Annotated in this window: 54 protein-coding genes; 34 read left to right on the top strand and 20 right to left on the bottom strand. The window is 71.9% G+C overall.

Annotated elements, in window-relative coordinates; translation table 11 throughout:
* The 3 genes from ACFOY6_RS11850 to ACFOY6_RS11840 all read right to left on the bottom strand — a co-directional run.
* Positions 1-397, bottom strand: a 397-nt coding sequence (locus ACFOY6_RS11850) for a hypothetical protein (protein WP_379650891.1), incomplete at its 3' end; no start/stop codon positions are given.
* A 444-nt stretch (positions 398-841) separates the two neighbouring features.
* Positions 842-1,978: a bifunctional 2-methylcitrate synthase/citrate synthase gene (locus ACFOY6_RS11845; RefSeq protein WP_379635071.1), complete on the bottom strand. Its 1,137-nt coding sequence runs from the start codon at positions 1,976-1,978 to the stop codon at positions 842-844.
* A 104-nt stretch (positions 1,979-2,082) separates the two neighbouring features.
* Positions 2,083-3,606 carry an MmgE/PrpD family protein gene (locus ACFOY6_RS11840; RefSeq protein ID WP_109514974.1) on the bottom strand — a complete coding sequence of 508 codons (1,524 nt, stop codon included), beginning with the start codon at positions 3,604-3,606 and terminating at the stop codon, positions 2,083-2,085.
* A 111-nt stretch (positions 3,607-3,717) separates the two neighbouring features.
* Here ACFOY6_RS11840 and ACFOY6_RS11835 point away from each other — a divergent pair, with 111 nt between their 5' ends.
* From ACFOY6_RS11835 to ACFOY6_RS11805, 7 genes are all read left to right on the top strand, one after another.
* Positions 3,718-4,641, top strand: a complete 924-nt coding sequence (locus ACFOY6_RS11835; RefSeq protein WP_379650890.1) for a LysR family transcriptional regulator — start codon at positions 3,718-3,720, stop codon at positions 4,639-4,641.
* Between the two features lie 315 nt (positions 4,642-4,956).
* The gene (locus tag ACFOY6_RS11830) at positions 4,957-6,183 is read left to right on the top strand and encodes a D-alanyl-D-alanine carboxypeptidase family protein (RefSeq protein ID WP_109514972.1); all 1,227 of its coding nucleotides are present in this window, start codon (positions 4,957-4,959) and stop codon (positions 6,181-6,183) included.
* A 133-nt stretch (positions 6,184-6,316) separates the two neighbouring features.
* On the top strand, positions 6,317-7,693 hold the full coding sequence (locus tag ACFOY6_RS11825; protein WP_379635079.1) for a dihydroorotase: 1,377 nt from the start codon (positions 6,317-6,319) through the stop codon (positions 7,691-7,693).
* Positions 7,693-7,905 carry a hypothetical protein gene (locus tag ACFOY6_RS11820; RefSeq protein WP_109514970.1) on the top strand — a complete coding sequence of 71 codons (213 nt, stop codon included), beginning with the start codon at positions 7,693-7,695 and terminating at the stop codon, positions 7,903-7,905. Before ACFOY6_RS11825 ends, ACFOY6_RS11820 begins: the two co-directional genes overlap by 1 nt.
* On the top strand, positions 7,898-8,110 hold the full coding sequence (locus tag ACFOY6_RS11815) for a hypothetical protein (protein WP_109514969.1): 213 nt from the start codon (positions 7,898-7,900) through the stop codon (positions 8,108-8,110). Before ACFOY6_RS11820 ends, ACFOY6_RS11815 begins: the two co-directional genes overlap by 8 nt.
* 35 nt (positions 8,111-8,145) lie before the next feature.
* Positions 8,146-9,147 (top strand): N-carbamoyl-D-amino-acid hydrolase, encoded by a 1,002-nt coding sequence (locus ACFOY6_RS11810; protein WP_379635082.1) that lies wholly within the window; start codon positions 8,146-8,148, stop codon positions 9,145-9,147.
* A gap of 86 nt (positions 9,148-9,233) precedes the next feature.
* Complete coding sequence (locus ACFOY6_RS11805; RefSeq protein WP_379650888.1) at positions 9,234-9,497, top strand: hypothetical protein; 264 nt, start codon at positions 9,234-9,236, stop codon at positions 9,495-9,497.
* A gap of 199 nt (positions 9,498-9,696) precedes the next feature.
* Here the strand turns inward: ACFOY6_RS11805 and ACFOY6_RS11800 are convergent, their stop codons facing one another.
* A complete protein-coding gene (locus ACFOY6_RS11800) occupies positions 9,697-10,338 on the bottom strand; it encodes an aspartate/glutamate racemase family protein (RefSeq protein WP_109514966.1) in 642 nt (213 codons plus the stop codon).
* 148 nt (positions 10,339-10,486) lie between these two features.
* On the opposite strand from ACFOY6_RS11800, the gene ACFOY6_RS11795 reads away from it, so the two are divergent.
* The 5 genes from ACFOY6_RS11795 (at position 10,487) to ACFOY6_RS11775 (ending at position 13,995) form a co-directional block, all read left to right on the top strand.
* Positions 10,487-10,981: a DUF983 domain-containing protein gene (locus tag ACFOY6_RS11795; protein ID WP_379635084.1), complete on the top strand. Its 495-nt coding sequence runs from the start codon at positions 10,487-10,489 to the stop codon at positions 10,979-10,981.
* Positions 10,974-11,444, top strand: a complete 471-nt coding sequence (locus ACFOY6_RS11790; RefSeq protein WP_109514964.1) for a UPF0262 family protein — start codon at positions 10,974-10,976, stop codon at positions 11,442-11,444. Before ACFOY6_RS11795 ends, ACFOY6_RS11790 begins: the two co-directional genes overlap by 8 nt.
* 102 nt (positions 11,445-11,546) lie before the next feature.
* Positions 11,547-12,650 carry an S-methyl-5-thioribose-1-phosphate isomerase gene (mtnA, locus tag ACFOY6_RS11785; protein ID WP_379650885.1) on the top strand — a complete coding sequence of 368 codons (1,104 nt, stop codon included), beginning with the start codon at positions 11,547-11,549 and terminating at the stop codon, positions 12,648-12,650.
* A gap of 113 nt (positions 12,651-12,763) precedes the next feature.
* Positions 12,764-13,627: a transporter substrate-binding domain-containing protein gene (locus ACFOY6_RS11780; RefSeq protein WP_379650883.1), complete on the top strand. Its 864-nt coding sequence runs from the start codon at positions 12,764-12,766 to the stop codon at positions 13,625-13,627.
* 65 nt (positions 13,628-13,692) lie between these two features.
* Positions 13,693-13,995, top strand: a complete 303-nt coding sequence (locus tag ACFOY6_RS11775) for a plasmid stabilization protein (RefSeq protein WP_109514961.1) — start codon at positions 13,693-13,695, stop codon at positions 13,993-13,995.
* Between the two features lie 25 nt (positions 13,996-14,020).
* Here the strand turns inward: ACFOY6_RS11775 and ACFOY6_RS11770 are convergent, their stop codons facing one another.
* Positions 14,021-14,434, bottom strand: a complete 414-nt coding sequence (locus ACFOY6_RS11770) for a rhodanese-like domain-containing protein (protein ID WP_109514960.1) — start codon at positions 14,432-14,434, stop codon at positions 14,021-14,023.
* 128 nt (positions 14,435-14,562) lie between these two features.
* On the opposite strand from ACFOY6_RS11770, the gene parA reads away from it, so the two are divergent.
* From parA to ACFOY6_RS11745, 5 genes are all read left to right on the top strand, one after another.
* Positions 14,563-15,195, top strand: coding sequence for a ParA family partition ATPase (parA, locus tag ACFOY6_RS11765; protein WP_379635094.1), 633 nt, complete (start codon positions 14,563-14,565; stop codon positions 15,193-15,195).
* Positions 15,196-15,200: 5 nt separating this feature from the next.
* Entirely contained in the window at positions 15,201-15,656 is a 456-nt protein-coding gene (locus tag ACFOY6_RS11760) for a CopD family protein (RefSeq protein ID WP_379650881.1), read from the top strand.
* A complete protein-coding gene (locus tag ACFOY6_RS11755; protein ID WP_379650879.1) occupies positions 15,653-16,105 on the top strand; it encodes a GNAT family N-acetyltransferase in 453 nt (150 codons plus the stop codon). The genes ACFOY6_RS11760 and ACFOY6_RS11755 overlap by 4 nt, the downstream gene beginning before the upstream one ends.
* Before the next feature lie 97 nt (positions 16,106-16,202).
* Positions 16,203-17,114 (top strand): DUF389 domain-containing protein, encoded by a 912-nt coding sequence (locus tag ACFOY6_RS11750; protein WP_379635100.1) that lies wholly within the window; start codon positions 16,203-16,205, stop codon positions 17,112-17,114.
* A gap of 167 nt (positions 17,115-17,281) precedes the next feature.
* On the top strand, positions 17,282-18,628 hold the full coding sequence (locus ACFOY6_RS11745) for a methyl-accepting chemotaxis protein (protein WP_379650877.1): 1,347 nt from the start codon (positions 17,282-17,284) through the stop codon (positions 18,626-18,628).
* A 73-nt stretch (positions 18,629-18,701) separates the two neighbouring features.
* Here ACFOY6_RS11745 and ACFOY6_RS11740 read toward each other — a convergent pair whose 3' ends face one another.
* Entirely contained in the window at positions 18,702-19,652 is a 951-nt protein-coding gene (locus tag ACFOY6_RS11740) for a DMT family transporter (RefSeq protein ID WP_379635104.1), read from the bottom strand.
* Between the two features lie 39 nt (positions 19,653-19,691).
* Here ACFOY6_RS11740 and ACFOY6_RS11735 point away from each other — a divergent pair, with 39 nt between their 5' ends.
* From ACFOY6_RS11735 to glgX, 6 genes are all read left to right on the top strand, one after another.
* Complete coding sequence (locus ACFOY6_RS11735) at positions 19,692-20,345, top strand: NUDIX domain-containing protein (protein ID WP_379650875.1); 654 nt, start codon at positions 19,692-19,694, stop codon at positions 20,343-20,345.
* Complete coding sequence (locus ACFOY6_RS11730) at positions 20,345-21,061, top strand: alanyl-tRNA editing protein (RefSeq protein ID WP_379650873.1); 717 nt, start codon at positions 20,345-20,347, stop codon at positions 21,059-21,061. Before ACFOY6_RS11735 ends, ACFOY6_RS11730 begins: the two co-directional genes overlap by 1 nt.
* A 5-nt stretch (positions 21,062-21,066) precedes the next feature.
* Entirely contained in the window at positions 21,067-21,909 is an 843-nt protein-coding gene (locus ACFOY6_RS11725) for a sulfurtransferase (protein ID WP_109514951.1), read from the top strand.
* Positions 21,909-23,129, top strand: a complete 1,221-nt coding sequence (gene metC, locus ACFOY6_RS11720; protein ID WP_379650871.1) for a cystathionine beta-lyase — start codon at positions 21,909-21,911, stop codon at positions 23,127-23,129. Before ACFOY6_RS11725 ends, metC begins: the two co-directional genes overlap by 1 nt.
* 88 nt (positions 23,130-23,217) lie before the next feature.
* Complete coding sequence (locus tag ACFOY6_RS11715) at positions 23,218-24,189, top strand: Bug family tripartite tricarboxylate transporter substrate binding protein (RefSeq protein ID WP_379650869.1); 972 nt, start codon at positions 23,218-23,220, stop codon at positions 24,187-24,189.
* Between the two features lie 93 nt (positions 24,190-24,282).
* Positions 24,283-26,436: a glycogen debranching protein GlgX gene (glgX, locus tag ACFOY6_RS11710; protein WP_379650867.1), complete on the top strand. Its 2,154-nt coding sequence runs from the start codon at positions 24,283-24,285 to the stop codon at positions 26,434-26,436.
* A gap of 58 nt (positions 26,437-26,494) precedes the next feature.
* Here the strand turns inward: glgX and ACFOY6_RS11705 are convergent, their stop codons facing one another.
* Positions 26,495-27,004 (bottom strand): Fur family transcriptional regulator, encoded by a 510-nt coding sequence (locus ACFOY6_RS11705; RefSeq protein WP_109514947.1) that lies wholly within the window; start codon positions 27,002-27,004, stop codon positions 26,495-26,497.
* Between the two features lie 64 nt (positions 27,005-27,068).
* Here ACFOY6_RS11705 and hisI point away from each other — a divergent pair, with 64 nt between their 5' ends.
* From hisI to ACFOY6_RS11685, 4 genes are all read left to right on the top strand, one after another.
* Positions 27,069-27,476: a phosphoribosyl-AMP cyclohydrolase gene (gene hisI, locus ACFOY6_RS11700; RefSeq protein ID WP_379635114.1), complete on the top strand. Its 408-nt coding sequence runs from the start codon at positions 27,069-27,071 to the stop codon at positions 27,474-27,476.
* Positions 27,466-28,608 carry a CobW family GTP-binding protein gene (locus ACFOY6_RS11695; RefSeq protein ID WP_379650865.1) on the top strand — a complete coding sequence of 381 codons (1,143 nt, stop codon included), beginning with the start codon at positions 27,466-27,468 and terminating at the stop codon, positions 28,606-28,608. The genes hisI and ACFOY6_RS11695 overlap by 11 nt, the downstream gene beginning before the upstream one ends.
* A gap of 105 nt (positions 28,609-28,713) precedes the next feature.
* Positions 28,714-29,364, top strand: a complete 651-nt coding sequence (locus ACFOY6_RS11690; protein ID WP_109514944.1) for a GOLPH3/VPS74 family protein — start codon at positions 28,714-28,716, stop codon at positions 29,362-29,364.
* Positions 29,365-29,432: 68 nt separating this feature from the next.
* Positions 29,433-30,134, top strand: coding sequence for an SDR family oxidoreductase (locus ACFOY6_RS11685; protein WP_379650863.1), 702 nt, complete (start codon positions 29,433-29,435; stop codon positions 30,132-30,134).
* 45 nt (positions 30,135-30,179) lie between these two features.
* Here ACFOY6_RS11685 and ACFOY6_RS11680 read toward each other — a convergent pair whose 3' ends face one another.
* Both ACFOY6_RS11680 and ACFOY6_RS11675 read right to left on the bottom strand, forming a co-directional pair.
* Complete coding sequence (locus tag ACFOY6_RS11680; protein ID WP_379650861.1) at positions 30,180-31,223, bottom strand: 2OG-Fe(II) oxygenase family protein; 1,044 nt, start codon at positions 31,221-31,223, stop codon at positions 30,180-30,182.
* 205 nt (positions 31,224-31,428) lie between these two features.
* Positions 31,429-33,129 carry a methyl-accepting chemotaxis protein gene (locus tag ACFOY6_RS11675; RefSeq protein ID WP_379650859.1) on the bottom strand — a complete coding sequence of 567 codons (1,701 nt, stop codon included), beginning with the start codon at positions 33,127-33,129 and terminating at the stop codon, positions 31,429-31,431.
* A gap of 190 nt (positions 33,130-33,319) precedes the next feature.
* Here ACFOY6_RS11675 and ACFOY6_RS11670 point away from each other — a divergent pair, with 190 nt between their 5' ends.
* Genes ACFOY6_RS11670 through ACFOY6_RS11655 form a run of 4 tightly spaced genes read left to right on the top strand, consistent with a single transcriptional unit; the run spans position 33,320 to position 36,440 of the window.
* Entirely contained in the window at positions 33,320-33,952 is a 633-nt protein-coding gene (locus tag ACFOY6_RS11670; RefSeq protein WP_181377945.1) for a GNAT family N-acetyltransferase, read from the top strand.
* Positions 33,949-34,839: a carbon-nitrogen hydrolase family protein gene (locus ACFOY6_RS11665; RefSeq protein WP_379650857.1), complete on the top strand. Its 891-nt coding sequence runs from the start codon at positions 33,949-33,951 to the stop codon at positions 34,837-34,839. The genes ACFOY6_RS11670 and ACFOY6_RS11665 overlap by 4 nt, the downstream gene beginning before the upstream one ends.
* On the top strand, positions 34,836-35,990 hold the full coding sequence (gene lpxB / locus ACFOY6_RS11660) for a lipid-A-disaccharide synthase (RefSeq protein WP_379650855.1): 1,155 nt from the start codon (positions 34,836-34,838) through the stop codon (positions 35,988-35,990). Before ACFOY6_RS11665 ends, lpxB begins: the two co-directional genes overlap by 4 nt.
* A 24-nt stretch (positions 35,991-36,014) precedes the next feature.
* Complete coding sequence (locus ACFOY6_RS11655; RefSeq protein WP_379635125.1) at positions 36,015-36,440, top strand: acyl-CoA thioesterase; 426 nt, start codon at positions 36,015-36,017, stop codon at positions 36,438-36,440.
* Positions 36,441-36,566: 126 nt separating this feature from the next.
* Here ACFOY6_RS11655 and ACFOY6_RS11650 read toward each other — a convergent pair whose 3' ends face one another.
* From ACFOY6_RS11650 to ACFOY6_RS11615, 8 genes are all read right to left on the bottom strand, one after another.
* Positions 36,567-37,631, bottom strand: a complete 1,065-nt coding sequence (locus tag ACFOY6_RS11650) for an ABC transporter ATP-binding protein (RefSeq protein ID WP_379635127.1) — start codon at positions 37,629-37,631, stop codon at positions 36,567-36,569.
* A complete protein-coding gene (locus tag ACFOY6_RS11645; protein ID WP_379650853.1) occupies positions 37,628-38,629 on the bottom strand; it encodes an ABC transporter ATP-binding protein in 1,002 nt (333 codons plus the stop codon). The genes ACFOY6_RS11650 and ACFOY6_RS11645 overlap by 4 nt, the downstream gene beginning before the upstream one ends.
* Positions 38,629-40,062: an amidohydrolase family protein gene (locus tag ACFOY6_RS11640; RefSeq protein WP_109514937.1), complete on the bottom strand. Its 1,434-nt coding sequence runs from the start codon at positions 40,060-40,062 to the stop codon at positions 38,629-38,631. Before ACFOY6_RS11640 ends, ACFOY6_RS11645 begins: the two co-directional genes overlap by 1 nt.
* Before the next feature lie 26 nt (positions 40,063-40,088).
* On the bottom strand, positions 40,089-41,681 hold the full coding sequence (locus ACFOY6_RS11635) for an ABC transporter substrate-binding protein (RefSeq protein ID WP_379650851.1): 1,593 nt from the start codon (positions 41,679-41,681) through the stop codon (positions 40,089-40,091).
* A 90-nt stretch (positions 41,682-41,771) separates the two neighbouring features.
* Positions 41,772-42,665, bottom strand: coding sequence for an ABC transporter permease (locus ACFOY6_RS11630; protein ID WP_109514935.1), 894 nt, complete (start codon positions 42,663-42,665; stop codon positions 41,772-41,774).
* A gap of 2 nt (positions 42,666-42,667) precedes the next feature.
* The gene (locus ACFOY6_RS11625; RefSeq protein WP_379635133.1) at positions 42,668-43,609 is read right to left on the bottom strand and encodes an ABC transporter permease; all 942 of its coding nucleotides are present in this window, start codon (positions 43,607-43,609) and stop codon (positions 42,668-42,670) included.
* Between the two features lie 4 nt (positions 43,610-43,613).
* Positions 43,614-45,290 (bottom strand): amidohydrolase, encoded by a 1,677-nt coding sequence (locus tag ACFOY6_RS11620; protein WP_379635135.1) that lies wholly within the window; start codon positions 45,288-45,290, stop codon positions 43,614-43,616.
* Positions 45,287-46,063: a class II aldolase/adducin family protein gene (locus tag ACFOY6_RS11615; protein WP_379650849.1), complete on the bottom strand. Its 777-nt coding sequence runs from the start codon at positions 46,061-46,063 to the stop codon at positions 45,287-45,289. The genes ACFOY6_RS11620 and ACFOY6_RS11615 overlap by 4 nt, the downstream gene beginning before the upstream one ends.
* A gap of 327 nt (positions 46,064-46,390) precedes the next feature.
* Here ACFOY6_RS11615 and ACFOY6_RS11610 point away from each other — a divergent pair, with 327 nt between their 5' ends.
* Positions 46,391-48,004, top strand: a complete 1,614-nt coding sequence (locus ACFOY6_RS11610; protein WP_379650847.1) for an ABC transporter substrate-binding protein — start codon at positions 46,391-46,393, stop codon at positions 48,002-48,004.
* Between the two features lie 133 nt (positions 48,005-48,137).
* On the opposite strand, the gene ACFOY6_RS11605 is transcribed toward ACFOY6_RS11610, so the two are convergent.
* Positions 48,138-48,908: a class II aldolase/adducin family protein gene (locus ACFOY6_RS11605; protein ID WP_379650845.1), complete on the bottom strand. Its 771-nt coding sequence runs from the start codon at positions 48,906-48,908 to the stop codon at positions 48,138-48,140.
* Entirely contained in the window at positions 48,908-49,849 is a 942-nt protein-coding gene (locus ACFOY6_RS11600) for a 2-hydroxyacid dehydrogenase (protein WP_379650843.1), read from the bottom strand. The genes ACFOY6_RS11605 and ACFOY6_RS11600 overlap by 1 nt, the downstream gene beginning before the upstream one ends.
* A gap of 236 nt (positions 49,850-50,085) precedes the next feature.
* On the opposite strand from ACFOY6_RS11600, the gene ACFOY6_RS11595 reads away from it, so the two are divergent.
* Complete coding sequence (locus ACFOY6_RS11595; RefSeq protein ID WP_379650841.1) at positions 50,086-51,411, top strand: NAD(P)/FAD-dependent oxidoreductase; 1,326 nt, start codon at positions 50,086-50,088, stop codon at positions 51,409-51,411.
* A 13-nt stretch (positions 51,412-51,424) separates the two neighbouring features.
* On the opposite strand, the gene ACFOY6_RS11590 is transcribed toward ACFOY6_RS11595, so the two are convergent.
* Positions 51,425-52,183, bottom strand: coding sequence for a hypothetical protein (locus ACFOY6_RS11590; protein WP_379635141.1), 759 nt, complete (start codon positions 52,181-52,183; stop codon positions 51,425-51,427).
* Positions 52,184-52,243: 60 nt separating this feature from the next.
* On the opposite strand from ACFOY6_RS11590, the gene ACFOY6_RS11585 reads away from it, so the two are divergent.
* A partial coding sequence (locus tag ACFOY6_RS11585) for a hypothetical protein (RefSeq protein WP_379650839.1) occupies positions 52,244-52,468 on the top strand: 225 nt, incomplete at its 3' end.

Raw genomic sequence — 52,468 nt, 5'->3', positions numbered from 1 at the left:
GCGCGGCGGCCTTGCGCGTCGTCGTGCTCTTGGCAGCGGCGGCGCTCTTGCGCGTCGCGGTCGCCTTCGGCGCGGCGGCCTTGCGCGTCGTCGCGGCCTTGCGCGTCGTCGTGGTCTTGCCGGCGGCGGCGCTCTTGCGCGTCGCGGTTGCCTTCGGCGCGGCGGCCTTGCGGGTGGCGGGCTTCGCGGTCGTCTTGGCCGCCGGCTTCTTCGCCGTGGTCTTGCTGGCGGCCGCCTTGGCGGTGCCGCGCGTGGCGGGCTTCTTGGCCGCGGCCGTGGCCTTGGCCGGCGCCTTGCGGCCTGCGGTGCTCGCCTTCCGCGTGGCGGCGCTGCGTCGGCTGGTGCTCATCGCCATGGGCAGCGCGCGGGGCGGGCTGCCGGTGTTGTCTTCGCTCATGTGCTGGACTCCTTGTCTCTTATCAACCGATGCCGCCCGGCGTGGCGGGGCAGCCTCGCACCGCCTTCGCCCTGCCGCCTGCGCTGCACGCTCCGGAAAGCCCCGGCTGCAGCGGGCGCGACGAAAAGGCTCCGCACCCGATTGGCCGATGGCCCTTCGCGGTGTGGTGCCCTGTCTGGCCGCCCATGCGAGCTGTCCTTCCGAACCATGCCGCTCTCGCCGGCATCCGAAACGCACGTCGTCTCTTGACATGGATCGTGCGAATCGCGCGGAACCGGTACGCGACGGCAACACGCTATCTTCACGCGCAATCTGCTTGTCAACGAAATCCGCCAGATACCGTTGCAATAGCGGGCCGTGGAAATTGCGATGACCCGGAACGGCGAACGCGGCGCCGTCACCCGGCGCCGCGTTCCTGCTGCGGAGGCCTTTAACGAAAGTGAATCAGCCGCGCGCCGAGAGCGCCGGCACACTGCGCTGCGCGGCCCCCGTGTAGTGCGAGAGCGGGCGGATGAGGCGGTTGTCCGCCGCCTGCTCGATGACATGCGCCGCCCATCCGGTGATGCGGCTGGCGACGAAGATCGGCGTGAAGAGCGGGATGTCGAAGCCCATCAGGTGGTAGGCAGGGCCGGCGGGGAAGTCGAGGTTGGGGTGGATGTTCTTCCGCTCCAGCATGGCGCCGGCCAGCAGGCGGCTCATCTCCATCCAGCGGCGGTCGCCCACCACCTCGGCCATCTTCTCGGCGTACCTGGTCATGGTGGGCACGCGGCTGTCGCCATTCTTGTAGACGCGGTGGCCGAAGCCCATCACCAGCGCCTTGTGGTCGAACTTGCCCTCCAGCCACGCCACCGCCTTCGACGGTTCGCCGATCTCGGCCAGCATGTGCATCACCGCCTCGTTGGCGCCGCCATGCAGCGGCCCCTTCAGCGCGGCGATACCGGCGGTGACGGCGCCGTGCAGGTCGGCGCCCGTGCTGGTCACGGTGCGGGCGGTGAAGGTGGAGGCGTTGAAGCCGTGCTCGGCGTAGAGGATCAGCGAGACGTCGAAGGCCTTCACCACCTCGGGCTGCGGAACCTTACCAAACACGACATGGAAGAAGTTCTCGGCGAAGGTGAGCTTCGGGTCCGGCTCCACCGGCGCCTGCCCCTTGGTGGCGCGGTGCGCGGCGGCGATGGCGGTCGGGATCTTGGCCAGCAGCCGCATCGCCTTGCGGCGCGTGGCGGGCTCGGAGGTATCCGCCGCCTCGGGGTCCTCCATGCCGAGGAAGCTCACCGCGGTGCGGATCGCGTCCATCGGGTGGGCATCGTGCGGGAAGGCCTGGATCACCTGGTGCAGCGCCGGCGTGATGCCGCGCTGCGAGGCCTCCTCGCGCCGGAACCCGGCCAGTTGCGCGGCGTTGGGCAGCTCGCCGTTCCACAGCAGGTAGGCCACCTCCTCGAAGCTGCACTGCTCGGCGAGATCCTGCACCGCGTAGCCGCGATAGGTCAGGCTGTTGGTCTCCGGCATCACCTTCGAGACGGCGGAGACATCGGCGATGACGCCGACCAGGCCCTTGCGGATCTCGGGCTGGGTGTCGCTCATGGGTGTCGTTCCTTCCTTGGTGTTCTTGTCGGGCGGGCCAAGCAGAGGAGAGGCCGGGGCGCATGGTGGCGCGCCCCGGCCGGCGGAGGATCAGCAGCGGCGGGTCAGAAGATGCCCGGCTTGCCCTCGGCCAGCGCGCCGCGCGGCAGGCTGACATTGAGCAGGTGCAGCTCGCCGGCCTCCAGGCGCGGCAGGTCCTGCACCACCTCCAGGAAGCGGCGGCTCTCGCGCGGGGTGATCAGCCCCTCGGTCAGGATCTCGAACTTGCGGATATAGTCCTCGCGGCCGAAGGGCTTCGCCCCCAGCGGGTGGGCGTTGGCCACCGCCATCTCGTCCACCAGCCTCGTACCGTCCTTGAAGATGATCTCGACGCGCGCGCCGAAGGCCTTCTCGTCCGGGTCGGTCGAGTGGTAGCGGCGGGTCCACTCCGGGTCCTCGCGCGTCTCGATCTTGTGCCACAGCCGCACCGTGTCGGCCCGCCCCGCGCGCTTCGGCGCGTAGCTGTCCACGTGGTGCCAGCGCCCGTCCTGCAGGGCGACGGCGAAGATGTACATGATGGAGTGGTCCAGCGTCTCGCGGCTGGCCTTGGGGTCCATCTTCTGCGGGTCGTTGGCCCCGGTGCCGATGACGTAGTGGGTGTGGTGGGAGGTGTGGATGACGATCTTCTCGATCGCCTCCTGGTCCGGGATCTGCTCGCGCAGCTTGAAGGCGAGGTCGATCAGCGCCTGGCTCTGGTACTCGGCCGAGTGCTCCTTGGTGTAGGTGTCGAGGATGGCGCGCTTGGGCTCGCCCTTCTCCGGCAGCGGCACCTCGTAGTAGGTCGGGCCATAGACGTCGGCACGGTTGCTCCGCCCCGACAGCACCCAGGCAATGACCGAATCCTCGCCCTCGTAGATCGGGCTCGGCGCGCCCTCGCCGCGCATGGCGCGGTCCACGGCTTCCACCGCCAGCTTCCCGGCATGGGCGGGCGCGAAGGCCTTCCAGGAGGAGATTTCGCCCTTGCGGCTCTGGCGGAAGGTGATGGTGGTGTGCAGCGCCTGCTGCACCGCCTGGTAGATCACCTCCTGCTTCAGCCCGAGCAGCGTGCCGATGCCCGCCGCCGCCGAAGGCCCGAGATGGGCGATGTGGTCCACCTTGTGCTCGTGCAGGCAGATGGCGCGCACCAGGTCCACCTGGATCTCGTAGCCGGTGGCCAGGCCGCGGATCAGGTCCTTGCCCGAGCGGCCCATGGTCTGCGCGACCGCCAGCACGGGGGGGATGTTGTCGCCCGGGTGGGAATAGTCGGCGGCGAGGAAGGTGTCGTGCATGTCGAGCTCGCGCACCGCCGTGCCGTTCGCCCAGGCCGCCCATTCCGGCGAGATCTCCTTCGACGCCGGCAGGCCGAACACCGTGGCGCCGCCCTTCCTCGGGTGGCCCAGCGCCATGGTGCGCGCGGTGGTGGGGGCGGAGCGGTTGATCGCCGCGATCGCCACCGCCGCGTTGTCGATGATGCGGTTGATGATCATCTCGGCCACCGGCTTCTGCACCGCCACCTTGTCGGCGGCGACGCCGGCGATCTTCCAGGCCAGCTGCTCCTCGCGCGGCAGCAGCGCCTTGGAGGGGTGGACCTTGACGGGGTGTTTCTTCATGGGCGGGCGTTCTCCCTCATCCGTGTGGAATGGTGGCGCTGTTGTGCGCCGCGTCCACGCCATCGTCCATTCCGATTGACGGCGCGGCACGATAGCTTTTCCGTATCGCCGATGGATTTCCGACTCCTCCGCCGCCTCGGGCATTTCCTCGCCGTCGCCGAGGAAGGGCATTTCGGCCGCGCCGCCGCGCGGCTCGGCCTGTCGCAGCCGCCGCTCACCGCGCAGATCCAGGCGCTGGAGGCGGAGCTCGGCGTGCGGCTGCTGGAGCGCACCCGCAAGGGCGCGCGGCCGACGCGCGAAGGCGAGGCGCTGCTGCCGCTGGCGCGCCGCGTGGCGGAGGATGCCGGCGCGCTGGAGGCGCTGGCGGGCGAGCAGCGCGCCGGGCGGCACGCGCCGGTGGCCCTCGCCTGCGTCACCTCCGGCCTGTTCGACCACCTCCCCCCGCTGGTGCGGGCGCTGCGCGCCGCGCGCCCCGAGGCCGCGATCGCCGTGCGCGAGATGGACACGGCCGATGCGGTGGAGGCGCTGCGCCGCGGCGAGGTGGACATCGCGCTGCTGCGGCTGGACCGCGACCGCCTGCCGGTGCGCGTGCTGCCGCTCGGCGAGGACATGCTGGTGGCGGCGCTGCCCGAAGGCCACCCGCTGCTCGCCGCCTACCCCGAGGCGCTGCCGCTCTCGGCGCTGGCCGGCGCGCCGCTGCTGACCCTGCCGCGCTCGATCAGCCCGGCCTATTTCGACGCGCTGGTGGCCGCCTGCCGCGCCGCCGGATTCGAGCCGCGCGGCGTGCGCGAGGTGGGCTCGGCCATGGCGCAGCTCGGCTTCGTCGCCTCCGGCCTTGGCGTCGCGCTGGTTTCCTCCGGCATGGCGCGCATCCACCCGCCGGGCGTGGTGTTCCGCGAATTGCGCGGGCCGATCCGCGCCGTCGGCGTGGCGCTGGCCTGGAATGAGGAGCGGCAGAGCGAGGCGGCGGAGGATGTGCTGCGCGTCGCCCGGCAGGTGTTCAACGGCCCCGCCACGCTCAGGCCTGGGGCGTGAGAAGGCGGCGCTCGCCGCCAGCGGTTTCGCGCCCCATCATCGCGCCGCAACGCTCCACACGCCGATTTTCCTGCGCGATCAGGCCATAAGCGCTTTCTTCTCAGGCGGCATGTCGGCATTGTGCGCGCGGCCAGGCCATGCAGGGGACCCTGCACGCCCGGCACGCGGCCCCTCCAAGCAAGGGCCGGTGCGCCGGATGTGCAGGTTGCGTGGCCCGGCCTCGGCCCCGGCGGCGCCTGCCGGCGGGGCTCCTGGGGGATGCGCGGCGGAGGCACCGGGGGCGGTGCCGCGGCCGCGCAGAGGGGGAAGGCCATCATGCTGGAGAACGGCATCACACAACGATGCCGCGCGGGCATCTTCGCACTGCTCGCCGCGGCCCTGCTTGTCCTGTCAACCGCGCCCGCCCGGGCGCAGATCGGCGGCAGCCGCTACGCCGCCATCGTCGTCGACGCCGGCACGGGCGAGGAGCTGCTGGCGATCAACGCCGACGAGCCGCGCTACCCGGCCTCGCTGACCAAGATGATGACGCTCTACATGGTGTTCGAGGCGATGGAGCGCGGCCGCGTCTCGGCCAGCACGCGCATCCCCGTCTCGCGCCACGCGGCGGGGCAGGAGCCCTCGAAGCTGGGGCTGAAGGCGGGCGGCAGCATCGCGGTGCGGGATGCCGTCATGGCGCTGGTCACCAAGTCGGCCAACGACGCCGCCGCCGCGCTCGGCGAGTATCTGGCGCAGGGCAGCGAGGTGCAGTTCGGCCGCATGATGACGCGCAAGGCGCAGGCGCTGGGCATGCGCAACACCAGCTTCCGCAACGCCTCCGGCCTGCCGGACGCCAACCAGGTGACCACGGCGCGCGACATGTCGATCCTCAGCCGCGCGCTGATCCACGACTTCCCCGGGCGCTACGCCTATTTCAGCGCCCGCAGCTTCCGCTACGCCGGGCAGAGCATGGGAAACCACAACCGCCTGCTCACCGAGTATGACGGGGCGGACGGCATCAAGACCGGCTACATCCGCGCCAGCGGCTTCAACCTGGCGGCCAGCGCCGAGCGCCAGGGCACGCGGCTGGTGGCCGTGGTGTTCGGCGGCGCCAACAGCCGCGAGCGCGACGACCATGTGATGGCGCTGCTCGACCGCGGCTTCGCCGAGGCCCGGCGCGGCCTGCCGCCCGACATGCTGATGGCGCGGGGGCCGTCCATGGGCGGTGCCCGCCTCGTAGGCGCGGCGCAGGCGGCGCCGATGGCCGCCCCCGTGGCGCGGGCGGTGAAGCCGTCCATCAAGCCGGCCACGCCGGCGGCCAGCCGCACCCCCCGCCCCGCCCCGCGTGGCGGCGACTGGGTGGCGCAGGTCGGCGCCTTCGCCGACAGCGGCACGGCCCGCCAGGTGGCCGGCCGCGCGGCGCGCGGCCCCGGCACCGCCCGGGTGCAGGCGGTGCGGGTGGATGGCAAGCGTTTCTGGCGTGCCCAGGTGACGGACCTCTCCGCCGCCCAGGCGCGCCGCATCTGCCGGCAGGTGCGCGGCCCCTGCATGGTGATCTCGCCCTGAGGCTCCCGGAGCCCGGCTCGCCTCCCGGGCGGCGCCGGGCGCGAATCCGCGCCGCGCCCGGTTGAGGGGAGGCCGGGCCGGGCCTAGTCTGCCCGCCGCGTTCCTCAACCCGAGCGAGGCGGACCTCCCGGCCATGCAGCTTCCCTACGACCGCGTCCTGCGCGGCAACCTCGTGCTCCCGGACGGCATCCTGAAGGATGGCTATGTCGCGGTGCGCGGCGAGAGCATCGCGGCGATCGGCGCGGGCGAGTTGCCCCCGGCGAAGCAGGTGGACGATTTCTCCGGCCGCACCATCCTGCCCGGGCTGGTGGATGGCCACATGCACACCGGCAGCGCCATCGGCTGGCCCGGCATCGAGGGTGCCACCATGTCCGCCGCCGCCGGCGGCGTGACCACGGTGTGCGACATGCCCTACGACATCCCGCGCGCCGTCACCTCCGCCGCCATCTTCCACGAGAAGGTGGAGGCGGTGCACCAGCTCTCGCATGTGGACGTCGCGCTCTACGGCACCATCCGCAAGACCGGCGGCATCGACGAGATCGCCGGGCTGGCCGAGGCGGGCGCCTCCGCCTTCAAGCTCTCCACCTATGAGTACGACGCGGTGCGCTTCCCGCGCATCGACCACCCGACCATGGTCGCCGCCTTCCGCGAGATCGCCAAGACCGGGCTGATGGTGGCCGTCCACAACGAGGACCAGGAGCTGGTCGAGCGCCTGACCGCCGAGGCGAAGGCCAGCGGCCGGGTGGACCCGATCATGCACGCCCGCACCCGCCCGCCGCTGGCCGAGACCATGGCCGACCTCGAGATCTTCGAGATCGGGCTGGAGACGGGGGCGCATGTGCACATCGCCCATTCCTCCGTGGCCCGCGGCTTCGAGATCGCCGAGAGCTTCCGCGCCATGGGGGCGAAGGCCAGCGGCGAGGCCTGCATCCAGTATCTCTGCATGACGGAGGAGGACCTCGTCCGCCTCAAGGGCTTCGGCAAGTGCAACCCGCCCTTCCGCACGGCCGAGGAGGTGGAGCGCATGTGGGCGGCGCTGGTGGCCGGCAAGATGGCCTATGTCTCCACCGACCACGCCCCCTGGCAGCGCGAGAAGAAGCTCGGCGACGACATCTTCGCCTGCGGCGCGGGCCTCACCGGCATGCAGAGCTACGCGCCGCTGATGTATTCCATGCTGGTCGAGCGCGGCCTGCCGCTGACGCTGATGGCGAAGTACTGCGCCGAGAACACCGCGCGCTACCACGGGCTGTTCCCGAAGAAGGGCGCCATCCGCCTCGGCTCGGACGCCGACCTGCTGGTGATGGAGGAAGGCGACTTCACCTTCGACGAGGCGACCATCCAGGACCGGCCGGATGCCCGCTGGTCGCCCTATCACGGCCGGCCGATGAAGGCACGCGTGGCCGCCACCTATCTGCGCGGCGCGCAGGTGTGGGATGGCGCCACGGTGCTGGCGAAGCCCGGCCAGGGCCGCTTCGTGCCGCGCCAGCACCGCGAGAGCGTGCTCGGCTGATGCGCGGCCTGCTGGTGGCCGGGGCGACGGTCGGCGCCTTCGCCCTCTGGATCTGGCTCACCGGGCCCGGCACCAGCCTGCCGCTCGCGCTCGGCGGCGGCCTGTTCGCGCTGCTGGCCGGGCGTGTCGCCTACCGGCTGCTGACGCCGCCCTCCCCCGAGAACGACACCGGCCCCGAAGGGGCGCAAGACAGAGGAAAGCGCGATGTTTGAGGTGCGCGAAGAGAAGGACGGCAATTTCTCCGTCTGGATCGCCGGGCAGGAGCGCCTGGCCATGCTGAAGACCGAGGCGGCCGCCGTGGCGCTGATGGAAGCCTTCGAGGATTCCTGGGACGAAGCCTTCATGCAGGCCGTGGCCTCGGTGCAGGAGGACTACGCGGCCGATTTCATCGACCCCCTGCCCCCCGCCAGCAACTGAAGCCCCGCCAGCAACTGAAGCCGAGGAGAGCCCGCATGTCCCGCCGCCTCACCGTCGCCGCCGCCCAGCTCGGCCCCATCCAGAAAGCCGAGCCGCGCGCGGCCGTCGTCGCCCGCCTGGTGCGGCTGATGGAGACCGCGCACAGGCGCGGCGCCGAGGTCGTCGTCTTCCCCGAGCTGGCGCTGACCACCTTCTTCCCGCGCTGGTACGAGGAGGACATCAACGCCGCCGACCACTGGTACGAGCAGGCGCTGCCCTCGAACGAGACGGCGCCGCTGTTCGAGGCGGCGCGGAAGTTCAACATCGGCTTCCACCTCGGCTATGCCGAGATCGCCCACGAGGCGGACGAGACGGGGGTGGTGCGCAAGCGGCACTTCAACACCGCCGTCTATGTGCATCCCTCGGGCGAGGTGGTGCTGAAGTACCGCAAGGTGCACCTGCCCGGGCACCGCGAGTTCGACCCGGCGCGCAAGGTGCAGCACCTGGAGAAGCGCTACTTCGAGGTGGGCAATCTGGGCTTCCCCGTGGTGCGGGCGCCGATCGGCCAGGCGGGGCCGGTGAACATCGGCATGCTGATCTGCAACGACCGCCGTTGGCCGGAGGCCTGGCGCGTGCTCGGCCTGCAGCAGGTGGAGCTGGTGATGCTGGGCTACAACACGCCCTCCATCAACCAGGACGCCAAGGGCTTCGAGGCGCACCACCTGCGGGTGCTGCACTCCCACCTCTCCATCCAGGCCGGCTGCTACCAGAATGCCTGCTTCGGCGTGGGCGTGGCCAAGGCGGGGGTGGAGGATGGCTGCGAGCTGTTCGGCCATTCGATCATCGTCAACCCGCAGGGCGAGATCATGGCCCAGGCGACGAGCTGGGATGACGAGCTGATCGTGGCCGATTGCGATCTCGACCAGTGCACGCTGGGCCGCACCAGCATCTTCAACTTCGCCGCCCACCGCCGCCCCGAGGCCTATGGCCGTATCGTCGAGCAGACGGGCAGCGTGGCGCCGGCGGAATGGCAGCCCGCCGCCCGCGCCGCCGAGTAAACTTTCCGCAAGGTGGCGGAAACAGGGCCGCCACCGCCGCAGCCTTGCCGCGCCTCCATCGCCATCTCGGCGGTGGAGGTGATCCCATGGCTGATGAATCCCAGACCCGCCGCCGGTTCGGCCTGCTGCTGATGGGCGGCCTGCTGCTGCCGCTGGCGCCCGCCCGGGCGGACGACGATGACGACGACGATGACGATGGCCGCCGCAGTCGCGGCTGGCTGTCCGATCGCCGCCGCGACCGGGACGACGATGACGACGACCGGGATGATGACGACCGGGACGATGACGACGATGATGAGGACCGCCGCCGCGGCCGGCGTGGGCGGGATGACGACGATGATGACGATTGAGACCGCCGCCGCCGGCATGTGCGGACAGCGGCGGTAGGAGCGGCGCCGGGCGGGAGGGGAAGAGGCCTCCCCGGCTCGCCGAATGCCGCCGCCCCCTGGAGCAGATCGCGAGCAGGCTGCTTTGCCTGATCGCGTGAAGATGCTCGTGAAAACAACGAGCCGGAGCCTTTTCCGTGCGCCGGTGCGAGCGGAGTAGGCTCTAGCCTGTCGCCAGCAGCGCCTGCACCGCCGCCGCCTGGCAGGGCTCGATCACCGGCACGCCCGCAGCGTCCTCGACCGCCGCGCGGTGCCCGGCCATGCCGGCGCAGCCCAGGATGACGGCTTCGGCGCCCTCGGCCACCAGGGCCCGCGCCGTATCGCACAGCGCGCCGCGCGCCGCCTGCGGGTCGGTCAGCGTCTCCATCGGCAGGTTGAGGGCGATGCTGGCGGCCAGGCGCTGCTCCGCTCCCATCGCCTGCAGCGCACGCCGCTGCCGCGCCTTGGACGCCTCGACGAAGGCGATGACGCCGAAGCGCTCCGCCCGCGCCAGCGCCGCCGCCACCGCCGCGCGGAACGGGCCGAAGACCGGGCGCCGCGTCACGCTGCGCACCGCCTCCAGCCCGGGGTCGGACACGCAGGCGATGATGTAGGCCGCCGCCGGCTCGGCCTCGACCATGCGGCAGAGCGGCTCGGCCACGCCGTACCAGTCCCGCCAGGAGGCGATGGCGGGCGGACCGCCGGGCAGCGAGACCACCTCGAAGGGCGGCCGCCCTGGCAGGGCGAACTCCGCCAGGCTCTCGGCGATGCCGCGGGTGCAGCTTTCCGAGCTGTTCGGGTTGATGACGAGGATACGATGGCCCATCTGCCAGATATCCTCCGCCAGCCTGCGACCGCGCAAGGCCCCCGCTCGCGCGGCTGCTCTTGATCGCCGGGGCCGGACATGCGGTTATTGCACCGCACACGAAATGCCCGGCGACAGGGCTGAAAACGATAAAGCCAGGACCATGCCCATGGATCGCCCGCCCGAGCGCTGGGAGCCAGACCGCGCCGCCTCCACCGATACCGTGCCGCTCCCGCCGCTCACCACCATGCTGAAGCGGGGCGCCCTGAACCGCTGCCCGTTCTGCGGCGAGGGCAAGGTGTTCCGTGGCTATCTGACCGTGGTGCCGGAATGCAGCCATTGCGGCGCCGAGCTGGGCCGCCTGCGCGCCGACGACGCGCCGCCCTACTTCACCATCTTCATCGTCGGCCACCTCTTCGTCCCCGTCGTGTTCTGGGTCGAGAAGGCCTATGAGCCGCCGATGTGGCTGCACATGGCGCTGTGGCTGCCGCTCTTCACCATCGCCTCCATGCTCACGCTTCGGCCGGTCAAGGGCGCGGTGGTGGGGTGGATGCTGCGCCTCGGCCTGACCGGCAACGAGGGCGACGCCCCCGTGGTGCGCCGGCGCGACGGCACGGCCAAGCCCATGGTGGTGAATCCCTCGGTGCAGCGTGGCGATGGCTGACCAGCGGCTGGAGCGGATTGCCCTGCCGGACACCGCCCCCCTGCCCAACCCCTATGCCGAGGCCGACCGCGCACAGGCGGTGGCCGACCTGCTGGCCGGCAACCGCTTCGACCCCACCGGCCTGCCGCCCGGCCCCTATGTGCTGCATCTGGAGGTCCGCGACGGCCGCCTGGTCTTCGACATCCACGACACGCGCGATGCGCCGCTGCGCATCATCGCGCTGGCGCTCGGCCCGTTCCGCCGGCTGATCAAGGACTACCACATGGTGGTCGCCAGCCATGAGCAGGCGGTGACGGAAGGCGGTTCCGAGGCACGCATCCAGGCCATCGACATGGGCCGGCGCGGCCTGCACAACGAGGGCGCCGAGCTGCTCTGCCAGCGGCTGGATGGCCGCGTGACGCTGGATTTCGAGACCTCCCGCCGTCTCTTCACCCTGGTCTGCGCCCTGCACCAGCGGATCTGACCCGCCCGCTTCACATGACGCGGCGGCGGCAAAGCGCCTATATGCGGGGGCCGGAATTCTCCCCCCGCCCGCGCGCGGCCACACGGACGGAGCCTGCCCCCCATGAAGATCGACGGCGTTCCCTATCGCAGCGTCTGGGTTGACCCCGAGGATGGCTGGTCGGTCCGCATCCTGGACCAGACCCGCCTGCCCTGGACGGTCGAGATCCTGCGCCTCGTGGACGAGAAGCAGGTGGCGCACGCCATCAAGTCGATGCAGGTGCGCGGCGCGCCGCTGATCGGGGCCGTGGCCGCCTACGGGCTGGCGCTGGCGCTGCGGCGCGACGATTCGGACGCGGCGCTGGAGGCCGTGGCCGCCATGCTGGGCCGTACCCGCCCCACCGCCATCAACCTGCGCTGGGCGCTGGACCGCATGCTGCGCGCGCTGCGCCCGGTGCCCGCCGGCGCGCGCGCCGCCGCCGCCTACGCCGCCGCGGCCGACATCGCCGAGGACGATGTGGAGACCTGCCGCCGCATCGGCCAGCACGGGCTGCCTCTGTTGCAGGCGATCGCCGCCCGCAAGCCGGGCAAGCCCATCAACGTGCTGACCCATTGCAACACCGGCTGGATCGCCACCGTCGACTACGGCACGGCGCTCTCCGTCATCTACCAGGCGCATGATGCCGGGCTGCCGGTGCATGTGTGGGTGGACGAGACGCGCCCGCGCAACCAGGGCTCGGCGCTGACGGCGTGGGAGCTGGGCAAGCACGGCGTGCCGCACACCGTCATCGCCGACAATGCCGGTGGCCATCTGATGCAGCATGGCGAGGTGGACATCGTGCTGGTGGGCACCGACCGGGTGACGCGCCAGGGCGACGTGGCCAACAAGATCGGCACCTACCTGAAGGCGCTGGCGGCGCACGACAATGGCGTGCCCTTCTGGGTGGCGCTGCCGCATTCCACGCTGGACATGAGCGTGCGCGACGGGGTGCGCGAGATTCCGATCGAGGAGCGCGACGCGCGCGAGGTGCTGGAGACCACCGGCCAGACCTGGGATGGCCGCGTCGAGACGGTGCGCACCGCCGCCCCCGGCAGCGCCGGCCTCAACCCGGCCTTCGACGTGACGCCGGCGCGCCTCGTCACCGGGCTGATCACCGAGCGCGGCCGCTGCGACGCCTCCGAGACGGGGCTGCTCGGCCTCTACCCGGAGTTCGCGGCCGCCGCCTGAATGGCATGGAAGGGGGCGCGCCCCCTTCCCTCCGGGCGCGTGCCGTTGCACGCTTCTTGCAAGCCGGGCGGCCATTTCCGGCCGTAACCCGGCCCTCAGGGAGTGTCTCGCCGATGCGTCGTCTTGTCCTGTCCGCCTTCCTTGCCGCGCCGCTGGCGCTGGCCGCGCTCTCCGGCGCCGCCCACGCCCAGCAAGGAGGGGCCCAGCAGCCGCTGCGCACGGCGGTGGACGGCACCTTCGCCCCCCACGCCTTCCCCAAGCTCGATGGCGGCGTGCAGGGCTTCAACGTCGATCTGTTCACCGAGGTGGCGCGCCGCATGGGCCGCCCCGTCACCATCGACAGCGCCAGTTTCTCCGGCCTAGTGCCGGCGCTGAACGCCGGGCGCTACGACTTCCTGGCCGCGCCGGTGACGGTGACGGCCGAGCGCGCCGAGAACCTGCTCTTCACCGAGGGCTATCTCTACACCGAGTTCCAGTTCGGCATCCGCAAGGGCACGCCGCCGATCAAGTCGCTCGACGACATCCGCGGCAAGGCCATCGCGGTGAACAAGGGCTCCGCCTACGACGCCTGGGCGCAGAAGAACGCGGAGCGGTACGGCTTCACGGTGCAGACCTTCGACAGCCAGCCGGACGCGGTGCAGGCCGTCATCGCCAACCGCGTCTATGCCACGCTGGGCGGCAACACCACCATCCGCTACGCCGCGACGCGCGCGCCGATGCTGGTGCCGGACTTCACCATCAAGGAGACCCGCGCCCACTGGGCCGCGCCCTTCCGCAAGGACAATGCGGCGCTGCGCAACGCGGTGGAGAACGTGCTGGAGTGCATGAAGCAGGACGGCACGGTGGCCAAGCTCTCCGAGAAGTGGTTCGGCAGCAAGCCTGCGGCGGATGACGCCGAGAACACCGTCTTCCCCGGCTATGGCGTGCCCGGCCTGCCCGGCCACGACGCCACCGCGCACACGCCGAACTGTGGTTGAGCGGGCAGGCTGAGGCGGGAACCACGCGGCGGGCCGGGCGTTCCTTCGCCGGAAGGAGACCGGCCATGCCGCGTGGAGACAAATCGGCCTACACGGACAAGCAGAAGCGCAAGGCGGAGCACATCGAGGAAAGCTACGAGGCCCGCGGCGTGCCGGAGGAGGAGGCGGAGCGCCGCGCCTGGGCGACCGTGAACAAGGATTCGGGCGGCGGCAACAAGAGCGGCTCGGGCCGCGGCCACCCGGACAGCAACGCCGCCGCGCATGAAGGCGGCCAAAAGGGCGGCGAGGCTTCGGCCCACCGCCCGGCGGCGGCCCGCTCCGCCTCGGCGAAGAAGGCCGCCGAGACGCGCCGGGCGCATCAGCACTGAGGGGGCAGGCCGCCCCCTCCGCCGCTCAGCGCTGCCGCCAGGGCAGCCCCTCGGCCTTCCAGCCGGCCACGGTGCCGCGGTGGCCGCCCGCGTCCGGCGGCCCCTCGAAGCCGTCCGCCACGTTGTAGGCGTGCTGGAAGCCGGCGGCCTTCGCCGCCTGCGCCGCCGCCAGGCTGCGCGCGCCGGAGCGGCACAGGAAATACAGCTTGTTCAGCGGCGTCAGCCCGGCCTTGCGCAGATGGTCCGGGAAGGCGCCGTTCACCTGCATGCTGGGATAGACCTGCCAGGGGATCAGCACCGGCTGCTTGCCGGCCTCCCCGAGATCCGGCAGCCCGACGAAATTCCATTCGGCATCGGTGCGCACATCCACCAGCACGGCGTCCGGGTCCGTGCGCAGGCTTTCCCAGGTGGCACCCGGGGTCACGTCGTCGACGCTCATGGCGGAACTCCTCTGCGTGTCCAGTCCTTACAGTGTGGGGTCGCGGCGGCGCGGCGTCCATGCCACTGGCCCCGACGCGCCGGCCGGGGCAGGATGCGCGGCAGCGTCGGGCGGCAGGAGGGTTGGGGATGGCACTCGTGGTGGCGGTGGCGCAGCGCAAGGGCGGCGCCGGAAAATCGACCGTCGCGGCCACCCTGGCGACGGCGCTGGCGGCCAGCGGCCATGGCGTGGCCTTGCTGGACAGCGACCCGCAGCAGACCCTGGCGCGGTGGAACCAGGAGCGGCAGGGCCGCGCCCAGGCGGCCGCCCTGCGCTTCGAGGCGGTGGCCGGCTGGCGCATGCCGGCCACGCTGGACCGGCTGCGCCGTGAACACGACTTCCTGATCATCGACACGCCGCCGCACGCCGACACCGATTCGCGTATCGCCATCCGCGCGGCCGACCTGGTGCTGGTGCCGCTGCAGCCCTCGCATGCCGATCTGTGGGCGATGGACGCGACGCTGGATGTGGCGGCCGCCGAGCGGCGCGCGGTGCGGCTGCTGATGAACCGCGTGCCCCCCAGCGGCCGCCTGCGCGACGAGATCGCCGCCGAGCTGGCGCGGCGCGGCCTGCCGGTGCTGGCACCCACGCTGGGCAACCGCACCGCCTTCGCCAGCGCCTTCGCGCAGGGGCTGGGGGTGGCGGAAGCCGCGCCGCGTGGTACCGCCGCCGACGAGGCGCGTGCCCTGGCGCGCGCCATCGAGGACCACCGCAAGGAATGACCGGGATGACGCTTGTCTATGTGCTGCACCTGCTGGGGGCCGTGCTCTGGGTCGGGGGCATGGCTTTCGCGATCCTGGCGCTGCGGCCGAGCCTGGCCACGCTGCCCGGGCCGCAGCGGCTCGCCGTGCTGGGGGGCGCCTACCGCCGCTTCTTCCTGGTGGTGTGGCACGCCATGCCGGTGATGCTGGCCAGCGGCTACGCGCTGCTGTTCGGCTGGTATGGCGGCTTCGCCGGCTCGGGCTGGCACATCCACACCATGCACCTGACCGGGCTGATCATGTCGGCCGTGTTCCTGGCCATCTTCTTCGGGCCGTGGAAGGCGATGCGCGCCGCCCTCGCCGCCGGGCAGGATGCCGCGGCGGCCGCGGCGGCCGACAAGGTGCGCCGCCTCGTCACCCTCAACCTCGTCATCGGCCTGCTCACCGTCATCGTTGCCGGCTGGGGGCGCTTCGGCGGATGAGCCTGGCGGCCGGGATCGAGCTGGTCCCCGACAACAAGGGGCCGGAGGCGCAGGCGGTGCTGGCCGGCCTCGCCACGCACCGCCGCGCCGCCATGGAGGCGCGGCCGGAGGCGCTGGAAGCACACCCGCTCTGCTTCCTGCGGCGGGATGCCGGGGGCGTCATCCGCGCCGGGCTGGTGGGCGAGGTGACGATGGACTGGCTGTTCATCGACAAGTTCTGGGTCGATGAGAGCCTGCGCGGCCAGGGCACCGGCAGCGCCCTGCTCGCCGCCGCCGAGGCCGAGGCGCGGCGCATCGGCGCGGTGGGGGCGCATCTCTACACCAGCAGCTTCCAGGCGCCGGCCTTCTACCGCAAGCACGGCTTCCAGGAGATCGGCCGGCTGGAAGGGCGGCCGCGGGGGCACCACCGCCTCTGGTTCGCCAAGCGCTTCGGGGCGCCGGCCGGCTGAGGGCGCCGCCGCCGGGGCGGCTTCCGAACCCGCCCTGGCTGGCGCGGTTCTCCTGCGGCGGGCGGCTCCTCGCCCGCCATCAAGGAGGCCTGCCGGCATGTCGCGTACCATCACCATTCTGCTGCCTCCGGAAAGGACCGACGCGGTGGCCGCCCGGCTTGGCGGCTGCGAAGGCGTGGTCGGGCTGGGCCTGCAGCGTGGCGGCTCGCTCAAGCCGGCCGGCGACGTGCTCACGGTGCAGGCCACCAACCAGGGTCTCGCGGCGGCCCGGCAGGTGCTGGATGAGCACGGTATCGGCACGGATGTCGGCCTGGTGACGACCGGCAACCCCTCCAGCCTGATCGCCGCCCAGGGCCAGGACGCCATCAGCTGCGAGGATGACGAGGCGGACTGGGAGGAGATGAACACCCTGATGCGCCAGGACACCAACATCGGCAGCAACTTCCTGCTGGCGATGTTCCTGGCCGGGGTCGTGGCCGCTGCGGGCCTCTGGACCGACACGCTGCACATCGTCATCGGCGCCATGGTCATCGCGCCCGGCTTCGAGCCGATCCTGCGCGTGCCCTTCGGCCTGCTGGGCGGCCGGAACCAGGCGACGCTGCATGGGCTGAAATCCACCGCCGGCGGCTATGCCGCCCTCCTCCTCGGCGCCGCCCTCGCCATGCTGTTCCTGGGCATGGCCTCGCCCTCGGCCGCCAGCCTGGGCGAGCAGCACTGGGTGCAGTACTGGACCAAGGCGGAGATCTCCTCGGTGCTCGTCTCGCTGGCGGCCGGGGCCGCCGGGGCGGTGATCATCGCGGCGCAGCACTCGGTGCTGACGACCGGCGTGATGATTGCGCTGGCCCTGATCCCCACCATGACGATCGTCGGCATGGCGGTGGTCAGCCTGGAATTCGTGCTGGCCGGCAAGGCGCTGCTGCGCTGGGCCCTCGACGTGGTCTGCGTCGTGGCGGGCGGCGGCAGCGTCTTCCTGCTCAAGCGCCGGATGCAGCACCGCGGCGCCGCCTGAACCCGGCGCCGCCCCTAACCGGGCGGCGGACCGGGGCGCCAGGAGGTGTTTATTTGTGCGGATGAGGCAATAAGCCGAAACTTGGCCATTCCTTCCGCTTTGTGCAGGCGGCCGGCGACCAGCCGGCTGCCCATCAGGCTGCCTTCCCGCATCGAGGACTACCCCCCGTGGACACACCCCAGGCCCGCGCGAATCTGCTGGCCGCCTTCCAGCTGAGCGAAGCGGACCTTTCGGCGCTGCGCGCCCAGGCGCCGCTGTTGCAGCAGCGGCTGCCCTCGCTGATCGAGAGCTTGCAAGCCCGCTTCGCGCCCTGGCCCGAGATCCAGTCCGCCCTGGCCCGGCCCGAGGTGCACCGCGTGCGGCTGGCGCACTGGCTGCGCCTGGCCAGCGGCCAGCTGGACGAGGGCTTCACCGCCTCCGCCCGCGCCCTGGCCGATGCCTTCTACCGCCATGGCGTGCCGGGCTACGCCGTGGCCATTTGCCACGCCACCGTGGCGCATGGCGTGGCCGACATGCTGGCGGAGGCGCTGGCGCCGCGCGGCCTGGGGCGCCTGTGGCCCTTTGCCGCCCGGCGGCGGGCCGCCGGGCTGCGTGCCGCGCTGGTGCGCGTCGCCTGGCTGGACCTGGAGGTGCTGCTGGAGAGCTACGCCACCGCCGAACGCGCCAGCCGGCAGGCGGCGCTGCACGCCCTGGCCGGCACCTTCGAGGCGCGGGTGAGCGGCGTGGTGCAGGGCGTCGGCGCCTCCGCCGGCGCGCTGGACCAGGCGGTGCAGGTCATGTCCGGCACCGCCGGGCGGATGGGCGGTGCCTCGCACACCCTGGCCGAGGTGGCGCAGGAGGCCAGCACCACGGTGCAGACCGTGGCCAGCGCCACCCAGGAGCTGACGGCCTCCGTGGACGAGATCCGCCGCCAGGTCTCGCATTCGGCGCAGATGACCGCGCGCGCGGTGGAGGATGCCCACCGCACGGACACGGTGGTGCAGGCGCTGGCCGAGGGCGCCAGGCGGATCGACGACGTGGTGGGGCTGATCAGCAGCATCGCCGGGCAGACCAACCTGCTGGCGCTGAACGCCACCATCGAGGCGGCGCGCGCCGGCGAGGCCGGCAAGGGCTTCGCCGTCGTCGCCTCCGAGGTGAAGAACCTGGCCAGCCAGACCGCCCGCGCGACGGAGGAGATCAGCGGCCAGATCGGCCAGGTGCAGGACGCGACGCGCGAGGCGGTGGCGGCGATCGAGAACATCGCCCGCGCCATCGGGGCGGTGGGCGAGGTTTCCACCGCCATCGCCGCCGCCGTCGAGCAGCAGGGGCAGACCACGCGCGAGATCGCCGCCAGCATCCACCACGCCGCCGAGGGCAACCGCAAGGTCAGCGCGCTGGCCGCCGGCCTGACGCATGGCGCCCAGGAGGCCCAGGGCGTCGCCGCGCAGCTCACCGGCGCCGCCGGCGCGCTGGGCCGGCAGACCGACAGCCTGCAGGAGGCGGTCGGCGCCTTCCTGGCCGAGGTGCGGAGCTGACCGGCACGCCAGGGCCGGCATCCCGGCCCTGGCGTGCTCCCTCAGCCACCGCCCCCCGCACCGCCCCCCGGCCTCAGCGCTTCACCCCGAGCCGCACCTCGCGGTGCCAGATGTAGAGGCCCGAGGCCACCAGCACGGCGATGCCGGCGAAATCCCAGCCATCCGGCCGCTCGCCCCAGACCAGGATGCCCAGCGTCATGGTCCAGAGGATGCCGGAATACTCGAAGGGCGCGATCAGCGTCGTCTCGCCGCTGCGGTAGGCGGCCGTCATCAGCAGCTGCGCCAGGGCCGAGACGAGGCCCACCGCCGCCAGCAGCCCCCATTGCGCGGGCGTCGGCCAGACCCAGCCGGGAATCGCCGCCGCCGCCCCCACCACGCTGCCGCCGATGGCGAACCACAGCACGATGGCGGCGCCGCTCTCCCCCTGCGCGCCCATGCGGCGGATGGTGATCATCGCCAGCGCCCAGGCGACGGCGCCGGCCAGCACCGCCGCCACCGCGCCGCCCGGCAGCGCGCCGCCGCCGAAGCCGGGGCGGAGCATCAGCAGCACGCCGGCGAAGCCCACCAGCACCGCGCTGCACCGGCGCCACCCCACCTTCTCCCCCAGCAGCGGGATGGACAGGGCGGTGAGGAACAGTGGCATGGTGAAGCCCAGCGCCGTGACGGTGGCCAGCGGCAGGTGGACATAGCCGTAGAAGCTGCCGAACATGCCGATCAGCCCGTAGACGATGCGCTGCACATGCGACCACGGGTTGCGCGTGGCCAGGACCGCGCTCCGCCCTCCCGGCGGGGCGGTGGCCAGCGCCAGGGCCAGCAGCACCGGGATCGCGAAGAGGTTGCGGAACAGGATGACCTGCATGACCGGGATGGCCCCGCCCAGCAGCTTCACCGCCACGGCGGCGAGGGCGAAGGTGAGGGCTGCCCCCATGACGCAGAGGATGGCGCGGCGGCGCGCGGCGAGCAGCGCGCCCCTGTCGTCAGGACGGGCCGGCGGGGCATGGACGGAGGAAATGGGGCGGCTCATGATTGTGGCGTTTCCAGACGAGGTTAGGCTGCCCCCCGCATGAAGGCCAGACCATCCCCGCGGCACCCCAAGGCGCCGCCGGTGCCGCCGCACCCGCTCTACCTGCCGGAGAGCGACGAGGTTGCCTGGTCCGGCCGCTTCGCGCTGCAGGTCGTGCGCTTCCGCTACCGGCGCAGCGACGGCACGCCCTCCGCCCTGCTCACCTGGGAGATGTGGCGGCGCGGCCAGGGCGTGGTGCTGCTGCCCTACGACCCGCGCACCCGCCGCGTCGCGCTGATCGAGCAGTTCCGCCTGCCCGCCCTGGCCGCGGGCGAGGAGCCGGTGATGCGCGAGTGCCCCGCCGGCCTGCTCGGCGAGGGCGAGGACCCCGAGCGCGCCGCGCGGCGCGAGGCGGAGGAGGAGACCGGGCTGGTGCCCGACCGCGTGGAACCGATCGGCCAGTTCATGCTGATGCAGGGCGGCTGCGACGAGCGGATGCACTTCTACTGCGGCCGCGTCTCCCTGCCCGAGGCAGGGCTGCTCGGCCTGCGCGGGCTGGAGGCGGAGGGCGAGGAGACGCGCATCCTGGTGCTGCCGCTGGACGAGGCCCTGGCCCAGCTCGCCCGCAACGAGATCCGCAACGTCACGGCGGCGATGTCCCTGCTCTGGTTGCAGGTCAACGCGCCGCGCCTCGATACCGAATGGATGGATTGATGACAGAGACGCTGTTCCGCACCGAGCCCTATGCCCGCGAATGCACCGCCACGGTGGTCTCCTCGGGGCCGGAGGGCGTGGTCCTGGACCGCACCGTGTTCTACGCCCAGGGCGGCGGCCAGCCGGGGGACACCGGCTGGCTGCGCTGGGCGGGGGGCGAGATGCCCGTGAGCAACGCGGTGAAGGGCGAGGCCGGCGCGGTGCTGCACCTGCCGGCGCCCGACGCGCCCCTCCCCGCCCCCGGCACCGAGGTCACCGCCGCGCTGGACTGGCCGCGCCGCCACCGGCTGATGCGGATGCACACCACCCTGCACCTGCTGTGCAGCCTGATCCCCGGCGCCGGCGTCACCGGCGGGCAGATCGGGGTGGAGAAGTCGCGGCTGGATTTCGACCTGGCCGAGCCGCCCACCAAGGAATGGCTGAGCGAGCGCCTCAGCGCGCTCGCCGCCGAGGACCACGCGGTGGGCGAGCGCTGGATCACCGAGGCGGAGCTGGACGAGAACCCGGGCCTGGTGCGCACCCTCTCGGTGAAGCCGCCGCGCGGCGCCGGGCAGGTTCGGCTGGTGCGGATCGGCGCCGAGGCCTCGCCGGTCGATCTCCAGCCCTGCGGCGGCACGCATGTGGCGCGCACGGGGGAGATCGGCCCCGTCACCGTCACCAAGCTCGAGAACAAGGGCAAGCAGAACCGGCGCGTCTACATCACGCTGGAGGGATGAAACGCATGAACAACCTCGTTTCCACCGAATGGCTGGCGGCCGAGCTCGGCAAGCCGGACCTGCTGGTGTTCGACACCACCAAGTACCTGCCCAACGAGCCGAAGGACGCGCTGGCCGAATTCGCCGCCGCGCACATCCCCGGCGCCGGCTTCTTCGACATCGACGCCGTGGCCGACCCGGAGACGGACCTGCCGCACATGGCCCCCACCCCGGGCCGCGCCGCGCGGATGCTGGGGCAGCTCGGCATCTCCAACGCCCACCGCGTGGTGTTCTACGATCAGAAGGGGCTGTTCTCGGCGGCGCGCGGCTGGTGGCTGATGCGGCTGTTCGGCCACGAGAACGCCGCCGTGCTGGATGGCGGCCTGCCGAAATGGCTGGCCGAGGGCCGCGCCACCGCCACCGGCGCCCCCGCCACGGCGCAGAAGCAGGATTTCTGGGCCGATTTCATCGCCCGCCGCCTCGCCGGCATCGGCGACGTCAAGCGCATCGTGGCCGACCGCTCGGCGCTGATCCTCGACGCCCGCGCCAAGGGCCGCTTCGACGGCACGGCGCCGGAACCGCGGCCCGGCCTGCCCTCCGGCCACATGCCCGGCGCCGCCAGCGTGCCGATCACCGAGCTGCTGGCGCCCGACATGACGATGCTGCCGCCCGAGCGGCTGCGCGCCCGCTTCGCCGAGGCGGGCGTCGATGGCAGCAAGGCGCTCGTCACCTCCTGCGGCACCGGCGTCACCGCCTGCGTGCTGGCGCTGGGGCTGGTGCAGGCCGGCCTGCCCGAGCCCGCCGTCTATGACGGCTCCTGGACCGAATGGGCCAGCCGCCCCGAAACCCCGAAGCAGAGCACCCCCTGATGCCCGACGACGTTCCCCACGGCCCGAAGCACGGCACCAACACCGGCCATGGCTTCGCCACCCGCATGGCGCATGGCGGGCGGCCCGGCGTGCGCGAGCATGGCTTCGTCAACACCCCGGTCCATCGCGGCTCGACGGTGCTCTACCCCTCCTGCGAGGCGCGCGGCGCGCTGAACGCCCGCTCGCTCGAGCAGGTGATGACCTACGGCACCGCCGGCGGACCCACGCATTTCGCGCTGGAGAACATGGTGGCCGAGATCGAGGGCGGCACCCGCGCCCTCATCACCGGCACCGGCCTCGCCGCCTGCACCCTGCCGCTGATGGCCTATCTCTCGGCGGGCGAGCACTGCCTGATCCCCGACAGCGTCTATGGCCCGACGCGCCGCGTGGCGGAGGGGATGCTGAAGCGCTTCGGCATCGAGACCAGCTACTACGACCCGACGATCGACGCCGCCGGCCTGCAGGCGCTGCTGCGCCCGAACACGAAGGTGCTCTACACCGAGAGCCCGGGCAGCCACACCTTCGAGATGCAGGACATCCCGGCCCTGGCCGAGGTGGCGCATGCCCACGGCGCCAAGGTGCTGATGGACAACACCTGGGGCATCCACCACTTCCAGCCCTTCACCAAGGGCGTCGATGTCTCGATCCAGGCGCTGACCAAGTATGTCGGCGGGCATTCGGACGTGCTGCTGGGCAGCGTGACCGTGGCCTCGGAGGAGGACTGGGTGCGCGTGGCCTCGGCGGCGCGCGAGATCGGCCACTACGCCAGCCCCGATGATTGCTGGCTGGCGCTGCGCGGCCTGCGCTCCATGCCGATGCGGCTGAAGCACCAGTACGAGGCGGGGCTGGCCGTGGCGCGCTGGTTCGAGGGCCGGCCGGAGGTGCTGCGCGTCATCCACCCGGCCCTGCCCAGCCACCCGCAGCACGCGCTGTTCAAGCGGGACTTCACCGGCGGCTGCTCGCTCTTCGGCGTGGTGTTCCAGCCGCGCTACGACGTGAAGCAGATCAACGCGGTGGTGGACGGGCTGAAGCTGTTCGGCATCGGCGCCTCCTGGGGCGGCTATGAGAGCCTGGCGCTGCCCACCACCCAGTACATCACCCGCACCGCCACCGATGCCGGCGTGCTGCAGGGCCCGACGGTGCGCTTCCACATCGGCCTGGAGGAGACGGCCGACCTGATCGCCGACCTGGAGGCGGGGCTGGACGGCCTGCCGCGCTGAGGGCGGGCGGCGCGGGGCGCGCCTGTCGCCACCCCGCGCCGGCCGGTGCTAGCCTCCCCCTCCGAACCAGAAGAACGGGGGAACATCCATGCCGAACCGGCGCCATGTCCTGGCCGGGGCCGCCGCCCTGGCCCTCGCGCGGCCGGCCCTGCCGCGGGCCGAGACCTATCCCAGCCGCTCTGTCAGCCTCCTCATCGGCTACGCGCCGGGCGGGCTGACCGATGTGATGGTGCGGCTGGTGGCCGAGCGGCTGCAGCAGGAGCTCGGCCAGCCCGTGGTGGTCGAGAACCGCACCGGCGCCGCCACCGCCATCGCCGCCACCGCCGTGGCGCAGGCGCGGCCGGATGGCCACACCCTGCTGGTCGGCACCAACAGCCTGGCCATCAACCCGGCGCTGACGCCCGGCGCCACGCCGGCGGACCCTCTGGCGGCCTTCGCGCCCATCGGCGAGGTCTATTACAGCCCCTTCGCCCTGGCGGTGCGCCCGGAAGTGCCGGCGCGGGACCTGGCCGGGCTGATGGCGCTGGCGCGCGAGAAGCCGGGCCACCTCAACTACGGCAGCTCCGGCTCCGGCTCGGTGAACCACCTGCTGACCGAGCTGCTGCTGCAGCGCGCCGGCGCGCAGATGACGCACATCCCCTTCCGCGGCGCCGGCCCCGCCCTGCTGGAGCTTCGCACCGGCCGCATCGACCTGTTCTACGCCACGCCGCTCGACGTGCGGCCGCTGGTGCAGGAGGGCAAGGCGCGGCTGCTGGCCATCTCCTCGCCCGGGCGCATCCCGAGCCTGCCGGAGCTGCCCTCGGTGGCGGAGAGCTTCGAGGGCTGCGCGGGCGTGCTGTGGCAGGGGCTGTTCGCGCCCGCCGGCACGCCGCCGCCGGTGCTGGAGCGGCTGCACGGCGCCCTCCGCGCCGCCCTGGCGGACCCGGCGCTGCGCGCCCGGGTGGAGAACCAGGGCGTGGTGCTGATGGACGGGGACGCCGCCGCCCTGCGCCAGCGCCTGGCGGCGGAGATGGCGCTCTGGCCGCCCGTCATCCGCGAGGCCGGCATCACGCCCGGCTGAGCACACCGGACCGCGAGGGATTTCCGCCGCGCCCCGCAACCCGGGGCGCGGCTGCGGCGCTTAGCCAGGGACTCCCCCAACGAGGACCTCCCTGTGCCCCCCGCGATCAACGTCTCTCGTATTTCCGAAGGGCGGCCCAACCCCCTGGGCGCCACCTGGACCGGCCTGGGCGTGAATTTCGCCCTGTTCTCGGCCCATGCCACCAAGGTTGAGCTCTGCCTGTTCGACGCCAGCGGCGAGACCGAGCTGGAGCGGATCGAGCTGCCGGAATACACCAACGAGGTGTTCCACGGCTTCCTGCCCGATGCACGGCCCGGCACCATCTACGCCTACCGCGTGCACGGCCCCTACGCGCCGGAGGAAGGCCATCGCTTCAACCCCAACAAGCTGGTGCTGGACCCCTACGCGCTGAGCCATGTGGGCGACCTGAAGTGGGACCACGCGCTGTTCGGCTACACCATCGGGCACGAGGCGGAGGACCTCTCCTACGACGAGCGCGACAGCGCGCCCTTCATGCCGAAATGCCGCGTGGTGGACCCCGCCTTCACCTGGGGCAATGACCGCCGCCCGCGCATCCCGTGGGAGCGCACCATCTTCTACGAGGCGCATGTCAAGGGCGTCACCAAGCTGCACCCGCTGGTGCCCGAGGATCAGCGCGGCACCTATGCCGGCCTCGGCAACCGCGACGTGATCCGGCACATCAAGTCGCTCGGCGTCACCTCGGTCGAGCTGCTGCCGATCCACTTCTTCCTCAACGACGACTACCTGCTCGAGAAGGGGATGATCAACTACTGGGGATACAACTCCCTGGGCTTCTTCTCGCCGGCGCGGCGCTACGCCCGCAACCAGGACTTCGCCTTCGCCGAGTTCAAGGAGATGGTGGCCCGGCTGCACGATGCCGGGCTCGAGGTCATCATGGACGTGGTGTACAACCACACGGCCGAGGGCAATGAGCGCGGCGCGACGCTGTCCTTCAAGGGCATCGACAACGCCAGCTACTACCGCCTGCTGCCGGACCAGAAGCGCTACTACATCAACGACACCGGCACCGGGAACACGGTGAACCTCTCCCACCCGCGCGTGCTGCAGATGGTGACGGACAGCCTGCGCTACTGGGTGAACGAGATGCATGTCGATGGCTTCCGCTTCGACCTCGGCACCATCCTGGCGCGCGAGCCGCACGGCTTCGACGACCAGTCCGCCTTCCTCAAGGCCTGCAACCAGGACCCGGTGCTGGCCGACGTCAAGCTGATCGCCGAGCCGTGGGACATCGGGCCGGGCGGCTACCAGGTGGGCAACTTCGCCCCCGGCTGGGCCGAGTGGAACGACAAGTACCGCGACACGGTGCGCGCCTTCTGGGTGGGCGAGGAAGGCAAGGCGGCCGATCTCGGCAACCGCCTCTCCGGCTCGGCCGACCTGTTCGACCACCACGGACGCAAGCCCTGGGCCAGCGTGAACTTCCTGGCCGCGCATGACGGCTTCACGCTGAATGATCTCGTCACCTACAACGAGAAGCACAACGAGGCGAATGGCGAGGAGAACCGCGACGGCCATTCGCACAACTACTCTTACAACTACGGCGTCGAGGGCCCGACCGACGACCCGGAGATCAATGCGCTGCGCGAGCGGCAGATCCGCAACATGCTGGCCACGCTCTACTTCAGCCAGGGCACGCCGATGCTGCTGGCCGGCGACGAGTTCGGCCGCACCCAGCAGGGCAACAACAACGCCTACTGCCAGGACAACGAGATCTCCTGGCTGGACTGGGAGTGGGACGACAAGGGCAAGCGCCTAGCCGCCTTCACCCGCCGCCTGGCCCGGCTGCGGGACCGCTTCCCCGTGCTGCGCCGCGGCCGCTTCCTCTCGGGCGAGTTCCATGAGGCGAGCGGGGTCAAGGGCCTCTCCTGGTTCAAGCCCTCGGGCGAGGAGATGGACAGCGCGGACTGGGAGGACCCCAACACCCGCTGCTTCGCCCGGATGCTGGACGGGCGGGCGCAGGAGAGCGGCATCCGCCGCCCCGGCCATGACGTGACGCTGCTGCAGATCATGAACGCCCACCACGACGCGGTGGAGTTCACCCTGCCGGAGAGCCAGGGTGGCCGCGCCTGGATCCGCCTGCTGGACACCAACATCTTCGGCACCGAGAAGGACGTGGAGGACAAGTTCGAGATCGGCGAGAGCTACACCGTGACCGGCCGCTCCCTGCTGCTCTTCTACCTCGACAAGGAGGAGCCGGAAGGCAACTGACGGAACGCCGTGGCAGGAGGGGCGGCGCCTCCCCTGCCACGCCTCAGCCGGCCGCGCCTCAGCCGGCCGCGCAGCCGGCGCAGAGGCCCTCGACCTCCACCGTGGCGTTGCCGATGCGGAAGCCCGCGCGCCGGGCCGCGTCGTCGAGCGCATGCGCCACGGCATGGTCGCTCAGCTCCACGGTCAGGCCGCATTGCCGGCAGATGAGGAACTGGTGGGCATGGTCGTGCCCATGCCCCTCATGGTGCGCGTGCCCGGCCTCGACGCAGCCGATGAAGGCGTTGAGCCGCTCCACCTTGTGGATCAGACCCTGCTCCAGCAGGAAATCCAGCGCCCGGTAGACGGTGGGCGGCGCCGCCCCCGGCCGCTGCGCCTTCAGCCGGTCCAGCAGCGCATAGGCGCCGAGCGGCTGCTCCGCCTCCAGCACCAGCTCCAGCACCTGCCGGCGCAGCGGCGTCAGCTGCACGCCGGCGCGCAGGCAGCGGGCCTCGGCCGCGTGCAGCGCCTGCTCCACCCCGCCCGGCGCGCCGTGGGGCATCCCCTCCGCGCCACCCTGCCCTGCCGCCATGCGCTCTCTCCCGAACCGTCACAGATGTTATATAGTAACCCGACCTGAGTGGAGAAACCGCCCCATGCCGGTTGCCGAACCCGATGCCCGCGCCCGCTTCCTTGCCGCCACGCGGTTCAACGAGCAGGGGCTGGTGCCTGCCATCGCCCAGGACCATGCCACCGGCGAGGTGCTGATGATGGCCTGGATGAACGCCGAGGCCCTGGAGGAGACGCTGGCCACCGGACGTGTGGTCTATTTCAGCCGTAGCCGCAACGCGCTCTGGCGCAAGGGCGAGACCTCCGGCCAGGAGCAGCATCTGGTGGACCTGCGGCTGGATTGCGATGGCGACACCATCCTGGCGCTGGTGACGCAGAAGGGCGTGGCCTGCCACACCGGCCGCCGCTCCTGCTTCTACCAGGCGCTGCGCGAGGGCGAGCTGGTGCCGATCGCGGCGCCCGAGATGGACCCGGCGGTGCTCTATGGCCGTTGATCCGGGGGCCGTTGATCCGGGGGTTGCTGAGGCTCCGTCCTTCCCGCTGCCGGTCACGCTGCTGACCGGCTTCCTCGGCGCCGGCAAGACGACGCTGCTGAACCACCTGCTGAAGCAGCCCGCGATGGCCGGCACCGCCGTGCTGATCAACGAGTTCGGCGAGATCGGGCTCGACCACCTGCTGGTGGAGACGGCCGACGAGGATGCGGTGCTGCTGCAATCCGGCTGCCTCTGCTGCACCATCCGCGGCGACCTCGCTTTGGCGCTGGGGCGCATCGCCGGGCGGGTGCGGCAGGGCCAGGCGCTGCGGCGGGTGGTGATCGAGACCACCGGCCTCGCCGACCCGCTGCCCATCCTGCAGACGCTGATGGCCGAGCCCGCCGTGGCGCGGGACTTCGTGCTGGATGGCGTGGTGACGCTGGTGGACGCGGTGAACGGCGCCGCCACGCTGGATGCCCAGCCCGAGGCGGTGCGGCAGGCGGCGGTGGCCGACCGGCTGCTGCTGAGCAAGACCGACCTCGCCCCGCCCGCCGCGCTGGCGGCGCTGACCGCGCGGCTGCGCGCGCTGAACCCGGGGGCGGTGCCGGTCGCCGTCACCGGCGGCGCGGTGGCGCCGGAGGCCCTGCTGGGCTGCGGCCCCTTCGACCCCGCCACCCGCACCCCCGAGCTGCGCCACTGGCTCGACGAGGCGGCCTGGGCGGAGCACGGGCATCACCATGGGCACGGGCATGAGCATGGGCACGGGGACCACCACCACCATGGCCATGCGCATCATGGCCACGACCCGAACCGGCACGATGCGCGCATCCACGCCTTCTGCCTGACCTACGACACCCCCCTGCCCTGGGAGGGGCTGGCCACCTGGCTGGAGGTCCTCACCGCCACGCGGGGCGATGCGGTGCTGCGGGTGAAGGGCATCCTGGACCTGGAGGGACAGGACCGGCCGGTGGTGATCCATGGCGTGCAGAGCGTCTGGCACAATCCCACCTTCCTGCCGGCTTGGCCGGCGGGGCAGCCGCGCCGCTCGCGGCTGGTGTTCATCCTGCGCGACCTGCCGCGCAGCGCCATCGAGGAAGGACTGGCCGCCTTCTGCCAGGCCGCGGCGGCCGAGGCGCGCATCGCGGCCGGCTGAGCCGGCTGCGCCGTGGCCGTTCTCCAGCCCGTGCTTTGACGGGGCCAAACCCAGGCGCTTCCCTGGCTTTAACACCACGATGAACCACCGCACCGGAGAACGCCCATGCCGCTGACCATGCCGGAGGAGATCCTCCTGCTCATGCTTGATGACGAGACGGGCCGCCTGACCGACCGCGCCGCGCCCTCGGGCGACTACGCGCTGACCGGCGCCATCCTCGCCGAGCTGCTGCTGGAGGAGCGCATCGCCACCGAGCCCGGCCGCCTCTCGGTGCGCGACGCCACGCCGACGGGTGACGCGGTGCTGGACGAGGTGCTGGGCCGCATCGCCGCCGAGGCGGAGCCGCGGGGCAACCGCTGGTGGATCGAGACCCTGTCGCGCGACGCCGACCGCCACCGCGACCACTATTTCAACCGCCTGATCGAGCGCGGCATCCTGAAGGCGGAGGAAGGGCGCTTCCTCTGGATCTTCCCCGAGCGCCGCTACCCGCAGATCTCCGACAAGGAGGAACGCGAGGTGAAGGCGCGGCTGATGAACGTCATCTTCGAGGAGGGCGTGCCGGAGCCGCGCGACTGCCTGCTGATCGGGCTGACGCGGGCCGCCGGGCTGTTCCCGATGCTGCTGGCCCCCACCGAGCTGGAACGCGCCCAGCCGCGCATCGACGCGGTGGCCGACATGGAGCAGCTCAACCGCAGCCTCTCCGCCGCGGTGCGCGACATCTTCAACGAGGTGGCCCGCTACGCCCCGATGATGTGAGGCCCCGGCGCGGCGCCGCCCCGCAGCGCGGGGCCGGCCCGCGCGTTGCACGATCCATGAGCCAGACCATGACCCCATCCTCCCCCGTCGCCCTCGTCAGCGGCGCCGCGCACGGCATCGGCGCGGGCATCGCCAGCCACCTGAAGCGGGAGGGCTGGCGCGTCGTCACCGCCGACCTCAACCCGGGCGAGGCCGGCACGCGCCATGTCATCGCCGATGTCTCGGACGAGGCGGCGGTCGGCGCGCTGGTGGACGGCATCGCGCGGCAGGAGGGGCGGCTGGACGCGCTGGTCTGCAATGCCGGCATCATGGTGCGCAAGCCGCTGGCCACGCTCTCCCTCGCCGAATGGAACAAGGTGCTGGGCACCAACCTGACCAGCGCCTTCCTGCTCGCCCGCGCCGCCGAGACGCTGCTCCGCGCGGCGCGCGGCAGCATCGTCACCATCGCCTCCACCCGCGCCCACATGTCGGAGCCGGACACGGAATCCTACTCCGCCACCAAGGGCGGCATCCTGGCGCTGACCCATGCGCTGGCCGTCAGCCTCGGCCCCGACGTGCGGGCCAACTGCGTCAGCCCGGGCTGGATCGATGTCAGCGGGGAGGCATTGCGGCCGGAGGACCACGCGCAGCATCCCGCCGGGCGGGTCGGGCGCGTCGAGGACATCGCGGCGCTGGTGGCGTGGCTGGTGGGGCCGCAGGCCGGCTTCGTCACCGGCGGTGAGTTCGTCGCCGATGGCGGCATGACGCGGAAGATGATCTACGCCGAATGAGGCAGGCGGGGGGAGCACGGCTCCTCCCGCTGCCTTGGCGGCGTGTCAGCGTATCGCCACGCCGCGCTCGCCCGCCGCCTCGCGCTCGGCGATGAGCCGCTTCTCCTGCTCCGCCCCCGCCGCATCCGTCAGGAAGGTGAACAGCGCGAAGCGCCGCCCCTGCGTGACGGGCTGCGCCTCGTGCAGCAGGTCGCAGCAGAACAGCGCCGCGCCGCCCGCCTCCGGCTCGTAGAGGTCCGGGCCGAATTCGGGGAAGCGCAACGCGCCGCCCTGGTATTCGCCCGTGTTGAGGTTGAGGCTCATGGCGAAGCGGCGATGCGCGGTGAAGGGCGTGCGGTTGTCGCGGTGCGCGCCGAAGCCGCCGGCATTGGCGGCGTCGTAGCAGCCGAGGCGCGGCGCCTCGAAGCTGGCGGCACGGAAGCGGAAGGCGCGCCACAGCTCCGGCAGCACGCGCCGCTCCAGCCGCTGGCGGAAGGTGGCGTAGAGCGCGCGGTCGTCCAGCCAGACATCGGTGCGGCGCTTGATGCTGGCGGCCGCCCCCTGGCCGGTGGCGGAGGCCACGCGGTCGCGGCTCTTCTCGCCCTTCTCCCAATGCGCCAGCAGGGCGGCGATCAGCGCCGGCTCCAGCACGCCCGGCACCAGCAGCACCGGCGCGCCGCCGCGGCGGATGACGGGTGGCGCGGCGGCGGGCCTCGGCAGGGCCTCGAGCGCCGCCTCCAGCGCGCCCTCCCCCGCCTGCAGGAAGGCCAGCCGGCCGCGCGGCGAGATCACCGCCACGCCGCCTTCCGGCAGGCCGAAGGCGTTGAACAGGCGGCGCTCCGGATCGAACAGGCGCCGGGGCGCGTCCTCGAGCCGGGCGGCGGCGTCGGGGCGCTGCGGCGCCACCAGGAAGAGCCGCGCGTCCAGCGCGGCCGCGCGGGCCTGCGCCGCCTCCGGCCGCGCCGGGGGGCGGCCCAGCACCAGCACGCAGGACAGGCCGGCCAGGCTCTGGTGGAACAGGTCCACCGCCTCGCCCGCCGCGTCCGGCAGGGCGATGGGCGGCAGCAGGTCGCCGGGGAGGAGGGTGTTGGTCAGAGGGGTCTGGGCCATGCCCCATAGTGCCGCCGCCGGCCCGGCCCGGCCAGAGGGGGGCCTCCCTCACGAGGCGGGGAGGCCCGGTGCCGGGCCGTGCAGGAACACCCCCAGGGCGCGGCGCACAGGCACGAAATACGCGCAGCAGCGCCACGGCGCGGCGCTGCGCGGCTGGCCGCCTGACGGTGGAGAGGAGACCGCGGCGCGGTTCCGGCGCGGCGGCTCAGGCGGCCCGGACCTGTTGTAGGAAGCCGCCGATCGTCCCTTCCAGTTCGCCAGACTGGCGCGAGACGGCCTCGGCCGACCGGAGCAGCTCCTGCGCCATCGCCATGGCCTGCTGTGCCGAGCGGCTGACCTCGCCGATGCTGTGCGTCACCGACTGCGTGCCGGAGGCGGCCTGCTGCACGTTGCGGGCGATCTCGTTGGTCGCGGAACCCTGTTCCTGCACGGCGGCGGCGATGGCGGCGGCGATCTCGTTCACCTCGTTGATGGTGTTGGCGATGCTCTGGATGGCTGCCACCGCCTCGCGCGTCGCCTGCTGGATCTGGCCGATCTGCCCGCCGATCTCCTCGGTGGCGCGGGCGGTCTGGCTGGCGAGGTTCTTCACCTCGGACGCCACCACGGCGAAGCCCTTGCCCGCCTCCCCCGCCCGCGCCGCCTCGATCGTGGCATTGAGCGCCAGCAGGTTGGTCTGCCCGGCGATGTCGTTGATCAGGTTGACCACCTCCCCGATGCGCTGGGCGCCTTCGGCAAGGGCGCGCACCGTGGTGTCGGTGCGCTGGGCGGCGCTGGCCGCCTCGGCCGCCACGCGGGAGGATTGCGCCACCTGGCGGGAGATCTCGGCGACGGAGGCGGAAAGCTCCTCGGCCGCGGCCGCCACGGTCTGCACATTGGCGCTGGCCTGCTCGGCGGCGCCCGTCACCTCGCCGGCCTGGCGGCAGGAGCTGCCGGCGCCGTCCGAGAGGCTGCGCGCCGAGCCCTGCAGCGCCTGGGCGCCGCCGCGCAACTGCTTGACCAGCCGGGCGGCGCGGGTGTCGAAATCCCCCACCAGGCGCGCCAGCGCATTCGCCCGCTCCTCCATCCGCGCCTTCTCCCGCAGGCGCTCGGCCGCCATCCGGTCCACCTCCAGCATCTTCTCGCGGAACAGGAGGGCGGCGCGGGTGATCTCGGCCACCTCGTTGCTCCCCGAAGGCTGCGGCAGCACGACATGGTGCTCGCCATGGGCGCTGCGCATCATCAGGGCCGCCAGTTGCCGCAGGGGCCGCACGGCGCCAATGCCCAGCATGGCGAAGCCGGCGCCGACCGCCAGAGCGATGCAGAAGACCACGGCCATCAGCGCCTGGAAGCCGCCGGAGGTCTCCCGCGACTGCTGCGAGATGGCCCGGTTGCTGGCTTCCTGGAGGTCGATGAAGGCGTTGATGCGCTTCAGCCATTCGGTGAAGCTCGGCGCCGCCTGCTGCATCAGCATCCGGTGCGCCGCCTCGCCGCGGCCGGCCTCCTGCTCGGCGACGACCTGACGGATCTGCGGCAGGGTGCGCGATTCGATCTCCTTGATACCGGCCAGGATCTCGCGCTCCCGCGCCGTGATGTCGCTGCGGCGGGCGAACATGGTGTCGAGCGCGGTGGCGGATTCGGCGTAGAACCGCGCCAGCCTGTCGATCTCGTCGATGGCGGAGCGCCGCTCCTGCGGCGTGCCGGCCAGGACGACATCGCGCAGGCTGATGGCGCGGTCATGCACGCTGCCGCGGAAGTTGATCGCGTAGCGCTGCTTGACGCTGTTCACGTCGTTCATCAGGGTCAGGTTGTCGTTGATCCCGTTGACCTGGTGGATGGCCACGCCGGTGATCATCGCCATCAGTGCCAGCATGGCCGCGAAGCCCGCCATGATGGCCGTACCGAGACGCAGCCTTGCAAGCAGCGGCATGAGGCGTTTCCCAATGATGCGGGGGCGGGTCGGAGACATTCCGGCTGGCCCGCCTGCAGCCTCGCCGCCCTTTCCCCAAGGACGTCCCCACCCTAGTCACCATGCGTTGAAAGAAGGTGAGCATGGCGGAGAGGCCGGGCGGGCCCGCCCCCTCTCGCCGCCGCGCCGCAAAACCTTTATCCGGGGAGGCATGGTCGCTTCCTCCCTCCGCTTCGAGACGCTGCGTGGCGGCGCGCTGCACCCGCTGCTGCCGGCGCTGGCCCGGCTGCGCATCGCGGTGTTCCGCGACTGGCCCTATCTCTACGAGGGCGACGAGGCCTACGAGGCGCGCTACCTCCGCGCCTATGCCGATGCCCCCGGCGCCGCCGTGGTGGTGGCGCTGGACGGGGCGGAGCCGGTCGGCATCGCCACCTGCGAGCCGATGGGCGAGACCCATGGCACGGTGCGCGCCGCCTTCCTCGATGCCGGGCTGGACCCCGCCCGCTACACCTATTTCGGCGAGAGCGTGCTGCTCGCGCCCTACCGGGGCCAGGGGGCGGGGGTGGAGTTCTTCCGCCGGCGGGAGGAACACGCCCGCAGCCTCGGCACCGACCACGCCGCCTTCTGCGCCGTGCTCCGCGACGCGGCGGACCCGCGCCGCCCGGCGGACTACACCCCGCTCGACGCCTTCTGGCGCAAGCGCGGCTATACTCCCTACCCCGCCCTCGCCTGCACCATGCGCTGGCAGGAGCCGGGCGGGACGGAAGAGGTGCCACACCGCCTCTCTTTCTGGCTGAAATCCCTCACCGGGGCGCCGCTGCCCGCGCTGGAGACCCAAGCATGAGCCGGACGCTCCGCCTCGCCCTGCTGCAATACCCCGTCGAGCGCCCGGGCAGCGTCGCCGCCTGGGAGGCCAAGCTGGACCGCTGGCTGGACGAGGCCCGCGCGCGCGGCGCCGAGATGGCGGTGCTGCCGGAATATGCCTGCGTCGAGCTGGGCTCGGCGCTCGCAGGCCGGTCCCCGGCCGGGGAGGCGGAGGAGCTGGCCGCCATGGTGGAGGCGGCGCCCGCCATCCTGGCCTCGATGCGTCACGCGGCGCGGCGGGCCGGCCTCTGGCTGGTGCCCGGCTCCCTGCCGATGCGCGACGCGGACGGCGCCATCCGCAACCGCGCGCCGCTGATCACGCCGGAGGGCACGCTGGCCTTCCAGGACAAGCACGCCATGACGCGCTTCGAGACGGAGCGCTGGGGCGTGGCTTCCGGCGCCGCGCCGGTGGTGTTCGACACGCCCTGGGGCCGCATCGGTCTCTCCATCTGCTACGACAGCGAGTTCCCCAAGCATGTCCGCGCCCAGGTGGAGGCCGGCGCCTGGCTGGTGCTGGTGCCCACCTGCACGGACACGCTGCACGGCTTCAACCGCGTGCGCTTCTCCGCCGCCGCGCGGGCGCTGGAGAATCAGTGCTTTGTCGCCATCGCCCGCACCGTGGGCGAGGCCGAGTGGTCGGCGGCGCTGGACCGCAACCGCGGCTACGCCGCCGTCTTCGGCCCGATCGACCGCGGCTTCCCGGAGGATGGCGTCATCGCCCATGGCGCGCTGGACGCGCCGCAATGGATCTACGCCGATCTCGACCCCGCGCGCATTGCCCGGGTGCGGGAGGAAGGCGCGGTGCGCAACCACCGGGACTGGCCGCGCCAGGGCTTCCCCGAGCCGGCCGTGGCGCGCTTCGCGTGACGCTGCTCTACCTCGTCGCCGGCGAGGCCTCGGGCGACATGCTGGGCGCGCGGCTGATGGCCGCGCTGCGCCGCCGCCGCCCGGACCTCACCTTCGCCGGGGTGGGCGGCGAGCGCATGGCCGAGCAGGGCTTCCACAGCCTGTTCCCGATGCGCGAACTGGCGCTGATGGGTCTGCTGGAGGTGCTGCCCAACCTCCGCCGCCTCGCCCGCCGGCTGGACGAGACGGCCGCCGACATCGCCGCGCGCCGCCCGGCCCTGGTCGTCACCATCGACAGCCCGGGCTTCACCCTGCGCGTGGCGAAGCGCGCCAAGGCCCAGGGGTTCCGCGTGGCGCACTATGTCGCGCCGCAGGTCTGGGCCTGGCGGCCGGGGCGGGTGAAGCGCATCGCCCGCGAGGTGGACCGCATCCTGGCCCTGCTGCCCTTCGAGGCGCCCTTCTTCGAGCGCGCGGGCATCCCGGTCAGCTTCGTCGGCCATTCCATCCTGGAATCGGGCGCCGACCGGGGGGATGCCGCGCGCTTCCGCGCCGCGCACGGGCTGCGGCCCGAGGAGCGGGTGCTGCTGGTGATGCCCGGCAGCCGGCGCAGCGAGGTGGGGCGGCTGCTGCCCGTCTTCGGCGAGGCGCTGGCGCGGCTCTCGGCCCGCGTGCCCAATCTGCGCCCCGTGGTGCCGCTGGCCGGGCCGGTGGAGGAGGCGGTGCGCGAGGCCGCGGCGTGCTGGCACCCCGCCCCCATCCTGCTGCGCGGCGTGGTGGAGAAATACGACGCCTACGCCGCCGCGCGGGAGAATGGCGCGGGGCTGATCAAGTCCGGCACCTCCTCGCTGGAGGTGGCGCTGGCCGGCGTGCCGATGGTGGTGGGCTACCGCGTCAACCCCCTCACCGCCGCCATCGTGCGGCGGCTGATCAAGGTGCGCTTCGTCAGCATCGTCAACCTGCTGGCCGATGCGCCGGTGATCCCGGAATTCCTGCAGGAGCGCTGCACGCCGGCGCTGCTGGCCGAGGCGCTGGAGGAGCTGCTGACGCGGCCCGGCCCCGTCGCCACCCAGCGCGCCGGCTTCGAGCGGGTGATGAACCGGCTGCGCCCGCCGCAGGGCCTGCCCAGCGAGGCCGCCGCCGAGGCCGTCCTCGCCATGCTCGACGAAGGCTGAACGCCCCACCCCGGAGAAGACACCATGCCCAACGACCCGATGCTGCGGAATGCCGGCGCCTACCCCCTCTGGACGGAGGAGCGCATCCGCTTCGGCGACACGGACCGGCTGGGACATGTGAACAACGCCGTCTATGGCACCTATCTGGAGACGGCGCGCGTCGAGCTGATGCAGCGCCTGCTGCGCGGGCCGGAAACCTATTTCGTGCTGGCCCGCATGAGCATCGACTACCTGGCCGAGATGCAGGAGCTGGGGCCGATCCGCATCGGCACCGCCATCACCGGCATCGGGCGCAGCTCCTTCACCACCGGGCAGGGCATCTTCCAGGGCGAGACGTGCTCGGCCACGGGGGATGGGGTGGTGGTGCTGGTGGATGCGGCCACCCGCCGCTCCACGCCGCTGCCGGCGGATGTGCGGGCAGCGCTGGAGGAACTGAGCCTGAAGAAGTGAGGCATTCTTTTTTGGAAAAAAGAACCAAAAAACTTTTGTCAGTTGGCGCGGCGCTGATGGAGAGCGCAACGCCAAACTGACAAAGTCTTTTTGCTTCTTTTTCTTCAGAAAAAGAAGGGACTTCGCTTACGCCGCTTTCCGCCGCGCGGCGTCGTAGAGAGCGAGGCGCTTCGTCGCCGCCTCGGTCAGGCCGCCCGTATAGTCCAGCCCCGGGTCGGGCAGCGTCTCGGCGAAGTGGCAGGCCACGCGCTGGCCGGGGGTGATCTCGCGGAGTTCCGGCACTTCCTGCTTGCAGCGCGCCTGCGCGAAGGGGCAGCGCGTGTGGAAGCGGCAGCCCGGCGGCACCGCCATCGGGCTCGGCACGTCGCCGCCCAAGGGGGTGACGCGGCCGCGCCGCGCCGGGTCGGGGTGCGGGATGGCGGCGAGCAGGGCACGGGTATAGGGGTGGCGCGGATTGGCGAACAGCGCGCCCTTGTCGCCGATCTCCATCACCGCGCCGAGATACATGACGGCGATGCGGTCCGCCATGTGCTTCACCACGGCGAGGTCGTGCGCGATGAACAGGTAGGACAGGCCGAGCCGGGCCTGGAGGTCCTTCATCAGGTTCACCACCTGCGCCTGGATCGACACGTCGAGCGCCGAGACCGGCTCGTCGCACACCACCAGGTCCGGCTCGACCGAGAGGGCGCGGGCGATGCCGATGCGCTGCCGCTGCCCGCCCGAGAATTCGTGCGGGTAGCGCTCGGCGTGGAAGGGCGCGAGGCCCACCAGACGCAGCAGCTCATGCACCTTGGCGCGGCGGCTGGCATTGTCGCCTATGTTGTGCACCACCATCGGCTCGGCGATGGCATCGCCCACCGTCAGGCGCGGGTTGAGGCTGGCATAGGGGTCCTGGAAGACGATCTGCATGCGCCGCCGCAGCAGCCGCATCGCACCGCCCTCGACCTTCGTGACATCCTTCCCCTCGAAGTGGATGGTGCCGGCGGAGGGCTCGATCAGTCGCAGCACCAGCCGCGCCGTGGTGGACTTGCCGCAGCCGCTTTCACCCACCAGCGCCAGCGTCTCGCCGCGGTTGACGTGGAAGGAGACGCCATCGACGGCGCGCACCGTGCCGACCTGCTTCTGGACGATGACGCCCTTCTTCACCGGGTAGTGCTTGGTCAGGCCGGAGACTTCCAGCAGGGGACTCATGCCGCGCTCTCCAGGGACAAGGCGTTCTCGACGGGGGCGCGGATGCAGGCCGCCTGGTGGCCGGGCGTGATCTCGCGCAGCGGCGGCAGCTCCGCCCGGCAGGGGGCGATGGCGAAGGGGCAGCGCGGGTTGAAGCGGCAGCCCTCGGGGAAGGCGAAGGGCGGCGGCACGCTGCCGTCGATCGCCAGCAGCCGCTCCCGCTCCTCGTCGAGGCGCGGCACGGAGCCGAGCAGGCCCAGCGTGTAGGGGTGCTGCGGGTCCTCGAACAATTCGCGGGCGGTGGCGCGCTCGGCCACCTTGCCGGCGTACATCACCGCCACCTCGTCCGCCATCTCGGCCACCACGCCGAGATCGTGGGTGATGAGGATGATGGACATGCCGGTATCGGCCTGCAGCTCGCGCAGCAGGTCGAGGATCTGCGCCTGCACCGTCACGTCGAGCGCGGTGGTCGGCTCGTCGGCGATCAGCAGGCGCGGCTCGCAGGCCAGCGCCATGGCGATCATCACGCGCTGCCGCATGCCGCCCGAGAGCTGGTGCGGATACTCGTCGAAGCGCCGCTCCGGCGAGGGGATGCGCACGCGCTTCAGCGCCGCGATCGCCTTGTCCTTCAGCGCCGAGGCGTTCAGCCCGGGCGAGTGCACGTGCATCGCCTCGGTCAGCTGGCGCCCGACGCTGTGCACCGGGTTGAGGCTGGTCATCGGCTCCTGGAAGATCATGGCGATCTGCCCGCCGCGCACCTGCCGCATCTCGGTGGTGGAGAGGTCGAGCAGGTTGCGCCCCTCCAGCAGCACGCGGCCTTCCACCGTGCGGCCGGGGGGCGGCACCAGCCGCATGATGGAGAGCGACAGCATCGACTTGCCGCAGCCGCTCTCGCCCACGATGCCCAGCGTCTTGCCGCGCGGCACGGAGAGGTCGATGCCGTCCACGGCACGCACCAGGCCGGAGGAGGTCTTGAAGACCGTGCGAAGGCCCTCGATACGCAGAAGATCCGGCTGCATCACGCCCATCGGAAAGTGGGAGGGGAAATCTTGTCGACCGGGCGGTGCGCCCAGTCCTGCTGCGGCGCGCGGGCGACGATGCGCTTCTGCGCCTCGTCCAGATGCGCGGCCGCGCCTTCATAGTCCATGGTCAGCACCTTGCCGTCCCGCACCACCGCCTGGCCGTCGACATGGACGGAGCGGATGGCGCGGTCGCCCGCGGCGTAGATCAGGCTGCGCATCGGGTCGCGGGCGGGGCGCATCTGCGGGTGGGTCACGTCCACCATGACGAAATCCGCGCGGCAGCCTGGGGCGAGCCGGCCGATATCGTCACGGTTGAGCGCGGTCGCGCCGCCGATGGTCGCCGCGTCGAACAGGTCGGTGGAGGAGAGGCTGCGCGGGTCCTCGGACTGGGTGCGCGCCAGGTAGGAGACCAGCCGCAGCTCGTCGAGCATGTTGTGCGGATAGGTGTCCGTGCCGACGCCCATGTTGACGCCGCGCTTGCGGTAGCGCCCGAAGGACCGCATGGCGATGCCGCGGCGGGCGAAGACCGTCGGGCAATGCGCCACCGTCGTTCCCGTCGCCGCGAGGCGATCCAGGTCGTTCTCGGTGTGCCACTTCGTCCGCGGGTGGTCGTCGAGGAAGATGCCGTGGCCGATGATCGAGCGCTCGGAGAGCAGGTCCATGCTGTCGAGCCAGCCGATCGGCGTGAAGCCGCTGCGGCGGGTGATCTCGTGGAACTCGTGGACGCTCTGCGCCGCGTGGATCTGCCAGGAGAGATTTCTCTTCGCGGCCTCCTGAAAGCTCTCCCGCAGGAGAGTTTCCGAGCAGGTGTCGATCTGCGCCGGCACCACCATGCCGAAGAGGCGGCCGGAGGAGTGCTGCTCGGCGCGCTCGATCAGGCTGAAGGCCTCGGCCATCGACTTCTCGCCGGCGGCCTCGTCCCAGGCGTACTCGACCGTGTGGCCGTTCTTGGTGGCCCAGCGCGCCGAGCGGAACATCGGCGCGATGCAGACCCGCATGCCGCTCTCGCCCAGCAGGTCGAGCCAGCCAGGATGCGCCATGGAGAGATCGGCCACCGTGGTGACGCCGGAGAGCAGCAGCTCCGACAGTGCCACCCGGACGCAGGAGGGCACCGCCTCCGCATCGGCCCGGAAGATCGGCATGTATTCGTAGAGCGAGGAATTGTAGAGGCCGGGGGAGCCGATCTCGTCGATCAGCCCCTTGTTCATCGGCTCGCTGGAGGGATGGCAGTGGATGTTCACGAGGCCGGGCATGACCATCATGCCCTTGCCGTCGATCACCTCGTCCGCCGGGCCGTCATAGCCGCGGCCGACGAAGGTGATCTGGCCGTCGCGATAGGCCACCTCCGCATCCGTGAGATAGATGTGCTGCTTCTCGGCCGCGTCCCAGGCGATCACCAGGTCGGCGTTGCGGATGACGGTGGTGGTCATGTCCCCTGCCCTTCCCTGTCCGTGGTTCAGCGCGTCAGCCGCAGGTCGAGGCCCTTGTAGAGGCCCGCGCCATAGAGGCCGTGCGCCTTGGCGCCTTCCACCCGCTGCGCCGCGGCGAGGTAGAGGCTCTCCCGCGCGATCGGGAACCAGACGTTGTTGCGCGCGACGATCTTCTGCACCTCGGCGATCGCCTTGGCGCGCTCCTCGGCGGAGAGCGCGGTCTTGGCGGTGTTGAGCAGCTTGTTGGTCGCCTCGTCGTTCCAGTTCATGCGGTTCGGCGTCGGGCGGTTGGCGCCGTCGAAGTAGAGGGCGAAGCCGTCGGTCGCCGAGATGTAGGGGTAGGACATCACGAAGCTGTCGAACTCCTGCGTCGCCAGCTTGCCCCAGGCCACCGTCGCGTCCCAGAGCTGGATGCGCAGGTCGATGCCGACGCGGCGCAAATCGGCCTGCATCGCCTCGGTCATGCGGCGCCACTCGGCGGTCTGGATGCCATAGACGTTGAAGGAGGCGCGCTCGCCGCCCTTCTCGCGGATGCCGTCGGCGCCGGGCTTCCACCCCGCCTCGTCCAGCACCTTGCGGGCGGCGTCGGCGTTGAACTGCGGCACCAGCTTGGCGGCCTCGGCGTCATAGCCCAGCGTGTTGGGGTTGACATAGGCATCGGCCGGCTCGGCGGCGCCGAAGAACACGGCCTTGACCAGCGCCTCGCGGTTGACGGCCATGTTCACGGCCTGGCGGATGGCGGGGTCGTTGACCACCGGCTTGTCCACCTTGAAGCCCAGGAAGTAGTCCCAGAAGTAGTTCGGCTGGGTCGACATCTTGATGGTGGGCAGGCGCTGCAACTGCGCGACCGCGAAGGGCGGCACGTACTGGGTGATGTCGCCCTGGCCCGTCTGCAGCGCGGCGAGGCGGGTGTTGGCCTCGGGGATGATGCGCCAGATCACCTTGCCGATCTGCGGGCTGCGGTTCTGGTAGATCGGCGGGCCCCAGGTGTAGTTGGGGTGCTTGGTCAGCACCAGGTCCTGGCGCGGGGTCCAGGACTGCCAGCAATAGGGGCCGGTGCCGTTGAAGCCCTGCACGCCGAAATTGGCGCCGAGCTTCTCCACCGACTCCTTGTCGACGATCGAGGCGAAGAACAGCGTCAGCTGGTAGAGCAGCTCGCCATAGGGCTCATTCAGCTCGTACTCGACCGTGTAGTCGTCGGTCGCACGAATCTCCTTGATCGGGCCGGCGCGCCACTTCACGGGGCTGCGCGTCTCCGGCGCCACCCAGCGGTTGATCGAGTAGACCACGTCCGCCGCCGTCATCTTCTTGCCGTCGCAGAACGTCACGTCCCGGCGCAGCTTGAAGGTGTAGAGCTTGCCGTCCTCGCTCACCGTCCAGCTCTCGGCCAGGCCGGGCTTGACCGTCTTCTGGTCGAAGTCGAGCGAGACCAGCGTGTCGGACATCATGTAGATGACCTCGCCGGCGCTGCGCGCGGTGGAGCGCGCCGGGTCGTAGCGGTCGGCGTCGTATTCGCGCAGCACCACCAGCGTGTCGCGCGGCGCGGCCTGCGCCAGCGCATCCGCCACCGGGACGGTCGCGGCCAGCGACAGCAGCGCGGCCCCCAGGGTCTTCTTCATCCACTCTCTCCCATCGGCCCGTCGCATCCGCGCGGGCCTGTTATCCGAAGCCTCCGGCCCGGCGCGGGGCCGGGCCGCCTCATTGGCGCGTCAGACCCGCAGGCGCGGGTCCAGCGCGTCGCGCAGCGCGTCGCCCAGCACGTTGAAGGCCAGCACCACCACGAAGATCAGCACGCAGGGGATGACCGCGATGTGCGGGGCGAAGAACAGGAAGTTGCGCCCCTCGGACGCCATCGCGCCCAGCTCCGCCACCGGCGGCTGCGCGCCGAGGCCGAGGAAGGACAGCGCCGAGCCGAGCAGGATCACCTGCCCGAAGCGCAGCGTGGCGAAGACGAAGATCGGCGACAGGCAGTTGGGCGCCAGGTGGCGCAGGATCAGCCGGGCATCGTTCATGCCGGTGGCGCGCGCCGCCTCGATGTAGTCCTGCCGCATGATGACCAGCGCCGCGCCGCGCACGATGCGCGCCATCAGCGGCACCGTGGCCACCGAGAGGGCCAGCACCACCGCCGGCACGCCGGGGCCGAAGATGGCGGCGATGGCGAGGCCGAACAGGATGGCGGGGAAGGACAGCAGCACGTCCATCAGCCGCATCAGCAGCCCGTCGATGCGGCGGTAATAGGCGGCGGCGAAGCCCACCAGGGCGCCGATGCCACCGCCCAGCAGCACCGAGGCCAGCCCCATCATCATGGTGATGCGCAGGCCGTAGAGCAGCCGGGTGATCATGTTGCGGCCCTGGCTGTCGGCGCCGAGCAGCAGCCCGTTGGTGCCGGGCACCGCCATGGCGTTGGCCAGGTCGTTGTCGAAGGGGTCGGTCGGCGCCAGCCAGGGCGCCAGCAGCGCCGCCAGCACCAGCGCCACCACCAGCACGAAGGCGAAGGCCGCCACCGGCTCGCGCAGCAGCCGCTTCAGCATGCCCGGGCGCCGCGGCGCCGTGGGCTGGACCGGCGTGGCGGCGGTGGCCGCCACGGAATTCGCGCCGGCCATGCTCAGCCTCCACGCATGCGCGGATCGAGCGCGACATAGAGCACATCGACCACGAGGTTGACGAGAATGAAGCCCAGCGAGAGCACGATGATGGTGCCCTGCGCCATCGGGAAGTCAGAGGACAGGATCGCGCCCACCGCCAGCCGCCCGACGCCCGGCCAGGAGAACACCGTCTCGGTGACCACCGCGCCGCCGAGCAGGAAGCCGATCTGCAGGCCGATCAGCGTGACCACCGGGATCAGCGCGTTGCGCAGCGCGTGGTGCAGCACCACGGCGCTCTCGCTCAGCCCCTTGGCGCGGGCGGTACGCACATGCTCGGCACCCAGCACCTCCAGCACGGCGGTGCGCGTCATGCGCGCCACGGGGGCGATGAACACGCCGCCCAGCGTCAGCGCCGGCAGCGCGATGGAGCGCCAGCCCTCGACCGTCCAGAGCGGCCCGCCGCGCCCGGTGAAGGGCAGCCACTGCCACTGGAAGCCGACGAACCAGATCAGCATGAGCCCGAGGAAGAACACCGGCACCGAGCCGCCCGCCACCGAGAGGGCGGTGACGAAGCGGTCCAGCACCGAGCCGCGCCAGTAGGCGGCGACGGTGCCGAGCGCGATGCCGATCGGGATCGACCAGAACAGCGAGGCGAACATCAGCTCCAGCGTCGGGCCGATGGTGCCGCCCAGCTCCTGGGTGACGGCGACGTTGTTGATGATGGAGACGCCGAGGTCGCCCTGCAGCAGGCGCCACAGATAGATGCCGAACTGCACGTAGAGCGGCTGGTCGAGGCCCAGCTCGCGCCGGATCTCCTGCACCAGCTCGGCGGTGGCGGTGGGGCCGGCGCGGACGATGGCGGGGTCGGTCGGCACCACCTGCATCAGCAGGAAGCCGATGAGCAGCACCCCGAACATCACGGGCACCGTCATCAGCAGGCGCTGGAAAACATGACGCAGCATGGTGTTAGTTCGCAGCTCCGGCCAGGGCGTCATCGGCCGCGGCGGCCTCGCCGTGGCGGTCGAAGATGACGCGCCCGCCGCGGAAGGTGAGGTCCGCCTGGGTGGTCAGGATCTCCTCCGGCGCGCAGGCCATAAGGTCGCGCGAGAAGATGGCGATGTCGGCCTGCATGCCCGGCTCCAGCGTGCCGCGCTCGGCCTCGGCGAACTGGCTGTAGGCGCCGCACCAGGTGTAGCAGTGCATGGCCTGCTCCGGCGTCAGCCTCTCGCCCTCGCCCAGCACGGTGCCGCGGCTGGTCTTGCGGGTGACCATGGTGAACAGGTTGATGAACGGGTCCACCGTGCAGACGGGGCTGTCGGACGAGGCGGCGGGGTGGTGCCCCTCCTCCAGCCAGGTGCGCATCGGGTAGGCCACCTCGGTGCGCTCGCGCCCCAGGTTGCGGACGTAGAGGTCGCCGAACTCGTACATGAACACCGGCTGCGGCACCGGCAGGATGCCGTGCGCCAGCATCCGCTTCCGCTGCGCGGCATTGAGGAAGCCGCAATGCTCGATGCGGTGGCGGCGGCCGGCGAGCGGCGCGCCCTCGCTGTCCGCCATCTCCATCGCCACCAGCACCTGCTCGATGGCGGCATCGCCGATGGCGTGGATGTCGAGCTGCCAGCCCTGGCGGTGGTAGTGGCCGAGCATCTCCTGCATCGCGCTGTCGGGAAAGCAGAAGATGCCGGTGCCGCCGCCCGCGCTCTCCAGGTAGGGGTCGAAGAAGGCCGCCGTCAGCCCGCCGGCCGAGCCGTCGCCGAACACCTTCACCGCACCCCAGGCGAGCATCTCATCGGCCGTGGCGCCGGCGGAGATGTTGGGGCGCAGCCCCGCCTCCCAGGCCTGCTTCGCGATGCCCTCGGGGTTGCCCGCCAGCACCTGCCACATGCGCTGGCCGAGCTTCCCCTCGGCCGCGGCGCGGCGATAGGCGGCGATCTCGGCGAGGCCCGCCGTCATGCCCACATTCATGTCGCTGGCCGAGGCGAAGCCGAGGGCCGCGAGGTTCTGGCCGGCCTTCTCGATGGCGGCCACCATCTCCGTCTCGGAGGGCGGCGGCATGATGTCGCGCACCAGCCGCATCGCGCGTTCCTGGAACAGGCCGGTGAGGCGCCCGCCCTTGCGCTCGATGGCGCCGCCCTCGGGGTCCGGCGTGTTGTGGCCGACGCCGGCGAGCTTCATCGCCATGCTGTTGGCCACGGCCACGTGGCCGCAGGTGCGCGTCAGGAACACCGGATGGTCCGGCGCCACGCGGTCCAGCTCCTCGGCCAGCGGGTGGCGGCCGACATCCAGCTCGCCATGGTCGTAGCCGCGCCCGAGGATCCAGCCGCCCTTCGGCGTCTCGCGCGCGGCGGTGGCGACGCGCTTCAGGATCTCGTCCAGCGAGCGGACATTGTCCTCGGCGCGGAGGTTCACCTGGGAGAGGCCGAGCCCGTAGGGCAGCAGGTGCATGTGCGCTTCGTTCAGCGCCGGGGTGGCCACGCGGCCGCCAAGGTCGATGCGGCGCGTGGCGGCGCCCGCATGGGCCTCCACCGCATCCGCCGGACCCACCGCCAGCACGCGCCCGTCCTTCACGGCGAGCGCCTCGGCGAAGCCTCCCGAGAGGCCGCGGAAGATGCGGCCGCCGGTGATCAGCAGGTCGGCGCTCATGCGCGCCAGTCCAGCTTCGAGCCCTCGATGAGCTGCAGCGCCGAGCCCCAGGCCCATTCGCTGTGCGCGAGGGAGCGCTCCGGATTGCCGTTGAACTGGGCGGCGGTCTTGAGGCGCACCTCCTCGGGCGGCAGCACCAGCTCGGCGCCGCCGGAGAGGGCGGCCACCTGCGCCTGGCAGGCGCGCTCCAGGTAGTAGATCAGGTTGAACGCCTCGGGGATGCTGCGCCCGGCCACCAGCAGGCCGTGGTTGCGCAGGATCATCGCCTTGTGCTCGCCGAGGTCGGCCACCAGCCGGTCCCGCTCGTCGAGGTCGAGCGCCACGCCCTCATAGCCGTGATAGGCGAGGTGGCCGTAGAACTTCAGCGCGTGCTGGCTGATCGGCAGCAGCCCGTGCTTCTGCGCCGAGACAGCGATGCCGGCGGCGGTGTGGGTGTGCACCACGCACACCGCGTCCTCGCGCGCCATGTGCAGCGCGGAATGGATGGTGAAGCCCGCCGCGTTCACCGGCTTGCTCTCGGCGTCGCCCTCGACGACGTTGCCGTCGAGATCGATCTTCACCAGGTCGCTGGCGCGCATCTGGTCGAACAGCACGCCGTACTTGTTGATGAGGAAGTGGTGCTCCGGCCCCGGCACGCGCGCGCTGATGTGCGTGTAGATGAAGTCGGTCATGCGGAAATGCGCGACCAGCCGGTAGAGCGCGGCGAGGTCGCAGCGGACGCGCCACTCTTCCTCGGAACAGGCGAGGCGCGCGGGTGGCGTGGCGATATTCATGACCAACTCCCCTCAGGTTAGGGGAATGTCATCAGCCGGCCGGCGCCGCGTCAACAGGGTGTGAGGATGTTTGCGGCGCAGCAAAAGGCGATCTGCCTGCCCTGCAAGCAAATCCCTGCATCGCGCGCCCGCTTCACAGGCATTGCTGTGCGGCGCAGCAAATCCGCGCCGCCCGCCCTGCGATACCTGACCGAATAGACGGAGTTGCGGGCGGTTGCAAGCGAGCGGAATGAAATCCACCGCGCTCCCCTCCCCTCTGGCGCGATTCCTGCAATCCTGTGGCGCCGACTGGCATTCCGCCATCCGCCGCGAGAAGGATTCCCGCCCGTGCTTTCCCGTCTCCACACCGTAGCGGCCGCGCCGCTGCGGGCAAGCCTTCTGGCGGCCGGCGCACTCGCCGCGCTGCTCTCGCCGGCCGCCGCCCAGGCGCCCGCGCGCGAGGCCACGCTGCGCGTCGTGCTCAGCAACGAGCTGACCAGCATCGACCCGGTGCTCTCCACCGCCGCCTTCGTGCGCAACCACGGCTTCATGGTCTACGACCAGCTCTTCGCCGTGGACGGCAAGGGCATCGCGCGGCCGCAGATGGTGGAGAGCCACAGCGTCTCCGCCGATGCCATGACGCACCGTTTCACGCTGCGCCCTGGCCTCGCCTTCCATGACGGCGCGCCGGTGCGCGCGGCCGATGCGGTGGCCTCGATCCGCCGCTGGGGCCAGCGCGACGTGGTGGGCAAGGCGCTGGCCGCCTCCACCGCCTCGCTCGAGGTGATCGACGAGCGCAGCTTCGAGCTGAAGCTCTCCCGCCCCTTCGGCCCGGTGACGGATGCGCTGGCGCGCTCCACCGCCAGCGCGCTGTTCGTCATGCCCGAGCGCGTGGCGAACACTCCCGCCACCACCGCCATCACCGATGCCACCGGCTCCGGCCCGTTCATCATGGACCGCGAGAACTGGCGCATCGGCGACCGCGCCGTCTATCGCCGCAACCCGGCCTACACGCCACGCGCCGAGCCGGCCGATGGCCTGGCCGGCGGCAAGGTGGTGAAGGTGGAGCGGCTGGAATGGCTCGCCATGCCGGATGCCTCGGTGGCCGCCAGCGCGCTGAGCAATGGCGAGATCGACTTCGTCGAGCACCCGGCGCCGGACCTGCTGCCGCTGCTGCAGAAGGCGCGCGGCGTCACCGTCGGGCTGATCAACCCGGTGGGCAGCATGGTGTGGCTGCGCATCAACCACACCCAGCCGCCCTTCGACAACCCGAAGGCCCGGCAGGCGCTGCTGCACGCCATCGACCAGAAGGAGGTGCTGCAGGGCCTCGGCATCCCGGCCGAGGACCAGGTGCCCTACTGCCCCGCCTACTTCATGTGCGGTACGCCGCTGGAGAGCACCGCCGGCGCCGCGGGCCTGCGCGACCCCGACCTCGGCCGCGCGCGCACTCTGCTGCGCGAGGCCGGCTACGACAACCGCCCCGTGGTGTTCCTGAACGGCGCCGACAACCCGCTGAACAACGGCTCCACCCTGGTGCTGGCCGAGCAGTTCAAGCGCGCCGGCATGAACATGGACGTGCAGACGCTGGACTGGGCCACCGTGACGGTGCGCCGCAACAGGCGCGAGGCGCCGGCCCAGGGCGGCTGGAACCTGTTCGTCACCATCGCCAACGCGCTGGACGCGGGCAGCCCGCTCTCCAACCTCTATCTCGCCAGCCCCTGCGAGGGCGGCCTCACCGGCTGGCCCTGCGACGCGAAGCTGGAGGAGCTGCGCCGCGCCTGGTGGGAGGAGCCGGATGCCGCCAAGCGCCGCGCCCTGCTCGACGCCGTGCACGCCCGCGCCTACGAGGTGCTGCCCTACATCAATGCCGGGCAGTTCCGCACCAGGTCGGCCTGGCGCAGCAACCTGACCGGCGTGCTGCCGGCCACGGTGCCGGTGTTCTGGAACGTCGAGCGGAAGTAAAAGGCTGAGAAAGGTTCTTTTTTGAAAAAAAGAACCAAAAAACCTTTGTCAGTTTGGCGGTGCGCCGGTTGAGGGCGCGCCGCCAGACCCGAAAAGTCTTTTTGCTTCTTTTTCTTCAGAAAAAGAAGATCCTTCAGTCCCGGTATCCGGGCTGCTCGCGGTCCATCTTCCGCTTCAGCGCCTGCCAGGGCAGCCAGCCCTTCACCGGGCTGTCCTTCGCCTGGGCGCGCACCCGCTCCACCATCTCGGCCGAGGGCATGGAGAGCGGCGCGCCGGTCGATTGCGCCGCCACCTGGATGCGGCAGGACTGCTCCAGATAGTACATCCAGTAGAAGGCCTCGCCCACCGTGCGGCCGATGGTCAGCAGCCCGTGGTTGCGCAGGATCAGGCAGGGCTTGTCGCCCAGGTCGCGCACGATGCGCTCGCGCTCGGCGAGGTTGTCATCGGCCGCGATCCCCTCGTACTCGTGGACCGCCACGCGGTCGTGCAGCTCCATGTTCATCTGGTTCAGCGGCAGCAGGCCCCCCGCCTGGGCCGCCACCGTCATGCCGGCCAGGGTGTGGGTGTGCATCACGCATTGCGCCCGATCCACCGCGCGGTGCACGGCGGAGTGGATGACGAAGCCCGCCGGATTCACCGGCCAGGCGGTCTCCTGCAGCGGCTCGCCCTCCGCATCCACCGCCACCAGCGAGGAGGCGGTGATCTCCTCGAACAGCAGCCCGTAAGGGTTCACCAGGAAGCGGTGCCCCTCGCCCGGGATGCGCACGGAGAGATGGGTGTAGACGAGGTCCGTCATGCCGAAATGCGCCAGCAGCCGGTAGGCGCAGGCGAGGTCCTCGCGCAGCTCGCGCTCGGTGAGGGGCCGCTCCGGGTCGGGGCGGACGGGGGGCGGGGGCAGCGGCATCAGTAGCCTCGCTCGGGGTCGTAGAGGTTGGGCAGCGGGCGGCCCGCCTCGAAATCGGCGATGGCGCCGGCGAGGTAGCGGGCGCGCTCCGGCCGGCTGGCCATGGAGGCCACATGCGGCGTCACCGTCACCTTGGGGTGCGCCCAGAGCGGGCTGCCGGGCGGCAGCGGCTCCTCCTCGAACACGTCCAGCACCGCGCCGGCGAGATGGCCGGAATCGAGCGCCGCCAGCAGGTCTGGCTCCCGCAGGTGGGAGCCGCGCCCGGCATTCACCAGCTCCGCCCCGGGCGGCAGCTGCGCCAACAGGCGGGCGTCGATCAGCCCTTCCGTCTCCTTCGTCGAGGGCAGCAGGCAGACCAGGATGTCGGTGCCGGCGAGGAACTCGGGCAGCTCCGCCGCGCCGGCGAAGCTCCGCACGCCGGGGATGTCCTTGCGCGAGCGCGCCCAGCCACGCACGGGGAAGCCCACCGATTGCAGCATCCGCGCCGCGTGGCCGCCGAGATTGCCGAGACCCATGATGCCGACCGTGCGGTCCGCGGCGTAGTGGCGCGTCTCGCGGTGGCGCCATTCGCCGGCCGCCTGGCCGAGCGCGAAGTGCCGCGCGTCCCGCAGCAGCGAGAGGCAGGACCAGAGGATGTACTCGCCCATGCGCTGCGCCGTCGCCTCGCCGCCCATGCGCACCAGCGGGATGTGGCGCGGCCAGGCCGGGTCGCAGGTGATGTGGTCCACGCCGGCGCCGGAGGAGAACACCGCCTTCAGCCTGGGCAGGCTCGCCAGCCAGCCATGCTGCGGCTCCCACACCAGGACGTAGTCCACCGCCTCCGGCGGCACGGCGGGGTCGGCCCACCAGCGCACGGTGATGCGCGGGTCCACCGCACGGAAGCATTCCTGCCAGTCCGGCACCGCCTGCTCGCCGCCGGACTTCACCAGTAGCGTCACCACCTGTCGCAAACCCTCATCCGCCGCCCCTCATCCTCGCCCGTCGCGAGGAGCGGAACCTGCGCCGCCACCCCGGCCGCGTCCAGGGGCGGCGCGGCGCGGCGGGGTGCTTTTCGCACCGGCCCGGGCCGCGCGGCGCCGGCCCTTTGGTCATTCTGTGCAAGGCACAGGCAGCCCTTGCAACCGGAAGGGGAACGGGGCGAGGCTGCGCCCTGGCATTCCGCATCCCCAGGGTCTCGATGAGCGACTCCTATTTCCCCTTCGCCACCGGCTTCCGCACCACCCCCTACTGGTGGGACGAGGCCGAGCCCGAGGCGCGCGACGCGGAGCTGCCCGAGAGCGCGGAGATCGCCATCGTCGGCGGCGGCTATGCCGGCTTGTCCGCGGCGCTGACACTGGCGCGGATGGGCCACGCGCCGCTGGTGCTGGAAGCCGAGCGGATCGGCTGGGGCGCCTCCTCGCGCAATGGCGGTATGGTCTCGGGCGGGCTGAAGGTGGCCACGGGGGCGCTGCGGCGGCAGCTTCCGCCGGAGCAGGTGCAGGCCATCGGCAGCGCCGCCGCCGCCAGCTTCCCCTTCCTGGAGGAGCTGCTGACGCGCGAGGCGATCGAGTGCGACTATGTGCGCTGCGGCCGCTTCACCCCCGCCTGGACGCCGCGCCACTACGAGGCGATGGCCGCCCGCGCCCCCGCCCTGCAGGCGCTCACCGGCCTGCCGGTGCGGATGCTGCCGCGCGAGCGCCAGCGCGAGGCCCTGGGCAGCGACCACTACCATGGCGGCATGCTGGCCGAGGCCTGCGGCAGCCTGCACCCGGCCAAGTATGCGCGCGGCCTGGCCGAGGCCGCCGAACGGGCCGGCGCCGTGCTGGCCGATGGCGTGCGGGTGCGCGGCATCCGCCAGCACGGCACCGGCTTCCGGCTGGACACCACCCTGGGGGAGCTGGCGGCCAACACGGTGCTGGTCACCACCAACGGCTATTCCCGCGCGCCCGATGGCGGCGGCGCCATGCCCTGGCTGACACGGCGGCTGATTCCCGTGGGCTCCTACATCATCGCCACCGAGCCGCTGGATACGGATTTCGTCGAGGGCCTCTTCCCAGGCCGGCGCATGATCAGCGACAGCCGGCGGGTGCTGAACTACTTCCGCCCCTCGCCGGACGGCACGCGCATCCTGTGGGGCGGCCGCGCCAGCTTCGCCCCCGTCGCGCCGGAGGTGGCGGCGCCGGTGCTGCGGCAGTCGATGCTGGAGGTCTTCCCCGAGCTGGCCGAGATCCGCCTGACCCATGGCTGGACCGGCAACGTCGCCTTCACCTTCGACTTCCTGCCGCATATCGGCGTGCAGGACGGGCTCTACTACGCCGCCGGCTGCCAGGGCTCGGGCGTCGCCATGGCAAGCTGGCTCGGCCACAACGTGGCGCTGAAGATGGCGGGCGCCGCCAGCGAGCCCTTCGCGCTGGACGGGCTGAACTTCCCTACCCCACCGGGCTACCGCGGCAATCCCTGGTTCCTGCCACTGGTCGGCGAATGGTACCGGCTGCGCGACAGGCTGGACCGGATGCTGGGCTGAGCGGCGCCGCCGCTCAGGAGGGCCGCAGCAGCGCGGCGCGCCAGTCGGTGGAGAGCACGGCATCGGTCAGCGCGGCGAGCGGGTAGAGCGCCACCGTCCAGGCGCCGGCGCCGGTATAGGCCAGCAGGCCCGGATAGATGGCGAAGCGGTAGTAGAGCAGCGCCGCCGCCACCGGCAGCACCAGCAGCGCCACGCGCTCCAGCAGGTGGCGCAGCAGCATCGGCGCCAGGTGGTCGGCGAGGGCGAAGGCGGCGTGGTCCGGGCTGAGGCCGAGGCGGCGCTCCAGCGTGGCCAGCGCCTCGCGCAGCAGCGTGGCGGTGAAGCCGCCGCCGGGCAGCGCGGCGCGCAGGCGGTGGTGCTGGTCGCGGATCAGGTGGAACAGGATCAGCCGCGCCTGCCGCCCCGGCGGCAGCCGCGTCACCCACCAGAAGCGCAGGTGCGGCGCCGAGAAATGCGCGGCCATGCCCACGCCATAGGCCGTCCAGCCCAGGGCCGCGAGCACGATCAGGCCGGTGGCGATGCGCTCCAGCTCCACCGGCGCCTCCAGCCACACCGCCGTGGCATGCAGCCCCAGCAGCGCCGCCAGCAGCGCGAAGGAGGGCCAGATGACGCCCACCACCTGCTCCACCACCGCGGCATCCAGCAGGGCGCGGGCCAGCGGGCCGGAGAGGCCCTTGCCATCCTCGAAGGCCTCGCGCAGCGGCGTGCCCCAGCGCCCCGCCACCCATTCGCCCAGCTGCCGCCCGGCGAAGCCCGCCGCGTTGTCCATCATCGCCGGCATCCTCGACCTTTGCGTGGAGTTTGATAGCGTCACGCCCCAAGGCAAGGCTGCATGGATTCCTTCTCGACTCTTCTGCTCGACCTCACCGGCCTGTTCCTGGCCAGCAGCACCGCCGCGCTGCGCCCGGTGGAGGCGGCGCTGCACGCGCTGCGCCCGGACGCCCCCGGCGCCGGGACGCCCGACCAGATGGCCGCCGCCGTGGCGGAGCTGGCGCGCGGGCTGGCGGCGGAGGGGCGCTTCGGCGAGCCACAGGCCGACCTCGCCGCCGCCGCGCAT

Source organism: Teichococcus aestuarii (assembly GCF_042651065.1).
Classification (GTDB): domain Bacteria; phylum Pseudomonadota; class Alphaproteobacteria; order Acetobacterales; family Acetobacteraceae; genus Pseudoroseomonas; species Pseudoroseomonas aestuarii.
This window is presented reverse-complemented; position numbering and strand designations above follow the sequence as displayed.

Coding starts and splice junctions, on each gene's coding strand:
- ACFOY6_RS11750 (WP_379635100.1), top strand. CDS start 16,203: ATGTCGCGTACCATCACCATTCTGCTGCCTCCGGAAAGGACCGACGCG.
- ACFOY6_RS11840 (WP_109514974.1), bottom strand. CDS start 3,606: ATGAAGAAACACCCCGTCAAGGTCCACCCCTCCAAGGCGCTGCTGCCG.
- ACFOY6_RS11635 (WP_379650851.1), bottom strand. CDS start 41,681: ATGAAGAAGACCCTGGGGGCCGCGCTGCTGTCGCTGGCCGCGACCGTC.
- ACFOY6_RS11590 (WP_379635141.1), bottom strand. CDS start 52,183: ATGATGGACAACGCGGCGGGCTTCGCCGGGCGGCAGCTGGGCGAATGG.
- ACFOY6_RS11735 (WP_379650875.1), top strand. CDS start 19,692: ATGAAGGCCAGACCATCCCCGCGGCACCCCAAGGCGCCGCCGGTGCCG.
- ACFOY6_RS11820 (WP_109514970.1), top strand. CDS start 7,693: ATGCGCGGCCTGCTGGTGGCCGGGGCGACGGTCGGCGCCTTCGCCCTC.
- ACFOY6_RS11655 (WP_379635125.1), top strand. CDS start 36,015: ATGCCCAACGACCCGATGCTGCGGAATGCCGGCGCCTACCCCCTCTGG.
- ACFOY6_RS11810 (WP_379635082.1), top strand. CDS start 8,146: ATGTCCCGCCGCCTCACCGTCGCCGCCGCCCAGCTCGGCCCCATCCAG.
- ACFOY6_RS11615 (WP_379650849.1), bottom strand. CDS start 46,063: ATGAATATCGCCACGCCACCCGCGCGCCTCGCCTGTTCCGAGGAAGAG.
- ACFOY6_RS11815 (WP_109514969.1), top strand. CDS start 7,898: ATGTTTGAGGTGCGCGAAGAGAAGGACGGCAATTTCTCCGTCTGGATC.
- metC (WP_379650871.1), top strand. CDS start 21,909: ATGCCCGACGACGTTCCCCACGGCCCGAAGCACGGCACCAACACCGGC.
- ACFOY6_RS11685 (WP_379650863.1), top strand. CDS start 29,433: ATGACCCCATCCTCCCCCGTCGCCCTCGTCAGCGGCGCCGCGCACGGC.
- hisI (WP_379635114.1), top strand. CDS start 27,069: ATGCCGGTTGCCGAACCCGATGCCCGCGCCCGCTTCCTTGCCGCCACG.
- mtnA (WP_379650885.1), top strand. CDS start 11,547: ATGAAGATCGACGGCGTTCCCTATCGCAGCGTCTGGGTTGACCCCGAG.
- ACFOY6_RS11760 (WP_379650881.1), top strand. CDS start 15,201: ATGACGCTTGTCTATGTGCTGCACCTGCTGGGGGCCGTGCTCTGGGTC.
- ACFOY6_RS11740 (WP_379635104.1), bottom strand. CDS start 19,652: ATGAGCCGCCCCATTTCCTCCGTCCATGCCCCGCCGGCCCGTCCTGAC.
- parA (WP_379635094.1), top strand. CDS start 14,563: ATGGCACTCGTGGTGGCGGTGGCGCAGCGCAAGGGCGGCGCCGGAAAA.
- ACFOY6_RS11640 (WP_109514937.1), bottom strand. CDS start 40,062: ATGACCACCACCGTCATCCGCAACGCCGACCTGGTGATCGCCTGGGAC.
- ACFOY6_RS11775 (WP_109514961.1), top strand. CDS start 13,693: ATGCCGCGTGGAGACAAATCGGCCTACACGGACAAGCAGAAGCGCAAG.
- ACFOY6_RS11755 (WP_379650879.1), top strand. CDS start 15,653: ATGAGCCTGGCGGCCGGGATCGAGCTGGTCCCCGACAACAAGGGGCCG.
- ACFOY6_RS11800 (WP_109514966.1), bottom strand. CDS start 10,338: ATGGGCCATCGTATCCTCGTCATCAACCCGAACAGCTCGGAAAGCTGC.
- ACFOY6_RS11690 (WP_109514944.1), top strand. CDS start 28,714: ATGCCGCTGACCATGCCGGAGGAGATCCTCCTGCTCATGCTTGATGAC.
- ACFOY6_RS11805 (WP_379650888.1), top strand. CDS start 9,234: ATGGCTGATGAATCCCAGACCCGCCGCCGGTTCGGCCTGCTGCTGATG.
- ACFOY6_RS11715 (WP_379650869.1), top strand. CDS start 23,218: ATGCCGAACCGGCGCCATGTCCTGGCCGGGGCCGCCGCCCTGGCCCTC.
- ACFOY6_RS11650 (WP_379635127.1), bottom strand. CDS start 37,631: ATGAGTCCCCTGCTGGAAGTCTCCGGCCTGACCAAGCACTACCCGGTG.
- ACFOY6_RS11825 (WP_379635079.1), top strand. CDS start 6,317: ATGCAGCTTCCCTACGACCGCGTCCTGCGCGGCAACCTCGTGCTCCCG.
- ACFOY6_RS11695 (WP_379650865.1), top strand. CDS start 27,466: ATGGCCGTTGATCCGGGGGCCGTTGATCCGGGGGTTGCTGAGGCTCCG.
- ACFOY6_RS11625 (WP_379635133.1), bottom strand. CDS start 43,609: ATGCTGCGTCATGTTTTCCAGCGCCTGCTGATGACGGTGCCCGTGATG.
- ACFOY6_RS11605 (WP_379650845.1), bottom strand. CDS start 48,908: ATGCCGCTGCCCCCGCCCCCCGTCCGCCCCGACCCGGAGCGGCCCCTC.
- ACFOY6_RS11770 (WP_109514960.1), bottom strand. CDS start 14,434: ATGAGCGTCGACGACGTGACCCCGGGTGCCACCTGGGAAAGCCTGCGC.
- ACFOY6_RS11725 (WP_109514951.1), top strand. CDS start 21,067: ATGAACAACCTCGTTTCCACCGAATGGCTGGCGGCCGAGCTCGGCAAG.
- ACFOY6_RS11780 (WP_379650883.1), top strand. CDS start 12,764: ATGCGTCGTCTTGTCCTGTCCGCCTTCCTTGCCGCGCCGCTGGCGCTG.
- ACFOY6_RS11835 (WP_379650890.1), top strand. CDS start 3,718: ATGGATTTCCGACTCCTCCGCCGCCTCGGGCATTTCCTCGCCGTCGCC.
- ACFOY6_RS11675 (WP_379650859.1), bottom strand. CDS start 33,129: ATGCCGCTGCTTGCAAGGCTGCGTCTCGGTACGGCCATCATGGCGGGC.
- ACFOY6_RS11670 (WP_181377945.1), top strand. CDS start 33,320: ATGGTCGCTTCCTCCCTCCGCTTCGAGACGCTGCGTGGCGGCGCGCTG.
- ACFOY6_RS11665 (WP_379650857.1), top strand. CDS start 33,949: ATGAGCCGGACGCTCCGCCTCGCCCTGCTGCAATACCCCGTCGAGCGC.
- ACFOY6_RS11795 (WP_379635084.1), top strand. CDS start 10,487: ATGGATCGCCCGCCCGAGCGCTGGGAGCCAGACCGCGCCGCCTCCACC.
- ACFOY6_RS11645 (WP_379650853.1), bottom strand. CDS start 38,629: ATGCAGCCGGATCTTCTGCGTATCGAGGGCCTTCGCACGGTCTTCAAG.
- ACFOY6_RS11730 (WP_379650873.1), top strand. CDS start 20,345: ATGACAGAGACGCTGTTCCGCACCGAGCCCTATGCCCGCGAATGCACC.
- ACFOY6_RS11790 (WP_109514964.1), top strand. CDS start 10,974: ATGGCTGACCAGCGGCTGGAGCGGATTGCCCTGCCGGACACCGCCCCC.
- ACFOY6_RS11595 (WP_379650841.1), top strand. CDS start 50,086: ATGAGCGACTCCTATTTCCCCTTCGCCACCGGCTTCCGCACCACCCCC.
- ACFOY6_RS11845 (WP_379635071.1), bottom strand. CDS start 1,978: ATGAGCGACACCCAGCCCGAGATCCGCAAGGGCCTGGTCGGCGTCATC.
- ACFOY6_RS11705 (WP_109514947.1), bottom strand. CDS start 27,004: ATGGCGGCAGGGCAGGGTGGCGCGGAGGGGATGCCCCACGGCGCGCCG.
- ACFOY6_RS11620 (WP_379635135.1), bottom strand. CDS start 45,290: ATGAGCGCCGACCTGCTGATCACCGGCGGCCGCATCTTCCGCGGCCTC.
- ACFOY6_RS11680 (WP_379650861.1), bottom strand. CDS start 31,223: ATGGCCCAGACCCCTCTGACCAACACCCTCCTCCCCGGCGACCTGCTG.
- ACFOY6_RS11630 (WP_109514935.1), bottom strand. CDS start 42,665: ATGGCCGGCGCGAATTCCGTGGCGGCCACCGCCGCCACGCCGGTCCAG.
- ACFOY6_RS11830 (WP_109514972.1), top strand. CDS start 4,957: ATGCTGGAGAACGGCATCACACAACGATGCCGCGCGGGCATCTTCGCA.